Consider the following 57,671-nt stretch of genomic DNA (forward strand, 5'->3'; position numbering starts at 1 on the left):
GTGATCACCACGAAGCCCTCGCCCTGGCTGAGGCCATAGCCGAGATAGGCCATCGCCTTGCGATGCGTCGCGGTGTCGAACCAGAAGCGCGGATCCGGCGTCAGCTGGAACGGCCTGCCGCTCAGTCCATAATGGTCGTCGTACATCTGCGTCGTCCCGGTCCTAGAATCCGTAGCGCAAGCCCACCAATGCCTGCGCCTGCGCAGACGCATTGGCGTCGCCTTCCCTGTCGAAACCGAACAGCCCGAGCGACGCGGTCGCGCCGAGCGGTCCGAACATGTGCGTGTAGGCCGTGTTCGCGCCCCAGCCGAGGATGCCCTCGGCCCCGGCGAGATCGCTGTCGTAATAGCTGCCGAACACGCTGGTGCTGATCGATCCGTTGCGGCCGACATCGCCCGACGCGAAGAGCTGCGCATAGATGCTCTCGTCCGAAGTGCCGTCGATGCTCACCCCGCCCACGCTCTGCGGCGTCAGGAAGGTGCGCCGCGCATAGCCGCCGCCCACACCGATCCGCGTGCCGCCGCGGTTGAGCACCGCAACGCCGGTCACGCCCCGCGCGCGATAGGCCGAGGTCACGGTCGACGCGAACACCTGGTTGAGGCATCCCCCCGCCGCGGCGCCGGTGGTGCCGAAGATGCAGCCGCTGAACTGGTTGCCGAACGGATCGGTGGTGCTGACGAAATTGGTCGGCAACCGCACGAGCGAGCCGTTGAGCTGCTGCCCGAAGGTCTCGACGCTGTCATAGACGCCGATCTGCACGCCGCTGCCCGGGCCGATCTGGTAGCTCGCCGAGCCGGTATAGCTCATCGAGCCGTAGCGACGGCCGACCCGTGCCTCGAGGAAGGTGCGGCGGCTCGGGCGCCAGATCACGCCGGCATCCCAGAAGGTGCCATCGAAATTATAGGCGAGCCGGCGCGGCGAGGAAGGATCCGTGACGAAGCGGCCATTGCCGTCGATCACCGGAAGGCCGCCGCTCATCAGCGCGTCGCGCTGGCTGACCTCGATCTTCTCATAGCCCACGCCCGCGGCGAGCGCGACGCCGCGCCCGACCGGGAGCACCACGTCGCCGCGCGCGAACTTGCCCTCGAAGCGCTGGTCGAGCTGCCCGGCATCCTCGCGGGTGAACGACCCGCTGGCGGTGACGCCGACTGGGAGAACGGTCCCCGATTTCACGCCGACGCTCGCGGTCGCGACATGGACCGTCGAATCGTCGTAGCGGTCGAGCGGCGGCAGGCCGGGCGCGACACCGGTGCCGCCATTGGGCGTCTCGACCTTGGTATAGCCGAAGCGATAGGCGGCATTGGCGAACATAGGCCCGACGCGGGTCGCGATGCTCGGCCCGGCATAGGCCGAATAGACCTGGCTGCTGTTGCGAACATTGCCCTGCGCGGTGCCCAACGCGTCGCCGCGGATGTCCGAGCGGCCGCGCGCCGCAATGGCGCCGCCCTCGATCGTCAGCTCGGGCGTGATCTTTGCGCGCGCCTGGACGAGGCCGCTGTGCATCGAATCGTCGGCGATGTCCTTGTCATAGGCGAAGCGGTGTTCGTACTTGTAGCTCACCTGCACTTCGACGCGGCGGCTGGTCACCTGCGCGTCGATCCCGGCGCCGACGGTCGAATAGGTCAGCAGGTCGCCATTATTGTCGAGGTCCGAGACCAGCACCTGGCTCGCCTCGATATAGGGCGACACCCGCGTGCGCTGGGCATGGGCCGGCGTAGCGGCGCAGACGAGCGCGGCGCAAGCGGCGATGACAAACCGGGTCACTCGCCCGCCTCCCCGTAATAGCTTCCGAACCGGCGGCCGCCGGGCTGGAAGGAAACCGAATTGAGCAGCAGTTGGACGTGCTCGCAGCCGTCGAGCACATTGACCGCCTCGCGCAGGTCGCTCTCGCTGGTGCGGTCGGCACGGACGACGAGCATCACCTGCCCGACCAGAGTCGCCAGCACCGATGCCGGCGAAGCCGCGAGCGCCGGCGGCGAATCGAAGATCACGATGCGGCGCGGATTGGCCTTGGCCAGCCCGTCTAGGATCGCCCGCGCGCGGTCGCTCGCCAGCAGCTCGGTGTCGCTGTTGGTCCGCGTCCCCGCCGGCAGGACGGAGAGCTGCGGTACGTCGGTATCTAGGATGCAGTCCTCGACGTTCGCAACGTCGCCCGCGAGCGCGTCGAGCAGGCCCGGCCCTTCGGGAAGGCCCAGCCGCCCCAGCACGTCGGGCTTGGCGAAATCGGCGTCGACGAGCAGGATCTCCATGTCCTTCTCGGCGGCGAGCGAGAGCGCGAGGTTGATCGCGCAGAAGGTCTTGCCCTCATTGGGCCGCGCCGAGCAGACGAGGATCATCCGTGCCCGGTCGGCCGCCTTGGCGCCGTCCTTCGCCGCCACCGCGCGGGCGGTGAGCAGCAGCTGGCGCTTCACCATGCGGAATTCCTCCGCCATCGCGGTGACCTGCCCGCCAGGAACCAGCATCCCGCCTTCGCGGAGCGCGATCCGGTCGATCGGCGCCTGACGACGCGCGGCGCGAGGCGCCGGCTGGGGCCTGGACGCAGGCTCGACCGACGGCAGCTCGGGCGCGAGCTCGGTCAGCGTGAGCGGATCTTCCTCGGGCACCACGATCGGCGCCGCCGGCGGAGTCGCGGGGCGCAGATAGCCATATTGCTCCGCCGCCCGTTCGAGCAGCGAGCCGCGATAGCGGCGCGGGGTTTCGTCGTTCATCTCAGGCCCCCATTCCGCGCTGGACCATCTCGAGCCCGAGCAGCCCGACGAACGCCACCGCCAGTCCGGCAAGCGCGCCCGCGAACAGCCGCAGCCGCTTGCGGCGCATCTCGATCTGCGCCGCGCTCAGCACCTCGGCGATGGATCCGATCACGGGCATCCCGCTCGCCTTTTCCAGCCGCGAGGCGGTCGAGAAGGTCGTGGTCAGCTTGTCGAGCCCGAACGCTCCAGCGACACCCGCGCCGAGCCCCGCGATCAGCACCGCGGCGAGCAGCAGTGGCCGGTTTGGCGCGGTGGGCGCGCGCGGCAGCGTCGGCGGATCGACGACGTCGAACTTGACCGCGTCGGTCTCGGTCTGCGCCTGGCTGCGGATACGCACCTGCTCGCGGTCCGAGAGGAGCTTGTCATACTGGTCCTTGAGGACCTGGTACTCGCGGTCGATCTGGCCCTGCTCGGCGGCGACGCCGGGCGCTTCCGCCATCTTGGCCTCGAACTGGGCGAGGTCGCCCTCGATCTGGCTCTTGCGCTGGGTGAGCGCGGCGACGGTCGCAGCTTTGTCGGCCTGCATCGATTTGAGGCTCAGATAGAGCGGATTGCTGGCCCCGGCCGCGCCGCTCACGGCGGGCTCGGCGCGTGCTGCAGCCTGCGCCTGTGCGAGCTGGTTGCGCAAAGCGACCATGTCGGGGTGGCTGTCGGTCCAGCCGCGGCTGCGTCCTTCGGCGAGTTGGCCCTGGATCGCCTGAAGCCGCGCGCGCGCCGGCCCGGTGACCGCGCCGCCCTGCCCCGCGACGTTCATCGGCGTACCCGCCATCTGGCCGTTGACCGCGCTCAGCCCGCTCTGTGCCGCCGCGAGGTCCGACTGGACCTGCGCCAGCTGCGTGCGCGCCGCGCCGATCCGGTCGTTGAGCGAGCCCGTACCCGGCAGCGAGCCGAGGTAGCGCGCGGCGAAGTCCGCCTTCTTGGCCTCGGCTTCCTGCAGCGCCTTCTGGCGCACGTCGAGCTGCTGGTCGAGGAAGCGCAGCGACTGCCCGCTCGCGTCGCGATTGTCCGCGAGATTCTCTTCGACGAAGATATCGATCAGCTTTTGCGCGATCTGCTGGGCCATCTTGCCGCTCGGCGCAGTGACGGTGATCTCGAACAGATTGTCCTGCTGTGCGACGAGCTTGATCGCCTTTTGCAGCCCCGCGATCCGGTCGGCGACGTCGCGGTCGGTCGAGACGGTGCGCGCGAGGTCGGTGCCGCGCACCACCTTTTCCAGGTTGACCGCCGAAGTCAGCGTCTGGCGCACCCGGTCGATGTCGCGTTGCTGCTGGGCGGCCGAGGCGGCGCCGTCGGTCGGCAGGATCTGGCGCAGCTGGACGAAGATCCGCGCGCGCGATTCATAGCTGTTGGGCATCTGCGACACGACCAGCCAGCCCGCGAGGCACAGCCCCCAGGCCACCGCCAGCGCAATCCAGCGCCGCATCCAGATCGCGTGCAGCGCCGCGCGGACTTCGTCGAAAAGGCTTCCCATGCTCGGCCCGCCCTCAGAACATGCTCTCGGGGATGATCAGCACATCACCCGGTTCGAGGCGGACGTTCGCCGAGATGTCGCCGTTCTTGAGCAGGTCGCCCAGCCGGATCTTGTACTCGCGCTGCTTCCCGGTCGCCTTGTCGTAGCGCACCAGCCGCGCGCGATTGCCCGCGGCGAATTCGCTCAGGCCGCCCACCGCAATCATCGCGTCGAGCGCGGTCATGTTGGCGCGATAGGGGATCGACGCCGGCTTCTCGGTAGCGCCGACGACGCGGACCTGCTGGCTGTAGGTGCCCGAGAAATTCTCGACGATCACCGATACGATCGGGTCCTTGATATATTCGCCGAGCGCGTATTTCAGGTCGTCCGCGAGCATCGCCGGGGTCTTGCCCACGGCGGGCATGTCGCTGATCAGCGGCGTGGTGATGCGGCCGTCGGGGCGCACCTGCACCTTGGCCGACAGCTCGGGATTGCGCCACACGAAGACGTTGAGCTGGTCCATCGGGCCGATGACATATTCCTCGCTCGGCGCCTCGCGCGCGGCGACGGCGCCGGCGGGCGGCAGCTCGGGACGGCTTCCTCCGGAACATCCCGACAGCAAAGCGGCGGTGACGCCAAGCCCCGCCAGAACCTTGCCAAACGACTTGAAAAACATGCTCGAGCTCCCTTCCCTGCGGGGTCGGGCGCGGCCAACGTCTCGGCCGCTCCCCCGCCTGGATCAGGGCAAGCTATGGTCTTCAGAGGTAAAGATAGCGTTAGGCGTGGTCCGTCCCGACCAGCAGCTCGCGCACCGGAGGGTGGCCGAGGAACGCCGAGGGGCTCGCGCTGGCGCCATAGGCCCCGGAGGCGAAGATCGCGATGACGTCACCCACGCGCGCCATCGGCAGCGCCACCCGGTCGGCGAGCCGGTCGAGCGGCGTGCAGAGCGGCCCGACGATCGTCACGACCTCCTCCGCCGGGTCCTGCATCCGGTGCGCGACAGCGACGGGATAGTTGCGCCGAACCACCGTGCCGAAATTGCCCGTCGCGGCGAGATGGTGGTTGAGCCCGCCGTCGACGATCAGGAAGGTCTCCCCCTGGCTCACCTTCCGGTCGACCACGCGCGCGAGATACACGCCGGCCTCCCCGACCAGCCAGCGCCCGAGCTCGATCGCATAGTGCGTGTGGAGCTTCCCGACTTCCTCCGCCAGCGCCGCGCCGACGGCCTCGACATCGAGCGCCACGTCGCCCGGGAAATAGGGAATCCCGAAGCCCCCGCCGAGGTTCACCAAGGGTGGCACGCGCCCCGCTTCCTCGGCGATCCGCGCCGCCAGCGCCACCGTCGCCGCCTGGGTCTCGATCACCGCCTGCGGGTCCAGCGCCTGCGATCCCGCGAAGATGTGCAGGCCGCGCCACTCCGCCCCTCCCGCGACCAACCGCCGTACCAGCCCCGCGACGTGCTGCGCCTCGACCCCGAAGGGCGACGCGCGCCCGCCCATCTTCATTCCCGATCCGCGCAACTCGAAGTCCGGGTTCACGCGCACCGCCAGCTTCGGCTGCATCCCCACCAACCCGCCGATCGCCAGCGCGCGCTGCGCCTCGCTCTCGGACTCGACGTTGATCGTCACTCCCGCGCGGATCGCCAGCTCGAGCTCGGCGTCGCGCTTGCCCGGCCCGGCAAAGCTGATCGCGCTCGCCGCCATGACGTCGAGCGCCCGGTCCATCTCGCCTGCCGAGGCGACGTCGAGCCCATCGACCAGCGGCGCGATCGCCTTGAGCAAGGCCGGCATGGGATTGGCCTTGATCGCATAATGCACCGCCACTCGCGTCGGCAGCGCCGCCCGCAACCGCGCGATCCGCGCCGCGACGATGCGGAAGTCGTAGACATAGGCCGGCGTCGGCTCGTCGAGCGAGGGCAACGCGTCGAGGCCCGCGAATTCGGGCGGGATCGGGCCGAAGGGTTTGGGTTGCACGGTCATCGCCCGACTTCCGCCTTCAGCGCCGCTCGATCCAGCTTCCCGTTCGCATTGCGCGGCAACTCCTCCCGCCAATCATAGCGCGCCGGCTGCATGAAGCTCGGCAGTTCGCGCCGCAGCCGCTCGCGCAGGTCGTGCTCGCGGCTGCCGTCGCCGCGCGCCACCACCAGGATCGCCTGCCCCAGCCGCTCGTCCGCCACTCCGAACGCCGCGGCCTCGCTCACCTCGCCGCCGCCGAGCACCGCGTCCTCGATCTCGGTGGGGCTGATCCGGTTGCCCGCGCTCTTGATCATCTCGTCGTCGCGCCCGACGAAGCGGAGTAGCCCCGCGGCGTCCTCGACAACCGTATCTCCCGACCATACCGCCATGCCCTCGCTTGTGGCGAATTCGGGCGCCGGACGGAAGCGCTGCGCGGTGCGCTCGGCATCCCGCCAATAGCCCTGCGCCACCAGGGGGCCGGCATGGACCAGTTCGCCCGGCTCGCCCGGCGCGGCGCGGCTGCCGTCGGGACGCACGACCATGATCTCGGCAAAGGGGATCGCGCGCCCGATCGACTCGGGATGCGCATCGACCAGGGCTGGGTCCAGATAGGTCGAGCGGAACGCCTCGGTGAGCCCGTACATCGGATAGAGATCGGCGCCCGGAAAGCGCGCGCGCAGGCCCCGCACCAGTCGCGGCGTCAATGCCCCGCCCGAATTGGTCAGCCGCGTGAGCCGCACCGCGGTCTCGGCCGGCCATTCCGCCTCGAGCAATTGCACCCAGAGCGGCGGCACTCCGGCGAGGCTGGTGACGTCATGGCGCTCGACCGCCTTCACCACGTCGCGCGCGGTCAGATAATCGAGCGGGATCACCCGCCCGCCCGCGGTCCAGGTCGAGAAGAGCTGGTTCTGCCCATAGTCGAAGCTCAGCGGCAGCACCCCGAGCACGCGATCCTCAGAATTAATCTGAAGATAATGCGCTACACTGATGGCTCCGAGCCATAAATTGGCATGGCTCAGCATCACGCCCTTGGGCCGTCCGGTCGAGCCCGAGGTATAGAGGATCGCCGCCAGCGCATCGGGCGCCGCAGCGGACGGAGGCAGCATGTCGCTCGACTCCAGTTCCTCCTCGGTGACGATCCGGCAGCCGGCCGGAATGTCCCCCGGTTCCAGCGAGGCGATCCGCGCCGCCTGCGTCACCAGCACCCGCGCCCCGCTGTCGGCAAGGATATGCGCCACCTGGGCGCGCTTGAGCACCGGGTTGATCGGCACGTGCACCAGCCCCGCGCGCGGCGCCGCCAGCGGCATCAGGCACGCCGTCCGCGTCTTGGGCAACCAGGTCGCAACGCGCGCGCCCTCGCCCAGCCCCAGTCCGGCCAGCCAATGCGCAAGGCCGCCCACCCGAGTCTCGAGCTCGGCATAGCTGAGCGTTCCCGCCCGGTCCTCGAGCGCCACGGCGTCCGCCATGCCTCGGAGCGGCAGCGTATCGATCGGCTTCGGGACGGGATCCAGTTCGGTCATCGCCGCCGACCTTAGCCTTGGCAGCGCACCCGCCAACCCTTACGGAGGCGAAAAAACCGCTTGCAGGGGATTGGCATTGCAGCGCGAAGGGTTCGCAGAGGTTGAAGGCACGGTGCGCGGCGTGTTGCGCGACGTGCTCGGATTGAGCGCAGAGCGCGTCGCGGCGTTCCGCGAGGACACGCCGCTGTTCGGCGCGCTTCCCGAGCTCGATTCGCTCGCGGTGGCGGGCGTGCTCACCGAGATCGAGGATCGGCTCGGCATCCTGATCGAGGATGACGAGGTCGACGGCGAGATGCTCGAGAGCTTCGGCGCCCTCACCCGTTTCGCCGCCGACAAGGCGCTCGGTTGATCGACCATTACGACTGGGCCGGCGGGCGCGAGGCGATGCTTCGCTTCGGCCCCGATACCGGTCCGGTCGTCGTCGCGGCGCTTCCTTTGTTCGAGGAAGCCAATCGCACGCGCGCATTCGTGGTGACGATCCTGCGCCAGCTTGCCGAACGCGGCATCGCGAGCGCCCTTCCCGACTTGCCTGGCCAGGGCGAAAGCCTCGTGCCGCTCGAAACCGTCAGGATCATGCAGATGCGCGATGCCTATCAGGCTGCGGTCGATAGCTTCGAGCGTCCGGCATATGCGCTCGGCATCCGCAGCGGCGTGCTCCTCGATACACTCGCGCTGATCAATGGGCGATGGCATTTCGCGCCGCAGGATGGCGCCGAGCTACTGCGCGAACTGAAGCGTATCCGACAGACCGCAACGCGCGAAGCGTTGGGCGATTCCTGGTGGGCCGCTGAGGACGTGACCGAAATCGGGGGCAACAGGCTGTCGATCGATCTGCTGTCTGGACTCACTTGCATTTCTCCGTTCGAGGAAACCGATCAGGTGGTTTTGCGAACGGTTCGACTGGACAGCGATCCAAGACCTGCCGACCTGAAACTCCCCGGCGCCCCGCTCTGGCGCCGCGCCGAGCCCGACAACGACCCAGCACTCGCTGCCTTGCTCGCCGACGACATCGCCGCCTGGGTGCGCGCATGCGAAAGCTGATCGCCTTCCCCTGCGCGGGCGAGACGCTGCTAGGAACGCTCGATGACGCGCCCGGCGCCACCGGCCTGCTGATCGTCTCGGGCGGCAACGAGATCCGCATCGGCGCGCATCGCGGCATGGCGCTGCTCGCACAGCGCGTCGCCGAGGCCGGCCATCCAGTCTTCCGCTTCGATCGCCGCGGCATCGGCGACTCGACCGGCGAGAATCGCGGCTTCGAGAGCAGCGCCGACGACATCTCCGCCGCAGCCGCAACCTTCCGCGCCGAAACCGGCGTCACCCGCATCGTCGCCCATGGCAATTGCGACGCGGCGACCGCGCTCGCCTTCTTCCATGCCCAAGCGGGCATCGACGCGCTGATCCTCGCCAATCCCTGGGTGATCGAGGCGACCGATGATCTTCCCCCCGCCGCCGCGATCCGTGCGCGCTATGCCGAGCGGCTGCGCGATCCGCGTGAATGGCTGCGACTGCTGCGCGGTGGCGTGAATATTCGCAAGGTGGCCAGCGGCCTGCTGAAAGCTTCTCGCAAGCAATATGAACAACCCGACGGCCTGCCCGCCCGGCTGGCAGCTGCGCTCACAGATAGCCGCACGCCGGTCACGATCCTGCTCGCCAAGGGCGACAATACCGCCATCGCCTTCGCCGACGCCTTTGCCGGGCCCGCTTTCGCTGAAGCCCGGGACAAGGTCACGATCGAGCAGCTCGACAGCGCCAACCACAGCTTCGCCTCGGCCGCGGACAAAGACTGGCTGTTCGAACGGGTGCACGCTGCGCTGAACAATCCTCTCCCGGAGGGAGAGGGGGACCGCGAAGCGGTGGAGAGGTAGTCTCCACACGCAACCGGTTCGCCAGCGGCTACTACCTCTCCACCATGCTTCGCATGGTCCCCCTCTCCCTCCGGGAGAGGATCAGGCAAATCACTCCGCTGCTTCGGCGATCTGCTCGAAATCCGCTTCGGCTAGGAAGCGCTCGGCGTCGAGCGCAGCCATGCAGCCCGTCCCCGCCGCGGTGATCGCCTGGCGGTAATGCTTGTCCATCACGTCGCCACAGGCGAACACGCCCGGCACGTTGGTCCGCGTGGTGCCCTTCTCGACCGCGATATAGCCGTCGTCGTCGAGCGCGATGTGGCCGCGGAACAACTCGGTCGCCGGGTGATGGCCGATCGCGACGAAGCCGCCGTCGACGTCGATCGTCGAAACCTCGCCGGTGACCATGTCCTTGAGCTCGATGCCCACCAGACCCTCCGGCTGGCCGCCGCCGATGAAGCGCTCGACCTTCTTGTTCCACAGCGTGGTGATCTTGTCGTTCGCGAACAGCCGCTGCTGGAGGATCTTCTCGGCGCGCAAGGAATCGCGGCGGTGGATCAGCGTGACGTCATGGCTGTGGTTGGTGAGGTAGAGCGCCTCCTCGACCGCGGTGTTGCCGCCGCCGATCACCGCCACCTTCTTGCCCCGGAAGAAGAAGCCGTCGCAGGTCGCGCAGGCGCTGACGCCCTTGCCCTGGAGCAATTTCTCCGAATCGAGCCCCAGCCATTTGGCCTGCGCGCCCGTCGCGATCACCAGCGTGTCGCCCAGATACACGGTGCCGCTGTCCCCCACCATGCGGAACGGCCGCTGCGACACGTCGACCTCGACGATCGTGTCCCACAGCATCTGCGCGCCGACATGCTCGGCCTGGGCCTGCATCTCCTGCATCAGCCAGGGGCCCTGGATGACCTCGCGGAAGCCGGGATAATTCTCTACGTCGGTGGTGGTCATCAACTGCCCGCCGGGCTGAATGCCCTGCACCACGATCGGCGCGAGCCCCGCGCGCGCGCCGTAGATGGCGGCGGAGAGGCCGGCAGGGCCGGAGCCGAGGATGAGCATGCGAGTCGAATGGGTGGCGGTCATGGTGCGTCCGATATCTCTGGGATACCGCATCTAGGGGTTCGGCATCGCCGAGCGCAACATGGGTTGCCGCCTCGTCCGCGCCGACAAAGCAAATTTATGTGGGCGGATAGCCTGTCGCTCAGCGCGCCACGGGCAGATAGGCCTTGGGAATCGGATCCTTCTCCGATTCCTGCATCCAATAGACGTTGACGATCCACCAGCGCTTGCCGTCGTTGAACAGCTGGATGCTGTTGATTCCGCGGATGGCCGGCATCTCGCCGCTCTTCGACTTGCCGTCATAGGTCGAGAAGACCTGCGCGACATGGCCGAATCGGTCGGTCCTGCGAGCGATCTCGATTTCGTGGAAGCCGATCCGCTCGAGCAGGGGCCCGCTGCGCGCAATATAGTCCTCGGGGGTCAGCATGCGCGCGCGGGCGACATCGCTGTCCTTGGGGGTGCCTGTAGGGATGAGCCTGGCACCCGGGTAGAAAAGCGAGCGGAAGCGGTCCCAGTCGCGCTTCTGTCCCACATCGCCTGAGATCGTGCCGTAGAGCGCCGCCAGGATCGCGTCGATCGAGGCGACGTCCTCCGCCTTCGCCGCCGGGATGCCGGCAAAAGGATCGGCAGGCGCCGCCGCGGGCGCCTGCTGCTGTTGCTGCGCCGAAGCGGGAAGCGCGGAGAGGACCAGAAGCGACGCTCCGGCGAGCGAACGAAGCGCGAGGGATTTGAGCATGCAGGACCATCCTGTTCGTGCGTGATGCGAAGAAGCTTAGGAGGCCCGCCGGACGAAGGACAGGCCGCGCTTGCGCACGATCGCAGCAAAGTGTTCCCCGTGGCGGTTCGAGGCGTTCGCTCACCCGGGAACCCACGCCGTCGGCAACTCATGCAGGCGGGGCAGCGCGATACAGCGCGATCACCGCCGCGGCACGGCGCACGATCTCCTCCCTGAGCGCCGGCGGATCGATGACTTCGATCTCATTGGCGAAGCCGAGCAGCAAGCCCGCCGCATGGCCGATACTTTCGATCGGCACGATGGCTTCCCGTCGCCCGCGATCGTCGGGGTCGGCCGCGCGGATCGGATCGGCGATGGCGTCGCCGAGGCGGTAGAGCCGGTCGAGCGCGGACGGAGCTACGTGCAGACGGGCGGTCGCGCGACGCAGATCCGCCTCGAATCGCTCCACGTTCGCCCGCCACGCCGCGGCGAGATCGAAATTGGCAGGTCTGGTGAAGCTTCGCTCGGCCGGGACGGCGTCGAGGACCTTGTCGAGACGATAGATCAGCTCGCGCTTGCCCCGTGCGGCGACAAGATACCAGCGACCGGCCTTCAGCACGAGGCCGAGGGGATCGATCAGCGATCGAGCGGTTCGGCTCCAGCTTTCGTAGAGGATCTCGAGCTGTCGGTTCTCCCAGACGCAACGCGCGACGGTGCGCAAATGCTCGGGTGGCCGGGGCCGCAGGTACCAATCGACAGGATCGAGGTGGAACCGGTCCGCGACTCGGTTCGCGCCGTCACGCGCCTGCGGCGCCATCGAGGCCAGCAGCTTGACGCGCGCGGCGGATGCGGCGCCGGCAAGGCCGAGATCCGCTGCTGCCGCCGGGATGCCCGCCAGGAGCAGCGCGTCGCTCTCCTCGGCAGTGAGGCCCGTCAGCTCGGTGCGAAACCCTTCGAGCAAGGCGAAGCCGCCCGAAGGGCCGCGATCGGCATAGATCGGTACGCCGGCCGCGCTGAGCTCGTCGACATCGCGGTAGATGGTGCGCTTCGAGACCTCGAGCTGCTCGGCCAGCGCCTGTGCGGTCACGCGGCCGCGCAACTGCAGGGTCGTCAGGATCGTGAGAAGACGGGACGCGCGCATAAAATCTCTTCGATGCTCGAATTGCTGACATTCGGTGTCAGCTATGATCGCCTAGATGCCTTCTGTCGAACGGACCGGGAATGGGCGCATATGACGAAACAAGGCACATCGCGTCGGAGCATGATGATCGGAGCAGCGGGCACGCTGGTCGCATCCCCGCTCGAAGGGGCGCTGGCGCGCGGTGCGCCGGCGGCTGCGGGCGACTTCGACTTCCTGCATGGCCGCTGGACCGTGCACCACCGCAAGCTCGTCAGGCGGCTTGCCGGCAGCAACGACTGGATCGGCTTCCCCGGCACCCTGGAGGTTCGGCCCATTCTGGGCGGCCACGGCAATATCGACGAGAATGTGCTCGAGGATCCGGGGGGCACCTATCTGGCGACGTCGATCCGCATCTTCGACGCCGGGGCGGGAACATGGTCGATCTATTGGGCCGACGCGCGCTTCGGCGGCCTCGATGCGCCCGTCACCGGCCGGTTCGAGGGCCGCATCGGGCGCTTCTACGGCAACGACGTCTTCGAAGGCCGGCCGATCCGCGTCCGGACCACGTACGAGAATCTCGGCACGACCCACGCGCAATGGACCCAGGCCTTCTCGCCGGATGGCGGCAAGAACTGGGAGACCAACTGGATCATGGATTTTCGGCGGGAGGCGAGCAGGTGATCGACTGGACCGAAACCGGCGCGAGCGCCTTCGCCTTCCAGACGGGCTCATGGCGCGTGCGTCATCGCAAGCGCAAGGGACGGCTGGTCGGTTCGACGGACTGGGTGGAGTTCGACGGCACCTGCACCGCGTGGGAACTGCTGGGCGGCCACGGCAATGTCGACGACCATTTTCTGGACGATCCCGCCGGTGCCTATCGCGCGGCGACTTTCCGACGCCGGGACCCGAGCAGCGGACTATGGTCGATCTGGTGGTTCGATCCGCGCTTCCCCAGGCTCGATCCTCCCGTGCATGGCGGCTTCAGCAATGGCGTCGGCACCTTCCTCGCCGAGGACCGACTGGATGGAAGACCGATCAAGGTCCGCTTCATCTGGTCCGGGATCACGGACACTGCGGCCCGTTGGGAGCAGGCCTTCTCGCCGGATGGGGGCACCACCTGGGAAACGAACTGGCTGATGGCTTTCAGCAGGACGGCATGAGCCTCGATCGAAGAGGCCTCATGGCCAGCCTGCTCGCGATCGCCCTGGCCGATCTTCGCGAGGCACCCGCATCACCTTCCGGGACAAATGCAATGAAGAGGTTCGGCGTCGTGGAACTGCGCCAGTACACGCTGCTCGAGGGCCAGCGGGATCGGCTGATCGAGCTCTTCGAGCACGCCTTCATCGAGCCCCAGGCTGCCGTCGGGGCGCATGTATTGGGCAGCTTCAGGGACCTCGACGACGGCGATCGGTTCGTGTGGCTGCGCGGGTTCGAGGGCATGGCGTCGCGCGGACAAGCGCTGTCGGCCTTTTACGGCGGGCCGGTCTGGCAATCCAACCGGACGGCGGCCAATGCGACGATGCGCGATTCCGACAACGTCCTGCTGCTCCGACCGATCGGCGGCACCCTGACTCCGCCTTCGACGGCGACCCGCGACGTCTATTCGGCCACGATCCATTATCTCGGTGATGCCGAGCCGGAGAGATTCGCCGATTTCTTCGAGGCATCGCTGCGGCCACTGCTGCGGGACGCGGGCGCGGATCCCTTCGTCACGCTCGTGACCGAGGATACCGCGAACAATTTCCCGCGCTTGCCCGTCCGTGAAGGCGAGAAGGTTTTTGTCTCGATGGCACGTCACGCGTCGATCGAGGAGCTCGACCGCAGCGACGCGTTGCTCGCGCGCGCATCCGGGTGGCGCGACGCCGCGCCGGAACAACTGCTCCCCAGCCTGATGCGCAAACCCGAGCGCCTCCGGCTGTCGCCGACCGCACGATCGGCGCTTCGCTGATGCCCGGCACATTGCTCGACAGACTGAACCGGCTCGATCTGGGAATCCGCCTGCTGGGAGCGGCCACGATCTGCTACGGGATCGCCTGTTTCCTGCAGCGCGATTTCGCCATCTACTGGCAGCCGGTGCCTGACGGCGTTCCGTTCCGTCAGCCGCTGGCATTCGCCTCGGCCGGACTCCTTGTGCTGTCGGGAGTCGGCCTCTTCCTTTCCGCGACGCGACGCCTTGCGGCGATCGTGCAGATCGCGCTCTTCCTCGCCTATTTCGCTGCCTATTGCTCCGTTCCATTCAAACCCGATGGGGTCCAGCCCTGGCTGGGGATGGCGGAGCAGCTCGCCATCGTCGTCGGCGCGGCCACGATCTGGGCGCGCATGTCCCCCGAGACGGCGAGACGCCTGCGCTTCGGGCCCGCACCAGCGCGCGTCGCCTATGGCATCTTCTCGATCGCCTTCGCGCTCGCGCATGCCCTCGCCCTCGAGGGAACGGCACGATTGGTGCCTGGCTGGTTCCCCGGAGATCCGGTGTTCTGGGCGCTCTTCACCGGTGCGGGGCATTTCGCGGTGGGGCTTGCCCTCATCGCCGGGCGCCTCGCCATCCCCGCCGCGCGGATCGGCGGGTTCATGTACTTGTGTTTCGCTGCGGTCATCTGGCTGCCGGGAGCGGTCACCCACCCCACGCAATGGCTGCGCTGGGCCGGTCTTGGAATCACGCTGGCGATGATGGGAGCGCTCTGGCTGGTAGGCGACTATCTCGCCGCGCGTGCCGGAGAGAAGCGTGGCGACGGGACTCGTGCGCCTGCCGGCTAGAGTGCAACGCCGGCACATGTCTTTCCGCGCCGATCGACTGCGGATTGACGTTCAGGACTCTCAGCGGCCAAGCAATGGCTGGTGACGACTAGCCTCTCCATAAAGGACGCGCGGCGGATCGCGCTCGCGGCGCAGGGTTTCGGCATCCGTCACCCAGACCGGCCGTCCGCCACGCATCTCGGAAAAACGCTCGACCGGCTTGGCCTTTTCCAGATCGACAGCGTCAACGTCCTGACCCGGGCGCACTATCTCCCCGCTTTCTCGCGGCTCGGCTGCTATGACCACAAACTGCTCGACCGCGCCGCCTGGGGAGCCAGGCGCCACCGGCGCCTGTTCGAATATTGGGCGCATGAAGCCTCCCTGCTTCCGCTCGATCTCCACCCGCTCCTGCGCTGGCGGATGGCGCGCGCCGAGCGCGGCGAGATCGGCTATCAGGCTCTGAAGCGTTTCGCGGCCGAGCGCCGGCCCGAGGCACAGGCGGTGCTCGACCGGATCACTGCCGAGGGTCCGATGGCGGCCGCCGATTTCGAGAACGGGTCGAGCAGGAGCGGCTGGTGGGAATGGAGCCACACCAAGCATGCGCTCGAATGGCTGTTCTGGTCCGGCAGGATCACGACCGCCACGCGCCGCGGAAGCTTCGCGCGGATCTATGACCTACCCGACCGGGTGCTGCCCAAGGCTGTCCTCGATCTACCCACCCCCGATGCGGCAAGCGCGCAGCGCGCATTGATCGAACGGAGCGCCCGGGCGCTCGGCGTTGCGACCGCCGCGGACCTGCGCGACTATTATCGGCTCAAGCCCGAAGAAGCGGATCATGCCATCGCCGCCCAGGCGGAAGCAGGCATGCTCGTTCCCGTCCGCGTCGAGGGCTGGAGCCAGAAGGCCTGGATGCACCGCGACGCCCGCCTGCCCCGCCGCATGCGTGGTGCCGCGCTGCTGGCCCCGTTCGATCCGCTGATCTGGGAGCGCAGCCGCGCCGAACGCCTGTTCGGATTCCGCTATCGCATCGAGATCTATGTGCCGCGGGAGAAGCGCACCCACGGCTATTATGTCCTGCCCTTCCTGATGGACGAGTCGTTGGTGGGGCGCGTCGATCTCAAGGCCGACCGCCAGGCCGGCGCCCTCCTCGCGCATCGCATCGCCCTCGAACCCGGCGCGCCCGTCGGAACCATGGAGCGCCTCGCGATCGAGCTCGATCGGATGGCCGCCTGGCTCGGGCTCGATATCGTCCGGATCGGCGAGACGGTTCAGCGGCCTTGAACCGCGCGAGCGGATGGCAGCTTTGAGCATGGCCAGCGAGAATGGTAGCGGAGGAGGGATTCACACGCCCGACATAAGCGTATGATTTATCTATTTTTTTACTCAACTCAGCCTGCATCGGGCATAGAAATACCCCCAAAGAGGTCCCAATACGACGAAGTGGTGCGGATGTAAGACTAAGCGTGTTCACTCTTCGTTCGCCCATAGTGACGTGCCTGCAGCGCCCGTCACGAGCAGGTGCGCCAGGAACGAGCGATTTTCCGGAAAGAGCATCGTGGCTTTGACAAAAGCGGCCACGGGCGGCTCTAACGGAGGGCATGGCCGACGCCCCCTCCGATGCACTTCCCGAACTCGCCGGGCGCCTCGTCCAGCTTGAGATTCCTGCGCAATGCACCGCCACGGTCGCAGCCGCGTTCGCGCTGCTGCGCGAGCATGCGGAGCGCGTGGAGTCGTTTTTCGTCGAAAACCCCGACGCCGCGTGCGCGGTGTGAAGTCCGTTCGCGCGATCGCCGAGGAGGTCAGGGCCGGCAGACGCCGCGCCGTGGACGTGGTGCACTCCACGCTGGCCGATATCGAGCGCCTCGATGCGCCCATCCAGGCAGTAACGCGGCTGCTCGCCGATACCGCGCTCGCGGACGCCGCCGCGATCGACGCAGCGATCAGCCGTGGCCTCGATCCGGGTCCGCTCGCGGGTGTCCCGTTCGGCGTCAAGGACCTGTTCGACGTAGCTGGTTTGCCGACCACCGCCGGCGCCGGGATGCGTCGCGACGCCGCTCCGGCGACAAGCGATGCGGAAGCCGTCCGGCGGCTCAAGGCCGCGGGGGCGATCCTCGTGGCGACGCTCAACATGGACGAATTCGCCTACGGCTTCGCGACCGTCAACGCGGCTTTCGGAACGACCCGCAACCCGCATGACCCGGCGCGGCTCGCCGGCGGCTCCTCGGGTGGATCGGCGGCGGCGGTGGCAGCGGGAATGCTGCCGCTGACGCTCGGGTCGGACACCAACGGATCGATCCGCGTGCCGGCGGCACTCTGCGGTGTCTATGGCCTCAAGCCGACGCATGGCACGCTGCCGATGGACGGGGTCTTCCCGTTCGTCGACAGCTTCGACGATATCGGGCCGTTCGCCGCCTCTGCCGCCGACCTCGCGCTGGCGTGGGGCCTGCTCGGCGGAACCGCGGCGCCGGTGCCGGCGGATATTCGCGTGGCGCGGCTCGGCGGTTGGTTCACGCGCAACGCATGTGACGCGCTTGAGCGGGGAATCGACGCGATCGGCGCGCATTTCGGGGGCATCCCGACGGTGAAGCTGCCCGAGGTCGACCGGGCGCGTTCGGCGGCGTTCGTGATGACCGCGGCCGAAGGCGGCGCACGGCACCTGCCCGAGCTCCGCACCCGCGCGCTCGAATTCGATCCGGCCACACGGGACCGGCTGCTGGCGGGCGCGATACTGCCGGCCGCGACGTATCTGACCGCGCAGCGCTTCCAGTCATGGTTCCGCGCGCAGGCGGCACGGATGTTCGCCGATCACGATGTGCTGATCGCTCCCGCAGTGGGCGACGTCGCGCCGCGGATCGACGACCCGCTGATCGAGGTCGATGGCGTGCGCGTTCCCGCCCGGGCCCATCTCGGCATCTTCACCCAACCGCTTAGCTTCATCGGACTGCCGGTGGTGACGGTGCCGCTGCTGCGACCAGGCGAGTTGCCGCTGGGGCTCCAGCTGGTCGGGAAGCCCGGCGCGGAGGCCGCGCTGTTCGCGATCGCCGGGCAACTGGAAGTGGCGGGTTTGACGGGAGTTTCGGCACCCGCAGCGTGACTCTTCCGTTACGGGCAAGCCGCGCTATGGTGCGGTGCGAAAAACGGGGGCGCCAATGACGACTGAAGCTGCAGAGACACTGCCGGATACGGCCAGCCCGCTCGATCGCCGCTTCGAACTCAGCTCGCGCGGAACCAATATTCGCACCGAAGTGCTCGCGGGAGTCACCACCTTCCTCACGATGGCGTACATCATCCTGGTGAACCCCGCGATCCTCGGCCAGGCCGGGATGCCAATCGCCGCGGTGGCGGCGGCGACCTGCCTCGCAGCCGGGCTCGCCAGCATCATGATGGGTTTCTTCGCCAATACCCCTCTGGCGCTCGCGCCGGGCATGGGGCTCAACGCCTATTTCAGCTTCACTGTAGTGCAGACCATGGGCGTGCCGTGGCAGGTTGCGCTGGGCTGCGTGTTCATCTCCGGCGTCGCCTTCCTTCTGCTCACCTTTGCGGGCATCCGCCAGATGATCATCGCGGCGATCCCGCGGCATCTGTTCGCGGCAGTGGCGGGCGGGATCGGGCTGTTCATCGCCTTTATCGGTCTCAAGAACGCGGGCATCGTCGTATCGAACCCTGCCACCTCGGTCGGGCTCGGCGACCTGCGCACGCCCGACGCGGCACTCGCCCTGTTCGGGCTGCTGGTGGTGGCGGCGCTCTCTGTGTGGAAGGTCCGCGGGGCGATCCTGATCGGCATCCTCGTCACGACGCTTGCCGGCTGGGCCTGGGGCGTCGTCCAGTTCAAGCCCGAACCCTATGACCTTGGCGCGATCACGCAAACTGCGTTCCAGCTCGACCTCGCCGGCGTGTTCGGCCTGTCCGGAAGCCACGGCCTGGGCCTGTTCGAGATCCTGTTCGTCTTCCTGTTCGTCGACCTGTTCGACAATATCGGCACGCTGGTGGGTGTCACCCGCCGCGCCGGGCTGATCGACGCCGACGGCCGCATCCCGAAGCTCAACCGCATCCTCTTCACCGATTCCATCGCCACCGTGATCGGCTCGTTGGCGGGGACCAGCACGGTCACATCCTATGTCGAGAGCGCGGCGGGCGTGCAGGCCGGCGGGCGCACCGGCCTCACCGCCATCGTTACCGGGGCACTTTTCCTGCTCGCGATGTTCGTGGCGCCCTATGCGCAGCTCGTGCCGCTCGCGGCGACCGCGCCGGCGCTGATCCTCGTCGGCGGGCTGATGATGGCGCCGCTGGTGGATGTGCCGTGGGACGAGCCCGAATCCGCGCTCCCTGCCTTTTTGACGGTGGCGATGATCCCGCTCACCTTCTCGATCGCCAACGGTCTCGCCTTCGGCATCACTGCGCATGCGCTGCTCAAACTGCTCCGCGGCAAGATAACGACGACCGACTGGCTGTTGCTGGTGCTCGCGGGATTGTTCGTCGTGCGCTTCGCCTGGCTCTCGGCAGGCTGATGCTGCACAGCGTCCGCACACGGCGGGGCATGGTCACGGCGCCCCATCATCTCGCCGCGCAGGCCGGGCTGGGCGTGCTGCAAGATGGCGGCAACGCGATCGAGGCGACGATAGCAACCGCTGCGTGCCTGGCGGTGGTCTATCCGCACATGACCGGGATAGGCGGCGACGGTTTCTGGCTGGTCGCGGAGCCCGATGGCGCCATTTGGGCAATCGATGCGTGCGGGGCTGCCGCAGCGGCGGCGGATCTTGCGCTCTATGCCGGGGTCGAGGCAGTGCCCAATCGCGGCCCGCTGGCGGCGAACACCGTGGCGGGAACCGTATCCGGCTGGCGCGCGGCGCTGGAGAAGAGCGGCAGCACGCTTCCCCTTTCCCGCCTGCTGCGCGACGCGATCCATTATGCCGAACATGGTGTCGCGGTAACAAAGGGCGGCGCGGAAATCATTGCCGCCAAGGGGGCGGAACTTCGCAGCCAACCGGGCGCCTGGGCCGGAACCTACGATGGCTATAGGGAGGGTGAGCTGCTCCGGCAGCCCAGGCTCGGCACGACGCTCCGACGGCTGGCCGATGAAGGGCTCGACAGCTTCTACCGCGGCAGTCTCGCCGCCGACATCGCCGGGGAACTGGACGAGCTCGGCAGCCCGGTCGCGCTTTCGGACCTCCAGCGCCACCGTGCCTCGATGCCCGATCCGCTCCACCTCCGCATCCGCGGCGTCGAGTTGTTCAACACCGCGCCGCCGACGCAGGGCATCGCCTCGCTGCTCATCCTCGCGCTGGCGCACCGACTTCCGGCCGGCCGCGACGATGGCTTCCAGCATGTTCACGGGCTGATCGAAGCGACCAAGCAGGCATTCCTCTATCGCGACGCCCATGTCGGCGATCCCGCCTACATGCACGCCGATCCGCAGGCGCTGCTCGACGATTGCGCAACACTCGACGCGATGGCCGCGCGGATCGACATGGAACAGGCCCTGCCCTGGCCTAATCCGTCGCAACCCGGCGACACCTGCTGGTTTGGCGCAGCAGATGCCGAAGGCCGGGTCGTCAGCTGTATCCAGTCGACCTATTTCGAGTTCGGCTCGGGCCTCGTCCTGCCGGACACGGGCATCACCTGGCAAAACCGCGGCAGCAGCTTCCGCCTGACACACGATGGCTGGAACGCACTCAAGCCTGGACGGAAGCCTTTCCACACGCTCAACCCCGCGATGGCACGCTTCGAGGATGGGCGCGTCATGGCCTATGGCACGATGGGCGGCGAGGGCCAGCCGCAGACCCAGGCGGCGATCTTCAGCCGTTATGCCCGCTTCAACGTGCCACTGCAGGAAGCCATCACGCGCCCACGCTGGCTGCTCGGCCGCACCTGGGGCGAAGAGAGCGTCACGCTCAAGCTGGAGGGACGGTTCGCACCCGAATTGTGCGACCAGCTCCGCGCGGCGGGACATCAGGTCGAATTGGTCGATGCCTTCACCTCGACGATGGGCCATGCTGGCGCGATCGTCCGTCATCCTTCGGGTTTGCTCGAAGGCGCAGCCGATCCGCGGAGCGACGGTCAGGTGGCGGCATGGTGAGCGGGGCGCGTGCCGTCGCGCGCTGCGACGAGCTGGGTGTCGCGCCCTATAGCGACGCACCCGACATGCTGTTTCGCGCCTATCTCGGCCCTGCCTTTGCAGCCGCCCAGCGCGCCATCGCGGAGTGGATGCAGCAAGCCGGGATGACGACCCGCATCGACGATGCGGCCAATCTGATCGGCCGCTATGAAGGAACGCGAGCCGACGCGCCCGCGCTGATCATCGGAAGCCATATCGACAGCGTGCGCGATGCCGGCCGCTATGACGGGCCGCTGGGCGTGATGCTGGGGATCGAGGCGGTCGCCGCGCTCCATGCGGCGGGTCGTCGCCTGCCCTTCCCGATCGAGGTCTATGCATTCGGCGATGAGGAAGGATCACGCTTTCCGACGGCGATGCTCACCAGCCGCGCGGTCGCCGGTTCGCTCGATCCGGCGATGCTCGACACCGAAGACAGCACCGGACTTTCGCTCGACGAGGCGCTCGCCCCGTTCGAGCTTTCGACGCTGACCTTCGCCAGGGCCGCGCACATCCCTGCCCTCGCCTATTTCGAAGCGCATATCGAGCAGGGACCGGCATTGGAGGCCGAGGGGCTGGCGGTCGGGGTGGTCACGGGCATCGCCGCGCAATTGCGCTACATCGTCACGGTCACGGGCATCGCGGGCCATGCCGGCACCACCTCGATGCGCCTCCGGCGCGACGCGCTCGCCGCCGCCGCGGAGATGGTGCTCGCGATCGAGGGTGTGGCGCGCGAGAGCGGGTCCGATCTCGTCGCGACGGTGGGCAAGCTCGCAGCCACGCCCGGCGCACCAAATGTCATTCCGGGCCGCGTGACCTTCACGCTCGACATCCGCTCGGGCGACGAGGAACGGCGCAACGCCGCCGCCGAGACGATCCTGGATCGAATCCACGCGATTGCCGACGCGCGCGGCGTGGACTTTGACGTCCAACGTACCAACGACCTGCCCGCGTCACCCTGCGACGAAGGCCTATCCGCGCTGCTTTCGGACGCGATCGCAGCGCAGGGCATCGCGCCTTTCCGCCTCGTCAGCGGCGCGGGGCACGACGCGATGATCATGGCCGCCTTGTGCCCCACCGCGATGCTCTTCATCCGCTGCCGCGACGGCATCAGCCACAACCCCGCCGAACATGTCGACTCCGCCGACGCCGAAATCGCGCTACAGGTGATGCTCGGCTTCCTCGATCGCCTTGGAGAGCAAATTGGCGCCTGACCTTTTCGGCGAGATCGATCCGCCTCACCGTCTGCTGATGGGCCCCGGCCCGGTGAACGCCCACCCCCGCGTGCTGCGCGCGATGTCCGCCGACCTGCTCGGCCAGTTCGATCCCGAGATGACGGGCTATATGGAGCAGGTCATGGCGCTCTACCGGCCGGTCTTCGGCACGGAGAACCGCTGGACGTTCCTGATCGACGGCACTGCGCGCGCCGGCATCGAGGCGGCGTTGGTCTCGCTGCTTTCGCCCGGCGACACGCTGCTGGTGATCGACTTCGGCCGGTTCGGACTTCTGCTGCGCGAGATCGGCGAGCGGATCGGCGCGAGGATCGAGATGCTCTCGGTCCCCTGGGGCGAGACCGTGCCGATGGATCAGATCGCCGCGGCGATCGAGAGCGTGGGGCCGAAAGTCGTCGCCTGCGTGCATGGCGACACTTCCACAACCATGGCGCAGCCGCTCGACGGCCTCGGCGATCTTTGTCGCGCCGCGGGCGCCTATTCCTATGTCGACGCCACCGCGACGATCGGAGGCATGGCGATCGCCACCGACAAATGGGGCGTCGATGTCGTCACCGGCGGATTGCAGAAATGTCTCGGTGGGCCTTCGGGCTCGGCGCCGATCACCCTCTCGGACCGCGCTGCCGAACTGATCCTCTCGCGGCGGCATGTCGAGAAGGGCATCGCCCGCGCCGATCTCGCCGACGGCCGGGGAATTCGCATTGCTTCCAACTATTTCGATCTCGCAATGGTGATGGACTATTGGTCCGAAAAGCGGCTTAATCACCATACCGAGGCGACGACGATGCTTTACGGCGCACGCGAATGTGCGCGGGTCGCGCTCGGAGAGGGTCTGGAGGCGCGCTTCGCGCGTCACGCGGCAGCCGGCCGCGCGGTCGTCGCAGGCGCACGCGCACTGGGGCTGACCGTGTTCGGCGACGATCGCTATCGCATGACCAATGTGACCGGCATCCTTGTTCCCAACGGCGTGGACGGCGAAGCCGTGCGCCGCCGCATGCGCGAGGATTTCGAGATCGAGATCGGATCCGCCTTCGGTCCGCTCGCGGGAACGATGTGGCGGATCGGCGCGATGGGATACAATGCCATGAAGCACAAGGTGCTGATCACGCTGGGCGCGCTAGAGGTCGTGTTGCGCGCTGAGGGGTTCGCCGCACCCGCCGGCGCGGGCGTCGACGCGGCTCTGGAGGCATGGAACGCGTGACGCGCGACCTGATCGGCTATGGCGCCACGCCCCCCGATCCCCGATGGCCGGACGGCGCGCGCATCGCGGTCAATTTCGTGATCAACTATGAGGAAGGCGCCGAAAACTGCATCCTGAACGGCGACAAGGGCAGCGAGGCGTTCCTCTCCGAGATGGTCGGTGCCGCCAGCCACCCGGCACGCGCGATGGCGATGGAGAGCCTCTACGAATACGGCTCTCGCGCCGGTTTCTGGCGGCTCCACCGGCTGTTTGCGCAACGCGGCGTGCCGGTGACGGTGTTCGGCGTCGCTGCCGCGATGGCGCAGAACCCGGCCGCCGTCGAGGCGATGCTGACCGCCGATTGGGAGGTCGCCAGCCACGGTTATCGCTGGATCGACTATCAAAGCATCCCCGAAGAGGTCGAACGCGAACACATCGCCAGGGCGATCGAAATCCATACCCATCTCACCGGCACGCGCCCGCTGGGATGGTACCAAGGCCGCACCTCTCCCAACACCGCGCGCCTCGTCGCCGAGGAAGGCGGCTTCGTTTACGATGCCGACAGCTATGCCGACGACCTGCCTTATTATGCGGGCGGCCAGCTGATTGTCCCCTACAGTCTCGACGCGAACGACATGAAGATGGTGGCTTTGAACGGTTTCACCGAAGGGACCCAGTTCTTCCGTTACCTTGTCGACACCTTCGAGCAGCTGCGCGAGGAGGGCGGACGGATGATGTCGGTGGGGCTGCACGGCCGCGTCGCCGGCCGGCCGGGGCGGACCATCGCGGTCGCCCAATTCCTCGACCACGTTCTTCAGAGCGGCGACGCGTGGATCGCCCGCCGCATCGATATCGCCCGCCACTGGCTGGAGTTCCACCCGGCATGATCATCGATGATCCCGCCACCCTCGCCGAGGTCATCGCGGCCTTCCACGAATATGAGCGCGCGCTGATGGCTGACGACATTCCCGCGATGGACCGGCTGTTCCACGCCGCGCCCACGACAGTGCGTTACGGCGTCGGCGAGGTGCTGTACGGCATCGACGCGATCCGCGCGTTCCGCAAGGGCCGAGGGGGATCGCCCCGGCGCAGACTGGGGCAGGTCGTGATCACCGCCTATGGCCGCGACATGGCCACCGCAAACGCCGAGTTCCTTCGCGAGGGATCGGATCGCCGCGGTCGCCAGAGCCAGACCTGGGTCCGCTTCCCGGACGGCTGGAAGGTCGTCGCCGCGCATGTTTCGCTCGAAGGGACCGGCTCGTGACCGGGATCGATCCGCGCGACGCCTTCATCGACCGATACGGCGCGCTGTTCGAGCACAGCCCCTGGGTCGTCGAGCGCGCCGCCGAACGGTTGCCGCTTCCCGATCTCCAGCGCGGGCTGATGCAGGTCGTCCATGACGCCAGTCGCGAGGAGCAACTGTCGCTGATCCGTGCGCACCCCGAGCTCGCCGGCAAGGCTGCGGTCGACGGCACTCTCACCGATGCGTCGGCCGCCGAGCAGGCGAGCGCCGGGCTGGACCGCCTGACACAGGAAGAGTTCGATCGCTTCCACGCGCGCAACGCCGCTTATGCGCGCAAATTCGGCTTTCCCTTCATCATCTGCGTGCGCCGCACGGACAAGGCAGGCATCCTAGCGGCGATGGAGCGGCGTCTCGGCAACGAGCGTGAAGCCGAGATCACCACTGCAATCGAGGAGATCGGCGAGATCGTGCGGCTGCGACTGGAGGACTTCCCATGAGCACGCTTTCCACCCATGTGCTCGATACGATGCATGGGCGGCCAGCCGCGGGCATGACGCTCGTGCTGACGGGCGCGCGCGGCGAGATGGCGCGCGGCGTCACCAATGCCGATGGCCGTTGCCCCGATCTCGCGCGGGAAGCGCTTGTCCCCGGTCGCTATGCGATCCGCTTTGCAGTGGCCGACTATTTCCGCGCCTGCGACGTGCTGCTGCCCGAGCCGCCTTTCCTCGACGAGGTTACGATCGATTTCGGTATCTCGGCCGGTGGCGGACACTATCATGTGCCGCTGCTCGTCTCGCCTTACGGCTATTCCACCTATCGGGGCAGCTGAACGATGGCCTTCGATCTTGCCGAATGGCTCAACCTCGCGCTCAGGTGGCTGCACCTGACGGCGGGCATCGCGTGGATCGGCTCGTCCTTCTATTTCGTATGGCTCGACAATCACCTGACGCCGCCAGCCGCCGGCGATGCGTCGGGTGAGGCCTGGTCGGTGCATGGCGGCGGCTTCTATCACAACCAGAAATATCAGGTTGCCCCTAGTCAGATGCCGGACCGGCTGCACTGGTTCAAATGGGAAGCCTATTTCACCTGGTTGAGTGGCTTCTCGCTGCTGGTGCTGGTCTATTATGTCGGTGCGCAAAGCTTTCTGATCGATCCGGCGAAGGCGCCGCTAAGCCCGGCCGCGGGGATCGCGATCGGCCTGACGTCGCTGGCGGTCAGCTGGCTGGCCTACGACCTGATGTGCCGATCGTCGCTGGGATCGAACAATCAGGTTCTCGGCATCGTCTGGTTCATCTACCTGCTGCTCGCCGCCTATGGACTCGACACCGTGTTCAGCGCGCGCGCCGCCTATCTACACATCGGCGCGATCGTCGGCACCGTCATGGTCGCCAATGTTTTCTTCGTGATCATTCCGAACCAGCGCAAGGTCGTCGCCGATCTGGTCGCCGGACGTGCGCCCGATCCCGCTTTGGGCAAGGCGGCCAAGCAACGGTCGCTACACAACAACTATATGACGCTGCCGGTGCTGTTCATCATGATCAGCCACCATTATCCGATGACCTATGGCGCCGAGCGGCCATGGCTGGTGCTCGCGCTGCTCGGCGTGACCGGCGTGGCCGTCCGCCATGTGTTCAACCTGCGCCATCGGGATCAGCCGACGGCGCGAGCCATGGTCCTGGCGGCGATACTCGCGCTTGCGAGCGTGACCTATGTCACGGTGGAAAAGGGCAGCGGCGCGCCTGTAGCAACAGCGCGTGCCGAAAGCCCGCCAAACCTCACCTACGCCGACATCGCGCCGATATTGGTCGCCCGTTGTTCCAGCTGTCACAGCGCGACGCCGACCAATCCGGCATTCAAATCCCCGCCGCTCGGAGTGAGGCTGGACTCGTACCAGCATGTCAGCGCGGTGTCCGACCGGATCAAGCGCGTGACGATCGATACGCAAATCATGCCGCTGGCCAATGCGACGGGCATGACGAGCGATGAACGCCGCGCGCTCGGCCAGTGGATCGCCAGGGGGATGCCGCGATGATCCGCTTCCTGCTCGATGGCGAGGTCGTGACGCTCGAGGCGCCCGATCCCACCGGCACGCTGCTCGACCTGCTCCGTTATCGTCTGCGCCGCACCGGCACCAAGGAGGGCTGCGCCGAGGGCGATTGTGGCGCCTGCACCGTGGTGCTGGGCGAACTCGACGGCGACGATCGCGTGCGTTGGCGCGCGGTCAATGCCTGTATCCTGTTCCTCCCCATGCTCGACGGAAAGGCGTTGATGACCGTCGAGAGCCTGTCGCAAGGCGGGAGGCGCCATCCCGTCCAGCAGGCGCTCGCGGACGGCTTCGGCTCGCAATGCGGCTTCTGCACCCCGGGCTTCGTCATGTCGCTCTATGCGCGCGCCATCGGCGCCGAAGGGACCGAGGACATGCCCGTCGGTGACGTGCTCGCCGGCAATCTCTGCCGCTGCACCGGCTATGGCCCGATCCTCGCCGCGGGCGAGGCCAACCCACCCCGGCCCACGCCGGCCGATCCCGATCTGGTAGCCGCGCTTCGGGCACTCCGTCGCACCGATGCCCTGTCGCTTCGCTGCGAAGCTCCGGCGCGCGAAGCCTTCGTACCGCGCACGTCCGACGAACTCGCCGCTTTCGTGGCGGCCAACCCCGACGCGCGCATCGTCGCGGGAGCGACCGATGTCGGGCTGTGGGTGACCAAACAGCTTCGCGAGATCGAAAAGCTCGTCTTCGTCGCCGACGTCGCCGATCTCCGGACGATCGAGGAGACGCCCGCGGGCGTCACGCTCGGCGCGAACGTTCGTTATTCGGAGGCGCGTCAGGCGCTCGCACGACTGCATCCCGATCTCGGCGAGCTCATCCGCCGAATTGGCGGCCCCCAGGTTCGCAATGCCGGCACGATCGGCGGGAACATCGCCAACGGCTCCCCCATCGGCGACATGCCGCCCGCGCTGATCGCGCTCGGCGCGACCCTGACGCTGCGCCATGGCGATGCACGCCGCGTGCTCGCCCTCGAGGAATTTTTCCTCGCTTATGGGAAGCAGGATCGCGCGCCCGGCGAATGGGTCGAACGCGTCCACATCCCGCGTCCCGCGCCGGCCACGCTGGTGCGTATCATCAAGCTTTCCAAGCGCTTCGACAGTGACATTTCCAGCTTGTGCGCCGCGTTCGTGCTGCCGATCGCCGACGGTGTGATCGGCAAGGCGCGCGTCGCGTTCGGAGGCATGGCGGGAATTCCCGCGCGCGCGCCGGCCTGCGAAGCCGCCCTCAGCGGCCGGCCATGGAACGCCGCCACGCTCGAGGACGCGGCACAGGCGCTCCGACAGGACTTCACGCCACTCGACGATTTGCGCGGCTCATCCGACTATCGCCTTGCCGCCGCGGGCAATTTGCTACGCCGGCTGTGGCACGAGCAGGCCGACGCCCCGGAGCTCGCGCATGTCTGAGGCCGACCGACCTCTCGCCGGTGCGGTTCACCAGCCGCTGCGCCACGATAGCGCCGATCTGCATGTCGCGGGCACGGCGATCTATGTCGACGACCTGCCCGAGCCGCCGGGCATGCTCCATTGCGCCTTCGGGCTTGCCGCAGACGGCCATGCAAGGCTCGTGGCGCTGGAGCTCGAAGCGGTCCGCGCCGCGCCGGGCGTGATCGCGGTCTACACCGCCGCCGACATCCCCGGGGTCAATGACGTCAGCCCCGTCGCGGGCGATGACAGGCTGCTCGCGGAGGGCGAAATCCTCTTTCCCGGCCAGCCGATCTTCATCGTCGCCGCGACGAGCAATCGCGCCGCCCGCATCGCCGCGCGGCTCGGCAAGGCCGTTGTCGAGATGCTGCCCGCATTCATCTCTATCTCCGACGCCGCCGAGGCCGGATCGTACATCGAGGACACCCAGTACATGCGCCGGGGCGATGCCGATGCCGCGCTCGCCGCTGCGCCGCACCGCATTTCAGGCAGTGTCCAAATGGGCGGCCAGGAACATTTTTATCTCGAAGGTCAGGCGGCGCTCGCCACTCCCGGCGAAAATGGCGAGATCCACCTGCTCAGCTCGACCCAGCATCCCAGCGAGATCCAGCACCTTGTCGCCAGGCTGCTCGGGCTGAATCATGCCGAGGTCACTGTCGAAGTGCGCCGCATGGGCGGTGCGTTCGGCGGCAAGGAGACCCAGGCGGCGGCCTTTGCCGCCGCGGCAGCGCTCGTCGCCGCGAAAACCCGCCGCCCGGCCAAGTTTCGCGCGGACCGCGACGACGACATGGCCATCACCGGCAAGCGCCACGACTTCGCGATCGGCTATGACGTCGGCTTCGACGGCGACGGGCGGATCGAAGGCATCCGGCTCGAGCTCGCCTCGCGCTGCGGCGCCACCGCCGATCTCTCGCCCGCGATCAACGACCGCGCGATGTTCCATGCGGACAATGCCTATTTCCTTCCCGCGGTCGAGATCGTCAGCCATCGGCTGAAGACCCACACCGTCTCCAATACCGCATTCCGCGGCTTCGGCGGCCCGCAGGGGATGATGGGGATCGAGCGGGTGATGGACGCCATCGCCGCCCATCTCGGCAGCGATCCGCTCGCGGTGCGCCAGGCCAATCTCTATGGTCCCGGTCGCGACGTCACCCCCTATCACATGCGGGTCGAGGACAATATCGCACCCGATCTCGTCACGGAGCTTGCCGGGCGCGCCGGCTATGCCGCCAGAAGCGCGGCCCTCGCTGCGTTCAACGCCGCCAGTCCGGTGATCAAGAAGGGGCTGGCGCTGACCCCGGTAAAGTTCGGCATCAGCTTCACCACCACGCATCTCAACCAGGCCGGCGCGCTGGTGCTGGTCTATGCCGACGGTTCGATCCATCTGAACCATGGCGGCACGGAGATGGGCCAGGGGCTCCACACCAAGATCGCGCAGATCGTCGCGGACGTATTCGCGGTGTCGATCGACGCGGTCAAAATCTCCGCCACCCGCACCGACAAGGTCCCCAACACGTCGGCCACGGCAGCTTCGTCGGGCGCCGACCTCAACGGCATGGCCGCATACAACGCCGCCGCCACGATCCGCGAACGCCTCGCCGCCTTCGCAGCGGAGAAATATGGCGTCCCGCGCGATCGGATCCGCTTCACGCGAGAGGGTGTGGTCGCGGGCAGCGCGTTGGTGCCGTTCACCACGCTGTGCCGCATGGCGCATCTCGGCCGGATCTCGCTTTCTTCGACCGGCTTCTACGCGACGCCCAACATCCACTACGACCGCGCCAGCCACAGTGGTCGCCCATTCCTGTACTTCGCTTATGGTGCGGCGTTGAGCGAAGTTGCGATCGACACACTCACCGGCGAGCACCGCGTGCTGGCGGTCGACATCCTCCATGATGTCGGCCGATCGCTCAATCCGGCGATCGACCTTGGCCAGATCGAGGGCGGCTTCATCCAGGGCATGGGCTGGCTGACCACGGAGGAGCTGGTCTACGACGATCGTGGGCGGCTGCTCACCCACGCGCCCTCGGCCTACAAGATCCCCACCGCCAATGATCGTCCGAAGCGCATGGACATCACGCTTTGGGACGGCGCGAACGCCGAAGCGACGATCCACCGCTCCAAGGCCGTCGGCGAGCCCCCGCTCATGCTCGCCATCTCGGTGTTCTCGGCGCTGACCCAGGCAGTCGCGGCAGCCGCGCCCGGCAAGGGCCTCCCCTTCCTCGATGCGCCCGCCACGCCCGAGCGCGTCCTCACCGCTATCGCCGAGCTGCGCGCACGATGATCCCGGACTGGCTGGAGGCACTGCGCGCAGCGCGCGGCAAGGAGCCCCTCGCGCTCGTCACGGTCCTGTCGACCGAGGGCTCGGCGCCGCGTCGCGCGGGCACGCGCATGACCGTCACCACCGGCGACAGCGTCGGCACGATCGGCGGCGGTGCGCTGGAGCATAATGCGATCGATCAGGCCCGGCGCATTCTCGCCGAACCACCCGGCAGCTGGCGCGTGCAGGATTGGCCGCTCGGGCCGTTGCTCGGCCAGTGCTGCGGCGGCCAGGTCAGGCTGATGATCGAGCATATGGATTTCGATCCGCTCGGCTGGGATTGGACCGACTATGTCGAGCGCCGCAAGGCCATCGCGACGTTCTTCGCTGAAGACGAAGGACCCGTGACGCGCTTCCCCGCCGAACATGTCGAATCCGGGGTCGGCCCACCCCTGCCGCCGCGCGCACCCAGGCCGGGCAAAAACACGATCTTCATCGAGCCCGACGATCGCCGGATGCACCGCCCGTTGCTGATGTTCGGCGCCGGCCATGTCGGGGTCGCCATCGCGCAGCGTCTCCCGCGCCTTCCGTTCGAGCTGTCCTGGTTCGATCCGCGACCGAACCGCGCCGTTCCCGGCGTCTCATTGCAGGACGAGGACGCGATGGTCGTGTGCGCGGAAGCTGCCGGAGAAGATGCCGCGGTGCTGATCTTCACCCACGATCATGCGCTCGATTATCGCCTCACCGCTGCCGCGCTGCGCTCCCCCGCCCGTTTCGTCGGCCTGATCGGCTCGGATACCAAGCGCGCACGCTTCCTGTCGCGGCTGCGGGAAGACGGCGTGGATGCACGCCGCCTCACCTGCCCCATCGGCATCGCCGGCATCGCCGACAAGCAGCCCGACGTGATCGCGATCGCGGTGATCGCGCAATTGCTCACTCTGGACACGGCTGCATGAAGGCCTTTCGCGGCGAAATCCTCAGCGTCCCGGACGACCCCGCAATCGCGGGACCCGAGGCGATCCGTCACTTCGACGACGGGCTGCTGATTGTCGAGGACGGCATCGTCACCGCCTGCGGACCGCATGCCGATCTGGCCGGGAAATTCGCGGACATATCCGTGGAGGCGCTGCCCGGCCTGATCGTTCCCGGCTTCGTCGATGCGCATGTCCATTATCCGCAGACCGAGCGTATCGCCTCGCACGGCGAACAGCTGCTCGAATGGCTCGATCGCCATATCTTCCCCGCCGAACAGGCCTTTGCGGACCGCGCGCATGCCGAGGACGTCGCCGCCTTCTTCCTCGACGAGCTGCTGCGCAACGGCACCACCAGCGCACTGGTGTTCGCCACCGTCCATTCCGTTTCGGTCGATGCGCTGTTCGAGGCCGCGCTTTCGCGCGACATGCGGATCATCTCGGGAAAGGTGTTGATGGACCTGGGGCCACCTGGCCTGTCCGACACCGTCGAGCAGGGCCGCGCGGAGACCGAGGCCTTGATAGCCAGGTGGCGCGGCCGCGGCCGACTCGGCTATGCCGTCACACCGCGCTTCTCGCTCACCTCCTCCGACGGACAGCTCGCCGATGCCGGCGCGATGGTCGCGGCGCATCCCGACGTGTTGATGCACACCCATCTCTCGGAGAGTCTCGGTGAAATCGCCGCGGTCGGCGGACGCTTCACCGACACGCAGGATTATCTCGACGTCTACGATCGCTTCGGGCTCGTCGGCCCGCGCTCGGTGTTCGCGCACTGCGTCCATATGAGCGATCGCGCGATGGGCCGCCTGGCCGAGGCGGGATCCGGCATCGCCTTCTGCCCGACGAGCAACCTCTTCCTCGGATCGGGCCTGTTCGACCTCGCCCAGGCCGATCGTCACGGCGTCCAGCTCGGCATCGGCACCGATATCGGTGCGGGAACGAGCTTCAGCGTGCTCCACACGCTCGGCGAAGCGTACAAGATCTGCCAGCTACGCGGGTGCAGTCTCGATCCATTCCGCGCGCTGCACCTTGCCACCGCCGGCGGGGCCCGGGTGATGGGGATCGCGAACCGGGTGGGTGGGCTGCTGCCAGGGCAGGAGGCGGACTTCGTCGTGCTCGATCCGGCCGCGACACCACTGCTCGCGCGCCGTACCGCCGGTGCCGACCTGCACGCCAAACTATTCGCGCTGCAGGTGCTGGGCGACGACCGCGCCATATCCGCCACCTATTTGCGCGGCCGGCTTGCGCACCGCAGGAGCTGAACGATGTTGCGCCGTGTCCTCGCCGTGTTCGAGCCCTTCATCCTGACCTTGGTCGCGACGGTCTTGCTCGCCTCGTTCCTGCCGCCGCGCGGGATATGGGCGCAGATCTTCGGTATCACGGCCGATGCCGGCATCGTGCTGCTGTTCTTTCTCCATGGCGCCAGGCTTTCACGCGAGGCAATCCTGCAGGGCGCACGCAACTGGCGGCTCCACTTCGCGGTATTCGTCGCGACCTATGCGCTGTTTCCGGTTCTCGGCCTTGCATTCACGGCGCTGCCGATTCTCGACGGATCGATCGCCGCAGGGCTATTGTTTCTCACGCTGCTGCCGTCCACCGTCCAGTCGTCGATCGCCTTCACCTCGATCGCGCGCGGCAATGTCGCCGCAGCGGTGTGCAGCGCATCCTTCTCCAACCTGATCGGGATCGTGCTCACCCCCGCTTTGGTGGCGCTGCTGATGCACTCGGCAAGTGGCGGGCCGCAAGCGGGTGTGTCGCTCGCCTCGATCGAGGCGATCCTGCTCCAGCTCCTCCTCCCGTTCGTCGTCGGCCACCTGCTGCGCCCGGTGATCGGTGGCTGGGTCGCCAGGCACAAGAAGCTCGTCACGACGGTGGATCGCGGGTCGATCCTCCTCGTCGTCTATGCCGCGTTCGGTGCGGCGGTCGTCGAGGGGTTGTGGCACCGTGTCTCGGCACCCGATCTGCTGGTGCTGCTGCTCGCTTGCATCGTCCTGCTCGCGATCGTTCTTGCCGCGACCTGGGGTGCGGCCAAAGCGCTCAAACTGTCGCGCGAGGACGCGATCGTCCTGCTGTTCTGCGGCTCGAAGAAGAGCCTTGCCTCGGGCGTGCCGATGGCGGGGGTGTTGTTTCCCGCTGCGCAGGTCGGGCTGGTGATCCTGCCGGTGATGCTGTTCCACCAGATCCAGCTCATCGCCTGCGCGGTGATCGCACGGAGGCTGGGCGAGCAGCCCGAAGGCTAGCGCGGCATCTCCAACACGCCGATAAACGCCACCACCACCCTGGCGCTGTTGTCCGCGGCTATGCGGTAGAAGGCCGGCGCCTGGTTCTCGCCCGGATCGCCACCGGCAAGGTCGGATAGGCTGCGAAAGGCGATGTACGGCACCCCATTGGCATAGGCGACCTGGCCCACCGCGGCGGTCTCCATGTCGGTCACCTGCGCCTGGAACGTGGCGAAGGCGTATTTGCGGAATTCGGCATTGTCCATGAACACCGGACCCGAAATGCCGTTGCCGCCCACCACCACCTTGGGCGTGGCGCGAAAGCAGAGCTGGCCTGAGCATTTGGCGAGCGTCACCTGCGGCGCCATCTTGCGCGCGGTGGCGAGCAGGCCCGGGTCGACCTCGAACCAGAAGCGCCGCGTCGCGCCCTGCTCATCCCCCGTGCGCCGGACGCGGACGCCATTGGGGAAGATCATTCCGTAATTGGCGAAATCCTCTCCGGCGGCGCGGCGCGACGGGGGCGCGAAGCCATTGCCCTCGGCACGCGCGAAGGCCGATTCGAGATACTGGCCCCAGCGATCGGGCACCACGACATCCCCGACGTCGAGCGCGGGATCGAGTCCCCCGGCGACGCCCGAGAAGACGATCGAGCGGATCTGGAACTTGTCGAGCGCAAGCTGGGTGGTCATCGCCGCATTGACCATCGATACGCCGCTCAGGAACAACAATACCGGGCGCCCGCTGATCGTGCCGCCGACGAATTTCACGCCGTTGACGGTCCATTCGCGCCGATCGACGATCGCTGCATTCAGGGTGATCCATTCGGGCTCGAACGCGGAGATGATCGCGATCCGCGGCTGGACGTCAAGCTTGCCGCTGGTCTCGTCGGCATGCGCGACAACGGGCATCGCCAGCAAAGCCAAAATCAGCAGCAGATAGCGCATCGAGCCCCTCGCATTGTTGCATCGCAGCAGCGACAGGATTGCGCATTGCGTATTGCGTCGTCCAGTGAAAATCGGCGCTTTCCGAGAAGAATCGTGCATGCGCAACATGTCCCTTGCGGCAGTGCAACAATGTGTTACCGTTTCGCGTCAGCCTTGCGGGGAAGAGGGGGCGACGGGGAGAGGCCAGGTCCAGTCCGGAGCCGGCCATTGGGGATTTTTCGACGTTTCCTGCTGATCTGCGCGATCGGTCTGTCGGTCGTAGCGCCCGCTGCGCGCGCGGCGCAGGCGGCCCCCATCGAGGTTCGCCTCGTGATAGTGACGGCGTTCGAGATCGGCGCGGACACTGGCGATCGCGCAGGCGAATTCCAGGCTTGGGCCGAGACGATGCCGGAAGTGCTGCCCTTCCCCGCCGGCTTCCGCGACCTGCGCTATGATGCGAAGCGCGAGGTATTGCTTCTCCATACCGGCATCGGCACCAGCCGCGCCGCCGCCTCGGTGACTGCGCTCGGGATGGATCCGCGCTTCGACCTGAGCCATGCCTATTGGCTCGTCGCGGCGATCGCGGGCGTGGACCCCGCCACTGCGTCGGTCGGGTCCGCCGCATGGATCGGCGACATCGTCGACACCGATTATGGATATGCGGTCGACCCCCGCGAGGCGCCGGCGGGCTGGAGCACCGGCATGTTCCCGCGCGATCGTGCCGAACCCTATCTCGGCCCGCGTGGCGATCCGCAATACAATCTGTTCGCACTCAATAAGCCGCTGCGCGACTGGGCCTATGCGCTGACCCGCGACATTCCGCTCGCCGACAGCGAGGCTCTGCAAAGCATCCGCGCGCCCTATTCGCAATACTCCGCGGCGCGGCGCCCGCCGCATGTGCTCAAGGGCGCAGAGGCGAGCGGCCAGACCTTCTGGCACGGCACGCTGCTCAACGATCATGTCCGCCGCTGGGTGCGCTATTGGACCGATGGCGGCGAGCCCTTTGTGATGACCGGCATGGAGGACACCGGCGTCGCCGGGGCGCTGCACATGCTGGGCCGCACCGGCCGCGTTGATCCCGCCCGGCTGCTCGTGCTGCGCACTGGCAGCAACTATTCTGTGCCGCCGCCCGGCGTCGGCGCGGCGCAGAGTCTGACCGCCGAGGCCAAGGGCCTGTCGGCGCTCCAGCCTTCGCTCGACGCCGCCTTCCTGGTCGGGGGACGGGTCGTCGACGAGATCACCGTTCATTGGTCGCGCTACCGCGACCGGCTGCCCGGCGCCGTAACGGAGGCGCCCGCCGAATAACCAGACGCGCGGATGATAGCAAAACGGCCGCTGGGGGGCGGACCGTCAACGACAAGATTGAACCAGGGAGCACACCAACTATGCGCAGTCTTTTCCATGCCAGCACGATCGCCGTCGCTGCCTGCATCGCCGCACCGGCCTATGCGCAGGAAACCACCTCGTCGATCCGCGGTACCGTTACAAGCGAGGCTGGCCCGGTTGCGAATGCCGAGGTCGTGATCACGCATGTTCCCTCGGGCACCGTCTCGACCACCTCGAGCGGCGCCGATGGCAGCTTCAGCGCCTCCGGCCTTCGCGTGGGCGGCCCCTTCTCGGTCCATGTCGTTGCGCAAGGCTATGCAGAAACCACCGTCACCGGCATCGAGCTGACCGCCGGGCAACCGCTCCGCCTTCCTGTCGAACTCGCCACCACCGGCGGGGACATCGTCGTCACCGCACGGCGTTCAGGCGCGGTCGAGTTGTCGCCCGGCCCGATCACCTCGCTCAATCGCAGCGATATCGAAGGCGTTGCCAGCGTCAGTCGCGACATTCGCGACATCGTCCGGCGCGATCCGTTCGCGACGATCGATCCCGGCCAGAGCCGTGGCGTCATGATCGCCGGACAGAATGCGCGCCTCAACAAATTCTCGGTCGACGGCCTGCGCTTCTCCGACAATTTCGGCCTCAATGTCGGCGGCTTGCCGACAGCGCGCGGTCCAGTGCCGATCGACGCGATCGAGCAGCTCTCGGTCAAGATCGCGCCCTATGACATCTCCGAGGGCGACTTCCAGGGCGGCGCGATCAACCTCGTGCTCCGCTCGGGCACCAACGACTTCCATGGCTCGGCCTTCTACACCTATTCGAGCGACAAGCTTACCGGTGACCAGACCCGCCCGGGAATCGCCAATACCACCGGCAAGATCAATCTCGACTTCACGAGCAAGAACTGGGGGGCGTTCCTCTCGGGCCCGATCATCAAGGACAAGCTGTTCCTTGCGCTCTCGTACGAGCGGCTGGAGGAGGGATCGCCGATTTCGATCGGCCTGGCCGGCTTCCCGAACGTGGTGCCCAATCTGAGCCAGGCGCAGATCGACCAGATCAATTCGATCGCGCAGTCGGTCTATACCTACGCCGCGGGCGGCGCGCAGAGCTCGACGCTCGAGACCGACACCAAATACACGGTCAAGCTCGACTGGAACGTCACTGACGGCCAGCGCCTGTCGCTCACCTACATCAACAACGACAGCGCCAACGCCTCGACCGCGGGCTTCTCCTCGACCACGGCGGCGTCGCCTGCGCTCGGACTGGAATCGAACAATTACCGCCGGCCCGAAAAGGTCGAGTCGGTCGTCGCACAGCTCAATTCGGACTGGTCGGACAAATTCCACACTGAAATCCGCGCGAACTATCGCAACTACGACCTGACTCCGGTGCCGTTCGGTGAGTTCGGCTTCGGCCAGTTCCAGGTCTGCCTCGACCCGACGGCAACCACACAGCAGAACGGCGCGGCCAATGCGAGTGCGATCGCCTGCTCGCAGGGCAGCACCGCGGCCCCGGGCGCGGCACGCCTCTATTTCGGGCCCGACCGCTTCCGCCATTTCAACTTCGTCCGGACCAAGCAATATGGCGCCGATGTCGCGTTGCGCTGGGAATATGGCGACTTCTCGAACAAGCTGACCGCGGCGTGGAGCCATCTCGACGTTGCCAACGCCTTCGCCTCGGATGCGCTCGGCACCTATTATTTCGACAGCGTCGCCGACCTGCAGAATCGCCGCGCGAGCACCGTGACGCTCGCCGGCTCGATCACCGGCGACCTCAACAACGTGCTGGCGAGCTTCCAATATGATCAATACACCTTCGGCCTGCAGACCGCCTGGGACCCCAGCCCGACCTTCAACCTCACCGTCGGCGGCCGCATCGACCTCTATGGCGGTATCACTCCACCGCCGCTCAATCAGGCGTTCCTCGGCCGCTATGGGTTCTCCAACAACCATGTGATCAACGGCAAGTCGGTCGCGCAGCCACGATTGTCGGCGACATGGTCGCCCACCGAGGAACTCCGCATCCGTGGCGGCATCGGCCTGTTCGCGGGCGGATCGCCGGACGTGTTTCTGGGCAACAGCTACTCGGTGGCGGGCGTCTACGGCAATTCGATCTCGATCAACCGCAACGCCAACGGCACCTGCACCTTGCCCACGCCGACAATCTGCTCGGCCGCGCTCGACAACGTCAACGGCCGGACCTTCTCCAGCGTCATCACCGACTATCTGAGAAACAATACCGGCTCGCTGAGCCTGGCCAACGTCAATGCGATGGATCCCGACTACGCGCTGGAGTCCACCTGGAAGGCAACGGTCTCGGTCGACTACAGCCCCGACCTAGGCTTCCTTGGCACCGGCTGGAATTTCGGCACCGACCTCTATTACGGCTGGGTCAACAACGCGCCGATCTACTACGACCTGCGCCTCCGTCAGATCGGCACCACGCCCGACGGTCGCCCGCGCTATGCGTCGACCACCACCGGCGGCAATACCGATCTGTTCCTGACCAATACCCATCGCGGTCATTCGCTGGTCGCGGTGGCGCGGGTGGACAAGAGCTTCGATTGGGGCCTGTCGCTCGGCGCGAGCTACAGTTTCCAGGACGTGACCGACGTCAGCTCGATGAACGGGACCACAGCCTCGGGGACCTATGGCCAGAACGCGATGGTCGATCCCAACATTGCCGCCTACGGCAGGTCGATCTACGAGATCCGCAACAGCTGGAAGTTCAACGTCGACTTCGACCACGCCTTCTTCGGCGACTACAAGACGCGTTTCGCGCTGTTCGGTGAACTCCGCTCGGGCATCCCGTACAGCCTGACGATGAACGACCCCAACCTGCCGAACAGCCACTCCTCGGTGTTCGGCACAGCGGGCTCATCGAACCGCTATCTGCTCTACGTACCGCAGGCGGGCACCGACCCGATCGTCACCTACGACAGCGCGGCAACGCAGACCGCGCTCGAGAATTTCATCGCCGCCAATGGGCTCGAGGGATATCGGGGGCGCATCCTGCCCAAGAATACCCAGCGCGCTCCCAACTGGTTCAAGGTCGATCTGCACGCCGAGCAGGAGCTGCCGCTCCCGGGAATCGACAGCCTCTTCAGCGGGGCGCGCTTCAAGCTGTTCGCCGATGTCGAGAACTTCCTGAACCTGATCAACAAGGACTGGGGCTCGCTGCGCCAGGTGGCCTTCCCCTATCTCACATCGGTGGTGAACGTCGCCTGCGTCTCGGCAACGGTGAACGGCGTAACCAATCCCTGCGCGCAATATCGCTACTCGAACGTCTCGAACCCCGCGGTGGATGTGCAAGGCCGACCGTCGCTCTGGGCGCTGCGTATCGGTGCCAAGGTGCAATTCTGATGCAGGTCGGGCGCGGGCGCAAGTCGCCCGTGCCCACTTGCGATAGCCGGCCCAGGTCCAGAATGCAGGATGGCTCGGAAGCAAACGCGACGAAGGTGCCTGAGAGTCTCAGCCGGAAGTTGTTGGATCTGGCGAAAGGCCGGTGAGCGCCACACCAGCGGCACCAGGACACCATCGATCGGACCTGAGGGACATGCTAGATCGGCACATAGCCGCGCTCCCGGTAGAGCGGCACGCCAAGCTGGCGCGGCCACTCAAACCCGCCGAGCCCTCCGAGCCTGCCGGTTGCAATCACTGCGCTGCAGCAGAAAATCGTCCGAGTTGCAGCACTGTTCCCGAATTCTATCGCAAAAACGTCGATTCTGTGTCAGTTCCTTGACTAGCGGGAGTCGTTGCATTGCAGCGCAACCAACTCGGCGGGCCCGCGGCAAACAGGGGGTTTCAGATGCACCAGAACCGCTCGACCGTTCGCTCTCGCACCCGCTGGCTCGTCACCGTAGCGGTAGCGCTTCCTCTCGCGGCCGCAGCGGGCGCCGCCCAAGCCCAAGAGGTAGAGAGCGAACAGGCCGGCGGTATTCCGGACATCGTCGTAACCGCGCAGCGTCGTGCCGAGAACATTCAGGACGTGCCGGTGTCGGTCGCGACACTCGACGGCGAGCAACTCCAGACGATCTTCGATTCGGGCAACGACATCACCGCGCTCGCGACCCGCGTGCCCGGGCTCTATGCGGAGAGCTCGAACGGCCGCGTCGCGCCGCGCTTCTACATTCGCGGCCTCGGCAACACCGATTTCGATCTCGCCGCCTCGCAGCCCGTTTCCGTCATCATGGACGATGTCGTGCTGGAGAATGTCGCGCTGAAGAGCACGCCGGTGTTCGACATCGAACGTGTCGAGGTGCTGCGCGGACCGCAGGGCACTCTGTTCGGCCGCAACACGCCCGCCGGCATCATCAAATTCGACACGGTCAAGCCGTCCGACACGTTCAGCGCGCAGGCCTCGGTCTCGGCGGGCACCTACGGCACGATCAGCGCCGATGCCGGCGTCGGTGGCCCGATCGTCCCCGAAAGGCTCGCGGCGCGCGTTTCGGTGCTCTTCCAGCACCGCGACAACTGGATCGACAATGGCTTCACCGGCCAGGAAAATGCCTATGGCCAATATGACGAGGTCGCGGCGCGTGGGCAGCTTCTGTTCACGCCGACTGACGCGTTCAGCGCACTCGCCAACATTCATTACCGCCGCTTCGAGGGCGAAGGCGCCGCGGCGGTCTTCCGCGCGAACATCCTCGGCCCTGGCAACAACCAACTCAACAGCAATTTCCAGCGCGACACGGTGTTCCTCGACGCGGGTGGCGACAATCGCGCGCAGTATCGCGGCTGGGGCAGCTCGCTGAAGCTCGACTATGATTTCGGGGGCGCGACGCTCACTTCGATCACTGCCTATGAGACCACGCAGGGCAGCAGCCGCGCCGATGTCGATGGCGGCACCGCCGCGAATGGCCCGGGTTTCATTCCCTTCCAGTCCGATACGCAGGACTCGCTCGATCTCGACCAGTGGACGCAGGAAGTTCGCCTCGCCAGCACCGGCGGCGGGCCGTTCGGGTGGCAGGTCGGCGCCTTCTATTTCGACAGCGACTTTACCGTGCTGACCGAAGGCTTCAGCTTCCCCCCGCCCACCACTGTGCGCCACCAGAATCAGAGCTGGGCGGCGTTCGGCCAGGCCAGCTACAAGCTGACGGACGCGTTCAAGCTCACCGGCGGCCTGCGCTATACCGAGGACGACAAGCAATTCGAGGTGATCGGCGGATCGGCCGCCGACGACCGCTCGGTCTCGGACGCGCGCGTCAGCTGGGACGTCAGCGCGATGTACGATTTCACGCCCGGCCTGAGCATCTACGCCCGCGTCGCCAGCGGCTTCCGCGCACCTTCGATCCAGGGTCGCGACGTCGCTTTCTTCAACCCGCCCTCGGTCGCGACGTCGGAGAAGATCCTGTCGTGGGAAGCCGGCATCAAGAGCGAGCTGTTCGACCGCCGGGTGCGCATCAACGCCACTGCCTTCACCTACACGGTCGACGACCCGCAGTTCACCGCGGTCGGCGGGAGCGGCAACCTCGTCCAGCTGCTCAACGCCAACAAGGGCAAGGCCTGGGGCTTCGAGCTCGACTCCGAATTCCGCCCGACGTCGTCGCTCACCTTCACCGCGGGCGTGAGCTACAACAATACCGAGATCGACGATCCTAACCTCGCAGTCGGAATCTGCGCGCAATGCACCGTCACCGATCCGCTGGTCACGATCGCGGGCGCTCAGCGCGCGCTGGTCGACGGCAATCCCTTCCCGCAGGCTCCGGAATGGATCGCGGACGTCACGGCGCGCTATGCGATTCCCGTGGGCGGCGGCGGCGAGATCTTCGCCTTCACCGACTGGGCCTATCAAGGCTACACCAACTTCTTCCTCTACCAGTCGCGCGAATTCTACAGCGACGGCCAGTTCGAAGGCGGCCTGCGCATCGGCTACGCGAAGCGCGACGGCAGCTTCGAGCTCGCGGCGTTCGTCCGCAACATCACCGACGAGGAGAACGTCAAGGGCGGCATCGACTTCAACAACAACACCGGCTTCGTGAACGAGCCGCGGATCTTCGGCCTCTCGTTTAGAACCCGGATGCGCTGACGACCTTCCTGTTTAATCGGCCGCAAATAGGGCCGCTCATTCGACGAATGTCATCAATCTCACCTGGTGGACAATCTCAGAAGTGGTGCCAGAGCCCGCGGGAACGGCCGTCGGTGAAGGCGAATTGATCCATCCCACGATGAGGACTGATCTCAGGCGCCTCAGTTCCCGATACGGGCAGGCCTCTTCCACCAGGACAGCGTGTGAACGTCATGCGACGTCGTCCACACGCCCTTCCGCGTATATCGCAGGGCGCCGCTGCCAGTTGCCTTTCCGACCCGCGCGCGAATGGCAAGCGTTACCGGATCGATCACGACGAACGTCTGGCCGGCTGTCGTGCGCAGCCAGACCTTGCCGCCGCCCGCGTCGATGTCCCCATATTTCAACGTCTCGTCGATCTTCACGCGGCCAGAGACGTCTCCAGTCCCGGGGTCGATCCGGGCCAATGTCCCGTCTCCCTGCTCCTGAACCCAGACCGCGCCCTCGCCGGCGACGAGGAAGCCGGGCTCCCGGCCCAACGCCGTTCGCTTGACGATTGCGTTGGTCTGCGGGTCGATCCTCTGAAGGCTCTGATGCTCGGAACTGACGGCCCACAGCGATCCGAGACCGAATGACAGATAGTAGGTGCCAGGATCGACCTGGATCGAGTTCGTCACGCTGTTGCTGGCCGGGTCGACGCGGGCGATGACGCCCTTGTCGTCGCTCGCTACCCAGACCGATCCGGCTCCGGCCACGACATTCAGTTCACCTTTGGGATTGGCGATACCGGTCGCGATCACGGCCGTTTTCTGCGCCGTCTTGAGATCGATCCGGTTGAGGGTCCCGTCCTTGCAGTCGGCGACCCACAAGGAGCCGAACGCGACCGCCATTGCGCCGCAGGGGTGCGACATCGCGACTTCCGCGAGCTTGTGCTTGTTCGACCAGCGCTCGACCCGTCCGCTGTTGGTGGTCCAGACCGACGATCCGTCCACGGCGAGGAAATCGGCGAATCCCGGAACGGTGAGCACTCGCTCTTCCTGGGCGGAGGCGGCGGAAGGAGATGCCAACGCAAGGCCTCCCGCTATCGCCGTGACGATCCGGCCCCTTTTGAAACATCCATGTGCGATCACGAAAACGCCTCCCGCTCGATATCAGCAGCCGAGATTATGTGACGACGGCCTCGAAAATCACCGGCATCGGCCGGATCGGCTGCAGCTTATGCATAGCTCCGCCCCGCCTTGATCTTCTCGATCAGGGGCCGGAACGGGAAGATCATCTGCTCTCGGATCGACAGGCGCCGACGGTCGTCCTGGCCCACCAGCTCGGCCTCTCCATCGCGATAGGTGCCGAAGATGCGATCGAGCAGAATCAGCGAGTTCGCATAGTTGCAGCGCGTTTCTTCATACCCCACCGAATGGTGCAGGCTGTGGTTCTGGATGGTCGTGAAGAAGAACGCGTACCACCGGGGCGGATCGCACCGCGTATTCGCGTGCGCGAACGTCGATACCACGGAGAGGATGTGGAAGGCGCAGAATATGGCGGCGAGCGGCAGATCGAACAGCGCGACCACGCTGAGGCTGATCAGGAAGAGTTCGATCGGATTGCCGACCGCGCCCTTCATCGCATTCAACTGGGTGATGTGATGGTGCGGCGCGTGCGTCAGCCAGAAAGGCATGTAGTTGTGCATCAGCCGATGCATCCAATATTGCCCGAACTCGACCAGGAAGACGACCAGCGCGACCTGCACGACGAAGGGCAGATGCATGGCCCATTCCGTGGTGATGCCCAGCGAGTGCTTTGCCGCCGTCAACGGCTCTTCGGCCAATCGGGCGGTGACCCACGCGATCGCGGTCATGCTCAGGACCATGTAGAAGAGGTCGGTGAAGAATTCCTTCTTCGTCAGGCGCCAGCTGGCATGCCGCTCGTTGAGCCATTCGAGCCCCAGAATGAACAGCGTCGTGAGCGATGTGGCTATGGTGAGTGCCCAGGCGTTTTCGATCCACGCTTTGGGAACAAATGCCCAGAAGAACAGGATCGCCACGACCATCGCGGGCTGCACGTAGCTGAACAGGATCTTCTTCATAGCACTTGCTCCGGTCACGGCAGCGAAAGGAGGGCTCCCGGGATCACGGATACCGTGAGCCGACTGCCTGCAAGGTGTTCACGATCAGCCATACGTGCCCCATGCGATCCCTTTAGGATGGCGTCCCGGGAGGCGCAGGTGGCCGAATAACGTAGTCTCGCGCGCCCGGCGGGGCGCCAGCCCGTCCTTCGATCGCAAGCGGATTGCTGTCGACAGGCACTGGCCGGCCCCCTGGTGGCTCAATAGTGGAAGCGGAAGTCGATACCCACGCGACGCGGCGTCAGCACGCCGTGTGCGTAATAGCGCTCGACCACATCGGTGCGGACCTGATTGTAGGACGAGACGTCGTTGCTGATCGCAGTCACCGCATATTTGTCGAAGAGATTGTCTGCGAACAGCCCAATCTCGAAGCGCTCGCTGATATAGTTCAGCGATACGCCGTGCGTGACGTAGCCCGGAATTTTCTCGCCATTGCCGCGAAGCCCCACGCGCGAATAGATGTCGCCGCGATAAATGGTGGCCCAGGTCGCCTCGATCTTGCGTCCGTCGCCCAGCGGATAGGTGTAGATGAGCTGGCCGCTGGCCGAATTCTTGGCCGATCCGGGCAGCCTGTCGCCTGCGGAGGCATCGTAGCGAACGCCCTGGCTGACCACCAGTCCCGCCACGTCCTCGGTCAAGTGCGCATCGACATAGGAATAGGTGCCGAGCAGGCTGAGGTTCGGCGTGATCTTGAGCGCACCCTGGAAATCGAAACCCTTGGAGACGGCGTTGGCGCCGTTCACCGTGATGCCGATCGCGCCGTTCACCGTCTGGCTTGGCACCTGCACGCCGTTCCAGGCGATATGATAGCCATTGAGCGTCAGCTGGAGCCGCTTGTCGAACAGGCTGGCGCGCACGCCCAGCTCGATGTTGCGTGTCTTGTCCGGCCCATAGACCAGCTCGTTGGGCAGCGCGCAGAGATTCTGGCCGGGCGGCAGCGGCAGGATACAGGGCACCACCCGGTTGACCCCGCCCACGCGATAGCCGGTCGAGTACGTGAAATAGGCCAGCAGATCGTCGCTGAACTTGTAGGAGGTGTTCGCCTTCCAGACGACGCCGTCCTTGCCGGTCGATCCGGTTCGGATCCGGTTCGGGAGGATCGTCGTCGATGGGTAGGGGCCGACGCCGCTCCCCAGAAGCGGCAGCGCGGACCCACCGGCGACATCCGCGTCATATTTGAAGTAGCGAATGCCGCCCGTCACCTGCCACTCCTTGGTCAGGTGCAGCGTGCCCTCGCCATAAACCGCCTTCTCGACGTTCTTGCTGTCGACCATGGAGATATATTCGAGATTGTCCGGACGATTGACGCCCCAATAGACGGAAGATTGCGCAAATCCGGGCGTGTATTCGTGCCGGTCGGAAGTAAATTCCAGACGGTTGTAGAACCCGCCGATGACCCAGTTGAATGGACCGCCATGAGTCGAAACGAGCCGCACCTCCTGATTGAGCTGCTTATACTCCCGCTCGTTGTTCGCGTAGGAGGAAAACTCAGGAAATGCTTCATAGCCATAGTTCAAATCGAGAAGCAAATCGGTATTGTCGTCCGTATTTAGGATGCTCTGCTTCGTGTAAGCCGTCGTGCTGACAAACTGCGCGACGTTGAAGAGATTGACGTAAATCTCGGCCGAGAAGAGATCCGACTTGCGATCGAACGGCTCGAGATAGCGCCAGGGTCCTTCATATTTCCCGGTGCCGAGCACGCCGGCGCCATTGGCCTGGCGCCCGCCGCTTTTGGTGCTTTGGTGGGCGTAGGTGAGATACGCCCTGATGTTGGGATTATATTCGAGCAGCAGCTGGTTGCGCGTGGTGAACGTATGCTCATAGTTCACGTCTTCGGCGCGCTTGAAATTGGCAAGGTAATCGGCCGGTCCACCAAGGGAACCGGTCGATCCACCCGACGCGCGGACCGGCTGGGGATCGGAGACGCCAGGCTGCTTCAGCAGATAATTGTAATCGATGAAGCCGGCGTTGCTGTAATAGCCCGTCGCGGTCCGGAACGCGATATGATCCTTCCAGATCGGCACGTTGACGGCGATATCGCCGATGCCGCCGAAATCATCCGAATGCGACTGCGCGTAACCGCGGCCATGCACGTCGACCGAGAAGCGGTTCGTATCGGGCCGGTTGGGGATATAGCGCACCGCGCCCGCGAGCGTGCCGAGGCCATAGAGTGTGCCTTGCGGCCCTTGCAGCACTTCCACGCGGCTGATGTCGATCAGCTTGAAATCCAGATAGAGCGGAACCTCGCCGAGATAGACGCCGACCGCATCGTTGGAATTGGCGCCATTGACGCTGGTGTCGCCCGACGAAATGCCGCGCAGGATGATCTCGCCCGTCGATGCCGGGCCGGTATCCGCAATCGTGACGCCCGGCGTGAAGTTGCCGAGCGCGCGGATGTCGTCGAGCCGCTGGCTCTCGATCATCTGGCCGGATACCGCGCTGATGTTGATCGGGGCGTCCTGGAGCGTGGTCCGCCGGCGGCTGCCCGTCACCACGATTTCGTTCGCGGTATCAGGGGCGGAGCCGGAAGATGCCTCCCGCTCCGGAGCGGCCGCTTCCTGCGCCAGAGCCGGTGTACCCACAATGCTCACGAGCGCCGTCGCGCAAAGCAGACCTGCGCGAGAAAGTCGTCCTGCCATCTTTACGCCCCCATAGGCTTTTTGTGATCCCGAGCGCCTCCCCCCAGCATCCCTTTCCTGTGCGTCAGCTTCCTCCGAGCCTTCGCGTATTACGAATACGCTAAACGATAATAACAACCCTGTGACATGGGGCGTTTGACGTAAGCCGATCCGCAAGCTGCGCGCCCTACGTCAAACTGCCCATTCCGCCGCGCGGCAAGGATCCGTATCCGGCGGCGATGGTTGCTCCTGCCCGGACCCGGCCCGCATCAAGAACCGCTTGCTTCCTGCTGGGCCTCGCAATGGCTGCGACTCCGAGCAGTGCGGCCGCCGCACCAAAGGCACGCCTGATCCATTGCGGCGATGCGACCTGCCTCCGTATCTCCGGCCGTCGTCCTCATGCCGCGGTAACGGTGCGGGTCGCGGGCCATCCCCTCATAGTCGAGGGCAACCGCTCCTGGCGCGCAACAGTGCCCCTCGCCACGGCGCGCGACTGGGCACGCGCCCATGGCGGCACGCTGACGGTGACCCTGGCCGACGCGCGGACCGGGGACGAGAGCATCGAAATCGTCACGCTGCCGCCGGGCGCGCTCGGCAATCGTATCGAACTCGCTACTTTGACAGTAAGCGCATACTGATCTTCTATTTGGTAATACTCGTCATTATACTTGCAATGACTGGCGACCAGTACTAATTGGCCGTCACCTGATCGCCGAAGAGCGACGGGCAGAACAGACGCAGGAGATGATGATGAAGATCGGCATAGTGGCGCTCGCCGCGCTCATGGCGGCGGCGCCGGCCTTCGCGGCACCCCGTGACAATCCCTTTTCGGCGGACAGTGCAGTGCTCGACTTGCGCGGGCTCGATCTCGCCAGCGTCGAGGGCCAGCAGCGTCTCGCGATCCGGATGGATCGGGTAGCAAATACCGTCTGTGGCGAGGGAATGACCTCCATCCACCTCGCACTCGGCGCCCAGGCGCGTGCCTGCCATGCGGACGTGATCGCCGACATTCGCACGCGTATCACGGCCGCGACGGCCAACGCCAACAACGCCAAGGCAAACCAGCTGGCATTGCGCTGAGGCGCCTGCCAGGGTTCGGGTGCGGCTCCTGATCAAAGGCGCCGGCCCGATCGCCAGTGAGCGGCTCAGTCGACGGCGATACCTTGCGCCTCCAGCCACGTGTGCACGGGCGCCAGTGCGGCAGCATGCTTCCGCCAGCGCGCGACGGAATCCCGATAGATCGGACGGCGGACCTGCGCGGCGCTCGGTGTCGACACGGCACCCGAATGGGCGTGAAAATTCAGGCATTCGTCGGACCATTCGAGCCCGCAATGGGCCAATAGCCGGCGGGTCTCCCCCTCCTGATCCGCGACCAGCGCCTCGTAGCTGAGCTCGAGGATGCGGCCGGGCAGCGCCTCGCGCCAGAAGGCCATCAGCCGATCGAACCGCGCGTAATAGGCCGCGATATCGAGAAGATCGTAACTATAGTCATAGTAACGCGATCCGATCGCGAACAAATTGCGAAAGTTGGCGAGAACCGTGTCCATCGGGTTCCGCCGCAGGCAGACGATCGCCGCGTTCGGCAGCGCGCGCGCCGCGATCCCCGCATAGAAGAAGTTGCCCGGGAACTTGTCGACGAAGCGCAGCCCCGGGGTCCGCCGATGATGGGCCGCGCGGGCCAGATAGTCGCGGCCGATCGCGCCCGCGTCGCGGCCGCCGGCCGCCAGGACCGTCTCGGGATCGAGGACGGTGCGGCTGCGCGTTTGCGCCGCCGCCTTGAACGCGAGCGGCAGGGCCTGAAGCTCGCCGACACTCTCGACCCCCGGGTGCGATGCCAGGATGCGGTCGACCAGCGTCGTACCGGTACGCGGCATGCCGATCACAAGGATCGGTGCCTCGGTTGCGCCCTCCCCGACCGGCGCCCGCACGAGAGGCCACGCCGCTTCGACAGCATCGAAGATCGCGGCATCACGCGCGAAATCATAGGCGAGCGCGGCACGGTGCACGCTGTTGATCGCGACAAGGCGCTCGAACGCCTCCGCCGAATCACCGATATCCTCGAGCTCCTTCACCAGCGCATAGCCCGTCAGCAGACGATCACGCCCCGGCGAAGAGCGGTCATGCACGGCGCGGAGCCGTTCCACATGGTTGCGTGCGGGGGTCTGCTTCCGCAGCCCGGCCAACAGATGATGGGCCCTGGCGTCGTTCGGAGCGCGATCGAGGATCACCTCGAGCACCGCTTCGGCTTCCTCGGTCCGGCCAAGGAAACTCAGCGTGGCTGCGTGATTGTAGCGGAATTGATCATTTTCCGGCGCGAGATCGACCGCGGCGACGAAATGCGGAAGGGCAGCGTCGTGATCGCCCAGCCGCGCATAGACGCATCCCATCGTGTCGCGCCCGAGTGCATCGGCGGGCGGCGCGGCCTCGGCCGCGTGGAGTGTGGCCGCGGCATCGCCGTCGCGGCGGACGAGCGCATAGAGGCGCGCGAGCTGCGCGCGATATTCGCCGTGCGGCGCGAGCGCGACCGCCTGTTCGATCTGGCGGATCCCGTCCTGCACCCTGCCGGCCTCGGCATCTGCGATACCGAGCAGGAAATATGCTTCCGCCTTGCCGGATGGATCGGCCATGCGGACCGCCGCCAGGCGACGTGCCCCGGCGAAATCGCCTCCCTCCAGCGCGGCTCGTCCCGCCGCGCTCAGGGGTTCTCCCATGCTCTGCGGCGCTCCTGTCATGATCATTGCGAGAGCGTGCTGACCGCGATCGCGGTGGCAGAAGCACGATTCTCGACACCCATCTTCTCGAAGACCTGCTCCAGGTGCTTGTTCACGGTACGAGGGCTGATGTGCAGGATTTCGCTGATCTCGCGATTCTGCTTGCCGCGGCTGATCCAGACCAGAACCTCGGCCTCGCGCGACGTCAGGCCATGACGCTCGGCAAGTAAGCGTTCGGCGTCCCCCTCGCGTCTCTCGGTCAGCCTGAACAGCCACTCATCGGCGCTGCTCTGGCGCAGGAAAGTGCATTCCACCGCACTCTGACCGATCTTGAACGAAGCCTGGGCTCCCGGCGGCACGCCTGGTTGCTGCAGGGGCCTGACCGTCGCGGCAAGCTGTTCGGGCAACCGGCCGTCGCGCGGCGCCCAGCCTGGGAACACCCGCTCGATCGTGGCTGTCGCCAAGGGCGTCAACCAGATGGTCGCGCCGCCAGCGTCGATCGCGAAGGACGGTCGGCCGGCGGTGTCGAGCGCGAGTTGGCTACCGTGCGCGACTCGGGCATTGGCAAGGTGCACCGACACACGCGCCAGCAATTCGTCGACCACGATCGGCTTGTGGACATAATCGACCCCGCCTGCCTCGAGCCCGTGCACGACATGCTCGGTCTCGGTCAGCCCGGTCATGAAGATCACCGGCAGGTGGTGGAAGCGGCTGTCCGACTTGATCCGGCGCGTGGTCTTGAAGCCGTCCAGACCAGGCATCACGGCATCCATCAGTACCAGATCGGGCGTGACATGTTCGAGCAGCTCGAGCGCGGCGAGCCCATCGACCGCAATCAAGACCGTCATGCCGGCATGCTCGAGCGTGCTGGTCAGAAAGCGCAGCGATTCAGGCGTATCGTCGACGACAAGGATCGTCGCCCGCGTTCCGCTTCCCGGACTAGTCGCCATTGCCGAGCCTCCGGGCAAGCCCACGCAGATCGAAATCGTCCAGATGTCGTCGCATCTCGGCGACTGCCCCGGCGCTGTCCGGCACGTCAGCCTCGAGGTCGGTCAGGAGTGTTTCGATCGCACGAACATGGCCCGTTTTGACATGGTGCCGCAGGCTCGCGAGATAGGGCTCGGCCGCCGGGGGAAGCGCGCCGGAAGACTGGCTCGCCTCGCGCCCGACCTGGCCATCACCGGACGCGATCCAATCGACGCCGAGCTGGCGGCCGACCGTATCCAGCAGCGCATCGAGATCGACCGGTTTGGACAGGAAGGCGCCATGGTGGCTCTGGCCGTCGCCGCCCGCGCGATACTCATGGGCATTGGCGGAGACCATGACGATCCGCAGCGACTGCCCGAAGGTCGTGCGCAATTGCGCAGCGACCTCCCATCCGCTGCAGCCCGGCATCTGGATGTCGAGCAAGACCAGATCCGGAGCGCAACTCTCGGCCAGCGCAAGCCCCTCGGCGCCGCTCGCCGCCGCGAAAACGACGAAGTCCAGCGGCCGCAGCAAGCGCTGCACGACGATCAGCTGTGAGGGATCGTCGTCGATGACCAGGATCGTCTTGCGATCTCCGCTATAGCCGGTCACGCGATCATAGCCCGGCGGGCCCGTTGGGGCGGCCATCGGCTCGGGCAAGAGTAGCTGGAGCCGAAAGCTGCTGCCGCGGCCGACCTCACTTGACACCGTCACTTCCCCGCCGAGTATCCGCGCGAGCACACGGGTAATGGCGAGGCCGAGGCCGATCCCCGGCTGCATTGCTGAATCGGGCGAGCTGCCGCGCTCGAACGGCTCGAAGATCCTTTCCAGATCCTCGGGTGCGATTCCGATGCCGGTGTCGGTGACATCGACCTGGGCCATCTGGCTGCGATACCGGATCGTCAGCGTCGCACCGCCCTTGTCGGTATATTTGATGGCGTTGGACAGCAGATTGATGAGGATCTGCCGCAGCCGCTTCTCATCGGTGCGGACGAACGGGGGCAGCCTGCCTTCGACTTTATAGTCGAGCGAAAGCCCCTTGGCCGCCGCCTGCATCCGGAACATGTCGACGACATGATCGAGCAGCGCGGGCAGGCGGACGACATCCTGCCTGAGCTTGAGCAGGCCGCTCTCGATCCGCGATATATCCAGTAGACCTTCGACGAGGTTGGTGAGATGCTCCGCGGAGCGTCGGATCACGCTGCCTGCTTCGACCGGCGGGATAGCGTCTTCGCGCTCGAGCAGCTGGGCATAGCCATAGATGGCATTGAGCGGCGAACGGATTTCGTGACTCACCGCGACGAGATAGCGGGTTTTAGCGGCATTGGCAGCCTCGGCCACTTCCTTCGCACGCGCCAGTTCCGCATGGGTCAGCCGGTGGGCGGCGATCTCATCCTGCAGGATTTGCGTCTGCTGCAGACGTTCCTGCCGCGCTTTCCGGCGCGCGCCGCGTGCCATGATGAACAGCGTCCCGATCAGCCCGACGACGACCGCCGCACCTGACAATATCCATCGGGACGCATGTGCCATCGCGCAGCCTATCCTCCGCGCCGCCGGAGATCGAGAGCCGACCGAGCCCCCGAACCATCTCGGATAGTGCGCAAATGACGCATTGCAGCATCATAAAATGAGGTGACACGTCCCATGGACTCGATATATATTTTATTACCGGATTGCGCAAACGTAATATCGGTCGCAGTGTAGACCTACGGTTTCCGGGCGTTTCAGGGCGCACCGCGCGAAGCAAGGGGAAGAACATGGCAAACTGGATGTCAAAAACGGGTTTGGCGATTGCAGCCGCAGCCATGCTTCTCACCACCTCATGCGGTGGCGGCGCACAACAGAATGCTGCACCGCGAAATGACTTCTCGATCGGATGGTCGATCTACGCCGGCTGGATGCCGTGGCCCTATGCCCAGAAAGCCGGCATCGTGAAGAAATGGGCCGACAAATACGGCGTCAAAATCAACTTCGTGCAGGTCAACGACTATGTCGAGTCGGTGAACCAGTTCAACGCCGGAAAGCTCGACGGCGTCACCGTCACCAATATGGACGCGCTCACCATCCCAGCTGCCGGCGGCAAGGACACGAGTGCCATCATCCTGGGCGACTATTCGGACGGCAATGACGGAATCGTCCTCAAGAACGCATCGAGCCTTGCCGACATCAAGGGTCGCACCGTTTATCTCGTCGAGCTGTCGGTTTCGCACTATCTGCTGGCACGCGCGCTCTCCACGGCCGGGCTTCAGCTTTCCGACGTGAAGACCGTGAACACCTCCGACGCGGACATCGTCGGGGCTTTTGCAAATCCCGCCGCAACCGCCGCAGTAACCTGGAACCCGCAGCTCACCGAGATGGCCAAGGCACCAAACGCGAAGCTGGTCTTCGATTCGCATCAGGTGCCCGCCGAAATCCTCGACCTGCTCGCGGTCGACACTGCCACGCTCAAGGCCAACCCCAATCTCGGCAAGGCACTGGCCGGCATCTGGTACGAGACGATCACGCTCCTGCAGCGGAAGGATGCTGCGGGCGCCGCGGCCCGCGCCGAGATGGCGAAGATGGCCGGATCGACCCCGCAGGCGTTCGATGCGCAGCTCACCACCACCCACTTCTACGGTACGCCGCAGGATGCCGTGGCCGCTCTCAAATCGCCTGCGCTCGCCACTACGATGATCAAGGTGCGCGACTTCAGCTTTTCGAAGGGCCTGTTCGGCTCGGGCGCGAAATCGGCCGACGCGGTCGGCATCAGCCTGCCGGGCGGAAAGACGCTTGGCGACCCGAACAATGTGAAGCTGCGCTTCGACCCGAGCTTCATGGAACAGGCCGCGGCGGGCAAGCTCTGAGGAGATCGCCCCGATGCGTTGGGTGAATGTCAGGCCAAATCGTCGCAGCGCAGTCCTGCTCGGAACAGTGCCGCTGCTGGTGGCACTGATCGGGTATTTGATCGCTTCGGCGACCCGCCACGCAGCCAATGCCTCGGACAAGGTTCTGCCCACGCCCGCGGCGATGGCGGATGCGATGCGCGGCCTGCTCTTCGATGCCGATCCGCTGAGCGGTCGGATCATCTTCTGGGCGGACACGGTCGCGAGCCTCGAGCGGCTCTTTCTCGGGCTCGGCATCTGCGCGCTCTCGGCGCTGCTCGTCGGCATGGTTCTGGGCGTCCTGCCGGCGGTACGCGCGACCTTCGGCGCATTCGTCACGACCATCGCGGTGATTCCGCCGATCGCGCTCCTGCCGGTCCTCTTCATCGCCTTCGGGCTTGGCGAGACGGCGAAAGTCGCGCTGATCGTTGTCGGCGTCGCTCCCTTTCTGATCCGCGATCTCGCAGAGCATGTTGCGGCACTCCCACAGGAGCAGCTGGTCAAGGCACAGACCCTCGGCGCGAGCAGCTGGCAGCTCGCGCTGCGTGTCGCCCTCCCACAGGCGCTCCCGCGCCTGATCGCGGGACTTCGCCTGTCGCTGGGGCCGGCCTGGGTCTACCTCATCTCGGCCGAGGCGATCGCGTCCGACGTCGGGCTTGGATACCGGATCTTCCTCGTCCGCCGCTATCTCTCGATGGATATCATCATTCCCTATGTCGCCTGGATTTCGCTGCTCGCGATCGTAACGGATGTGCTGCTCATGCAGCTGAGCCGTCGCGCCTTCGCATGGGCACATCAGGGCCAGCGATGAGCGACCTCCTCGTCTTCGACAATGTCTGGCTCGAATATGGCGAGAAGATCGTGCTCGAGCGCGTGAATCTCGGCATCGCCGAGCGCAGCTTCGTCTCCATCGTCGGGCCGTCCGGCTCGGGCAAGAGCAGTTTCCTGCGCCTTGCGCTGGGTCAGGAAACCCCCAGCCGAGGCCATATCCTGCTCGACGGCAAGATCCTCACCCCCGAATGCGGGCCCGATCGCGGCGTGGTCTTCCAGCGCTATTCGGTGTTCCCGCACCTGACCGCGCTGCGCAACGTGATGTTTGGACGGGAATGCGCGAAGGCGCCCTTCACTGCGCGTCTCTTCGGTGCCGCCCGGCGCCGCGCGGCCGAGGAAGCCGAGGCGATGCTGATCGAAGTGGGTCTCGGCGATTCGCTCGATTTGTATCCATCCCAACTCTCGGGCGGCATGCAGCAACGCCTCGCGATCGCCCAGGCACTGATGGCGCGGCCGCGCGCGCTGCTGCTCGACGAGCCGTTCGGCGCGCTCGATCCCGGCATCCGACAGGACATGCATCGGCTCATCCTGCGGCTGTGGGAGGAACATGGGCTCACCATCCTGATGGTGACGCACGACATCGTCGAAGCCTTCAAACTCGGCACGCGCGTGCTGGCATTCGACAAGCGTCGCATCGATCCGCACGCGCCGCACCGCTTCGGCGCCACCGCGGTCTACGATCTGCCGCTCAAGAACAAACTGCCGCTGGATACGCCCGAGGTATCCGTGTCAATTATTACGATTGACAGAATCAGTAATAACTTTGAGGGTTAGATCCGTGAACGACACCCCACCCTCCAGTCTCGCCCGGCTCAGCATGAGCCTGCCTGCCGAGCTCTCCCGTCAGCTCGATCTGATGGTGGAGGAGCGCGGCCTGCCTTCGCGTTCCCAGCTGATCGCGGAACTGATCCGCAACGAACTTGCCCAGCACGGCGCCACCATGCGGCCGGAGGACATGCTCGCCGGCACGATCACTTTGGTCTATCGCGGCGACATGGGGCGCGTACGCCACCAGCTCGCGCAGACCCAGGCCGAATATCTCAAGGAAGTGATCTCCTCGCAGCATGTCTTCCTCGAGGACGACCAGTCGCTCGAGGTGCTGCTGGTGCAGGGCCCGGCGATCCGGCTGCGCGATCTGTGCGATGCGCTGCGCAAGGTTCGCGGTGTGCAGCAGCTCCGGCTCTTCACCACCACCGCACTCTTGCCGCCGCTCCATGAGCAGGAACGTGGCGCGCCACAGACGGGGGCCAAGCCGGCATGAGCGCAACACTTGCCGATCCGGGCGCCGCGCGCGCGCATGCCCGTGCCATGGAGGGCACCGTCGTCGAGGCGATGCCGATCCTGCCACCCCGCGCCGACGATCTACCGGCGGGCATCGCGTCCGACGACCTGCTCTGGGAAGAGACGATCGCGGGAGGCGGCTATGCCTCCCGGACCCTCGCACGGGGCACGCGATTGCGGCTGATCGATCTCGAGGGCGATGCCTGCGCGTCGTTGCTGCTGTTCAACGCGGCCACGCCGACCGAGCGGCTCAACATCGCCGATACCGTCAAGGTGCAATGGGACGCCTATCCTTCGGCGGGCAGCCTGCTGCTGTCGGACATGGGGCGCGTCCTTGCCAGTATCGAACAGGACAATGCCGGCACCCATGATGCCTTTTGCGGCGCTTCCAGCGAAGCGTCGAACTGGCGCCATTATGGCGACGGCCGCAATTCGGGCGCCCATCCCAATGCGCGCGACCGGCTGCTGCTCGGTGCCGCCAAGCACGGGTTGGGTCGGCGCGACGTCCATCCCTGCATCAATCTGTTCAAGGGGGTGCGAATTGCCGCCGACGGCGCCATCGTACCGGAACTCGGTCCCTTCGCACCAGGCCGCTCGCTCGTCCTGCGCGCCGAGATGGACCTGATCCTGGTCATCGCCAACTGCCCGCATGTTCTCGACGGCCGCCCGTGGCGCATCACGCCGCTGCGCGCCACCGCCTGGCGCGGGGCGGTCACCGAGGCGGACGACCCGATCCGCAACGCGACGCCCGAGCGCCGCCGTGCCTTTCTCAACACCGAAGATCTGTATCGCCGCTGATGAAAAACGATCCGCATTTCGCCGGCCTTGCCGGTCAGGTGATCCACGACGAGATCGTGGCTGCCCGCGCCCCCTGGATGCACCGCGTGCGCGCCGGGGAAACGCTCCGCATCATCGACCTCGAAGGCAATCAGGCGGTCGATTTCCTGCTCTACGCCACCGACGACGATGCCGAGCGCTACAGCGCGCAGGACACGGTCGCGGCGCAGGCCAACATCTTCCTGCGCACCGGCAGCGTGCTGCTGTCGAGCGAGGGCCGGCCGATGATGACGATCACGGGCACGTCGGTCGAGTATCACGACACGATCGGCGGCGCCTGCTCGTGCGAGTCCAACAGCCTGCGCTACGGTCATCACACCAGGGCGCAGCACAGCTGCGTCGACAACTTCCTCGAGGCCAATCTGCGCGACGGCCGCGGCAAGCGCGACATGGTTTCGAACGTCAACTTCTTCATGAACGTGCCCGTCGAGGCGGACGGTGCGCTCGGCATCGTCGACGGCATTTCGGCACCGGGCCTTTCCGTCGATCTTCGCGCCGAGATGGATGTGACCGTGGTCGTCTCGAACTGCCCGCAGATCAACAATCCCTGCAATGGCTTCAATCCCACGCCCGTCCGCATGATCGTGACGGCATGAGCTTCGGCACGGTCCTGGTCGCCAATCGCGGGGCGATCGCCTGCCGGATCATCCGCACGCTGCGCCGCATGGGCATTCGCTCGGTCGCCGTCTTCTCCGATGCCGACGAGGCTTCCCGCCACGTCGCCGAAGCCGATGTGGCGGTGCGGATCGGCCCGGGCCCGGCCGCGGAAAGCTATCTCGACGCCGCGCGGATTCTCGCCGCCGCGCGCGAGACGGGCGCCGACGCGATCCATCCCGGCTACGGCTTCCTTTCGGAGAATGCCGATTTTGCCGAGGCCTGCGCCGAGGCCGGCATCGTCTTCATCGGGCCGAAGCCGGACAATATCCGCGACTTCGGGCTGAAGCACAGCGCCCGGGCGCTCGCCAAGGCCGAAGACGTGCCGCTGGCGCCGGGCACCGGACTCCTGGCGGATGCGGAGGCTGCGATCGAAGCGGCGGCGCGGATCGGCTATCCCGTGATGCTCAAGGCGACCGCCGGCGGCGGCGGCATCGGTATGCGCGTATGCGCAGATCCCGCAGCGGTGCGCGATGGCTATGCCGCGGTGGCGCGGCTCGGCGCGGGCAATTTCGGCGACGCCGGCCTCTTCCTCGAACGCTTCGTGCCGCGCGCCCGGCATGTCGAAGTGCAGATCTTCGGCGACGGCACGGGGCGCGTCGTCGCGCTCGGCGAGCGCGACTGCTCGCTTCAGCGCCGCAACCAGAAGGTGATCGAGGAGGCTCCTGCCCCCAATCTTCCCGAGCATGTCCGCGTCGCGCTGACCGACGCGGCAGTACGGCTGGGGA

52 protein-coding genes (1 of these 52 running past the window's edge) are annotated in these 57,671 nt (G+C 66.4%); 36 read left to right on the plus strand and 16 right to left on the minus strand.

All coding sequences use genetic code 11. The features are described 5' to 3' along the window. Positions 1-162: 162 nt before the first annotated feature. From MT490_RS07965 to MT490_RS07990, 6 genes are all read right to left on the minus strand, one after another. Positions 163-1,764, minus strand: a complete 1,602-nt coding sequence (locus MT490_RS07965; RefSeq protein WP_297385834.1) for a hypothetical protein — start codon at positions 1,762-1,764, stop codon at positions 163-165. Continuing rightward, entirely contained in the window at positions 1,761-2,708 is a 948-nt protein-coding gene (locus MT490_RS07970; RefSeq protein ID WP_297385836.1) for an AAA family ATPase, read from the minus strand. Before MT490_RS07970 ends, MT490_RS07965 begins: the two co-directional genes overlap by 4 nt. A gap of 1 nt (position 2,709) precedes the next feature. Next, complete coding sequence (locus MT490_RS07975) at positions 2,710-4,221, minus strand: XrtA system polysaccharide chain length determinant (protein ID WP_297385837.1); 1,512 nt, start codon at positions 4,219-4,221, stop codon at positions 2,710-2,712. Positions 4,222-4,234: 13 nt separating this feature from the next. After that, a complete protein-coding gene (locus tag MT490_RS07980) occupies positions 4,235-4,876 on the minus strand; it encodes an XrtA/PEP-CTERM system exopolysaccharide export protein (protein WP_297385838.1) in 642 nt (213 codons plus the stop codon). 100 nt (positions 4,877-4,976) lie between these two features. Then, positions 4,977-6,179 (minus strand): pyridoxal-dependent decarboxylase, exosortase A system-associated, encoded by a 1,203-nt coding sequence (locus tag MT490_RS07985; protein WP_297385839.1) that lies wholly within the window; start codon positions 6,177-6,179, stop codon positions 4,977-4,979. Continuing rightward, positions 6,176-7,675 (minus strand): acyl-CoA ligase (AMP-forming), exosortase A system-associated, encoded by a 1,500-nt coding sequence (locus MT490_RS07990; protein WP_297385841.1) that lies wholly within the window; start codon positions 7,673-7,675, stop codon positions 6,176-6,178. Before MT490_RS07990 ends, MT490_RS07985 begins: the two co-directional genes overlap by 4 nt. 76 nt (positions 7,676-7,751) lie before the next feature. Here MT490_RS07990 and MT490_RS07995 point away from each other — a divergent pair, with 76 nt between their 5' ends. From MT490_RS07995 to MT490_RS08005, 3 genes are read left to right on the plus strand one after another with little or no spacing between them, the layout of a single operon-like run. Further along, on the plus strand, positions 7,752-8,024 hold the full coding sequence (locus MT490_RS07995; protein ID WP_297385843.1) for an acyl carrier protein: 273 nt from the start codon (positions 7,752-7,754) through the stop codon (positions 8,022-8,024). Continuing rightward, the gene (locus MT490_RS08000) at positions 8,021-8,716 is read left to right on the plus strand and encodes a hypothetical protein (RefSeq protein ID WP_297385845.1); all 696 of its coding nucleotides are present in this window, start codon (positions 8,021-8,023) and stop codon (positions 8,714-8,716) included. The genes MT490_RS07995 and MT490_RS08000 overlap by 4 nt, the downstream gene beginning before the upstream one ends. Next, a complete protein-coding gene (locus MT490_RS08005; protein WP_297385847.1) occupies positions 8,704-9,540 on the plus strand; it encodes a hydrolase 1, exosortase A system-associated in 837 nt (278 codons plus the stop codon). The genes MT490_RS08000 and MT490_RS08005 overlap by 13 nt, the downstream gene beginning before the upstream one ends. 90 nt (positions 9,541-9,630) lie before the next feature. Here MT490_RS08005 and trxB read toward each other — a convergent pair whose 3' ends face one another. The 3 genes from trxB to MT490_RS08020 form a co-directional block, all read right to left on the minus strand. Beyond that, positions 9,631-10,602: a thioredoxin-disulfide reductase gene (gene trxB / locus MT490_RS08010; protein WP_297385849.1), complete on the minus strand. Its 972-nt coding sequence runs from the start codon at positions 10,600-10,602 to the stop codon at positions 9,631-9,633. A gap of 118 nt (positions 10,603-10,720) precedes the next feature. Continuing rightward, a complete protein-coding gene (locus tag MT490_RS08015; RefSeq protein WP_297385850.1) occupies positions 10,721-11,314 on the minus strand; it encodes a hypothetical protein in 594 nt (197 codons plus the stop codon). A gap of 148 nt (positions 11,315-11,462) precedes the next feature. Next, positions 11,463-12,434 (minus strand): WYL domain-containing protein, encoded by a 972-nt coding sequence (locus MT490_RS08020; RefSeq protein WP_297385852.1) that lies wholly within the window; start codon positions 12,432-12,434, stop codon positions 11,463-11,465. Between the two features lie 120 nt (positions 12,435-12,554). Between MT490_RS08020 and MT490_RS08025 the strand changes: the two genes are divergently transcribed. The 21 genes from MT490_RS08025 (at position 12,555) to MT490_RS08125 (ending at position 33,828) form a co-directional block, all read left to right on the plus strand. After that, positions 12,555-13,094 (plus strand): DUF1579 domain-containing protein, encoded by a 540-nt coding sequence (locus tag MT490_RS08025; RefSeq protein WP_297385854.1) that lies wholly within the window; start codon positions 12,555-12,557, stop codon positions 13,092-13,094. Continuing rightward, positions 13,091-13,573: a DUF1579 domain-containing protein gene (locus tag MT490_RS08030; protein WP_297385856.1), complete on the plus strand. Its 483-nt coding sequence runs from the start codon at positions 13,091-13,093 to the stop codon at positions 13,571-13,573. The genes MT490_RS08025 and MT490_RS08030 overlap by 4 nt, the downstream gene beginning before the upstream one ends. 92 nt (positions 13,574-13,665) lie before the next feature. Continuing rightward, positions 13,666-14,361, plus strand: coding sequence for an NIPSNAP family protein (locus MT490_RS08035; RefSeq protein WP_297385857.1), 696 nt, complete (start codon positions 13,666-13,668; stop codon positions 14,359-14,361). Further along, on the plus strand, positions 14,361-15,167 hold the full coding sequence (locus MT490_RS08040; RefSeq protein ID WP_297385858.1) for a hypothetical protein: 807 nt from the start codon (positions 14,361-14,363) through the stop codon (positions 15,165-15,167). The genes MT490_RS08035 and MT490_RS08040 overlap by 1 nt, the downstream gene beginning before the upstream one ends. Before the next feature lie 81 nt (positions 15,168-15,248). Then, positions 15,249-16,427, plus strand: coding sequence for a crosslink repair DNA glycosylase YcaQ family protein (locus tag MT490_RS08045; RefSeq protein WP_297385860.1), 1,179 nt, complete (start codon positions 15,249-15,251; stop codon positions 16,425-16,427). Positions 16,428-16,744: 317 nt separating this feature from the next. After that, positions 16,745-16,918: a hypothetical protein gene (locus MT490_RS08050; protein WP_297385861.1), complete on the plus strand. Its 174-nt coding sequence runs from the start codon at positions 16,745-16,747 to the stop codon at positions 16,916-16,918. Continuing rightward, positions 16,915-18,240, plus strand: a complete 1,326-nt coding sequence (locus MT490_RS08055) for an AtzE family amidohydrolase (protein WP_297385863.1) — start codon at positions 16,915-16,917, stop codon at positions 18,238-18,240. Before MT490_RS08050 ends, MT490_RS08055 begins: the two co-directional genes overlap by 4 nt. Before the next feature lie 55 nt (positions 18,241-18,295). Next, positions 18,296-19,654, plus strand: a complete 1,359-nt coding sequence (locus MT490_RS08060; protein ID WP_297385864.1) for an NCS2 family permease — start codon at positions 18,296-18,298, stop codon at positions 19,652-19,654. Continuing rightward, positions 19,654-21,222, plus strand: a complete 1,569-nt coding sequence (locus MT490_RS08065) for a gamma-glutamyltransferase family protein (RefSeq protein ID WP_297385865.1) — start codon at positions 19,654-19,656, stop codon at positions 21,220-21,222. The genes MT490_RS08060 and MT490_RS08065 overlap by 1 nt, the downstream gene beginning before the upstream one ends. Continuing rightward, on the plus strand, positions 21,216-22,451 hold the full coding sequence (locus MT490_RS08070) for an allantoate amidohydrolase (RefSeq protein WP_297385866.1): 1,236 nt from the start codon (positions 21,216-21,218) through the stop codon (positions 22,449-22,451). Before MT490_RS08065 ends, MT490_RS08070 begins: the two co-directional genes overlap by 7 nt. 37 nt (positions 22,452-22,488) lie before the next feature. Next, complete coding sequence (locus tag MT490_RS08075) at positions 22,489-23,670, plus strand: alanine--glyoxylate aminotransferase family protein (RefSeq protein ID WP_297385986.1); 1,182 nt, start codon at positions 22,489-22,491, stop codon at positions 23,668-23,670. Further along, entirely contained in the window at positions 23,658-24,536 is an 879-nt protein-coding gene (gene puuE, locus MT490_RS08080; RefSeq protein WP_363321736.1) for an allantoinase PuuE, read from the plus strand. The genes MT490_RS08075 and puuE overlap by 13 nt, the downstream gene beginning before the upstream one ends. Further along, positions 24,533-24,913, plus strand: coding sequence for an oxalurate catabolism protein HpxZ (hpxZ, locus tag MT490_RS08085; RefSeq protein WP_297385868.1), 381 nt, complete (start codon positions 24,533-24,535; stop codon positions 24,911-24,913). Before puuE ends, hpxZ begins: the two co-directional genes overlap by 4 nt. Then, positions 24,910-25,389, plus strand: coding sequence for a 2-oxo-4-hydroxy-4-carboxy-5-ureidoimidazoline decarboxylase (gene uraD / locus MT490_RS08090; protein ID WP_297385870.1), 480 nt, complete (start codon positions 24,910-24,912; stop codon positions 25,387-25,389). Before hpxZ ends, uraD begins: the two co-directional genes overlap by 4 nt. Next, entirely contained in the window at positions 25,386-25,721 is a 336-nt protein-coding gene (gene uraH, locus MT490_RS08095; protein ID WP_297385872.1) for a hydroxyisourate hydrolase, read from the plus strand. Before uraD ends, uraH begins: the two co-directional genes overlap by 4 nt. 3 nt (positions 25,722-25,724) lie before the next feature. Then, positions 25,725-26,924 carry a urate hydroxylase PuuD gene (locus tag MT490_RS08100; protein ID WP_297385874.1) on the plus strand — a complete coding sequence of 400 codons (1,200 nt, stop codon included), beginning with the start codon at positions 25,725-25,727 and terminating at the stop codon, positions 26,922-26,924. Beyond that, complete coding sequence (gene xdhA, locus MT490_RS08105) at positions 26,921-28,342, plus strand: xanthine dehydrogenase small subunit (protein ID WP_297385875.1); 1,422 nt, start codon at positions 26,921-26,923, stop codon at positions 28,340-28,342. Before MT490_RS08100 ends, xdhA begins: the two co-directional genes overlap by 4 nt. Continuing rightward, on the plus strand, positions 28,335-30,641 hold the full coding sequence (gene xdhB / locus MT490_RS08110; RefSeq protein ID WP_297385877.1) for a xanthine dehydrogenase molybdopterin binding subunit: 2,307 nt from the start codon (positions 28,335-28,337) through the stop codon (positions 30,639-30,641). The genes xdhA and xdhB overlap by 8 nt, the downstream gene beginning before the upstream one ends. Continuing rightward, positions 30,638-31,573 (plus strand): xanthine dehydrogenase accessory protein XdhC, encoded by a 936-nt coding sequence (xdhC, locus tag MT490_RS08115; RefSeq protein ID WP_297385878.1) that lies wholly within the window; start codon positions 30,638-30,640, stop codon positions 31,571-31,573. Before xdhB ends, xdhC begins: the two co-directional genes overlap by 4 nt. Beyond that, positions 31,570-32,850, plus strand: a complete 1,281-nt coding sequence (gene guaD, locus MT490_RS08120) for a guanine deaminase (protein ID WP_297385879.1) — start codon at positions 31,570-31,572, stop codon at positions 32,848-32,850. The genes xdhC and guaD overlap by 4 nt, the downstream gene beginning before the upstream one ends. Before the next feature lie 3 nt (positions 32,851-32,853). Then, positions 32,854-33,828, plus strand: coding sequence for a bile acid:sodium symporter family protein (locus MT490_RS08125; protein ID WP_297385880.1), 975 nt, complete (start codon positions 32,854-32,856; stop codon positions 33,826-33,828). On the opposite strand, the gene MT490_RS08130 is transcribed toward MT490_RS08125, so the two are convergent. Then, entirely contained in the window at positions 33,825-34,751 is a 927-nt protein-coding gene (locus tag MT490_RS08130) for a 5'-methylthioadenosine/S-adenosylhomocysteine nucleosidase (protein ID WP_297385881.1), read from the minus strand. The genes MT490_RS08125 and MT490_RS08130 overlap by 4 nt on opposite strands. A 207-nt stretch (positions 34,752-34,958) precedes the next feature. On the opposite strand from MT490_RS08130, the gene MT490_RS08135 reads away from it, so the two are divergent. From MT490_RS08135 to MT490_RS08145, 3 genes are all read left to right on the plus strand, one after another. Further along, complete coding sequence (locus tag MT490_RS08135) at positions 34,959-36,035, plus strand: purine nucleoside permease (protein ID WP_297385882.1); 1,077 nt, start codon at positions 34,959-34,961, stop codon at positions 36,033-36,035. Between the two features lie 80 nt (positions 36,036-36,115). Further along, positions 36,116-39,418, plus strand: coding sequence for a carboxypeptidase regulatory-like domain-containing protein (locus tag MT490_RS08140; RefSeq protein ID WP_297385884.1), 3,303 nt, complete (start codon positions 36,116-36,118; stop codon positions 39,416-39,418). A gap of 445 nt (positions 39,419-39,863) precedes the next feature. Next, positions 39,864-42,083: a TonB-dependent receptor gene (locus tag MT490_RS08145; RefSeq protein ID WP_297385886.1), complete on the plus strand. Its 2,220-nt coding sequence runs from the start codon at positions 39,864-39,866 to the stop codon at positions 42,081-42,083. A 161-nt stretch (positions 42,084-42,244) separates the two neighbouring features. On the opposite strand, the gene MT490_RS08150 is transcribed toward MT490_RS08145, so the two are convergent. The 3 genes from MT490_RS08150 to MT490_RS08160 form a co-directional block, all read right to left on the minus strand. Then, positions 42,245-43,090 carry a YncE family protein gene (locus tag MT490_RS08150; protein ID WP_297385888.1) on the minus strand — a complete coding sequence of 282 codons (846 nt, stop codon included), beginning with the start codon at positions 43,088-43,090 and terminating at the stop codon, positions 42,245-42,247. A 188-nt stretch (positions 43,091-43,278) separates the two neighbouring features. Next, a complete protein-coding gene (locus MT490_RS08155) occupies positions 43,279-44,145 on the minus strand; it encodes a sterol desaturase family protein (RefSeq protein ID WP_297385889.1) in 867 nt (288 codons plus the stop codon). Between the two features lie 239 nt (positions 44,146-44,384). After that, the gene (locus MT490_RS08160; protein WP_363321737.1) at positions 44,385-46,676 is read right to left on the minus strand and encodes a TonB-dependent receptor; all 2,292 of its coding nucleotides are present in this window, start codon (positions 46,674-46,676) and stop codon (positions 44,385-44,387) included. A gap of 596 nt (positions 46,677-47,272) precedes the next feature. Between MT490_RS08160 and MT490_RS08165 the strand changes: the two genes are divergently transcribed. Further along, positions 47,273-47,440, plus strand: coding sequence for a hypothetical protein (locus tag MT490_RS08165; protein WP_297385891.1), 168 nt, complete (start codon positions 47,273-47,275; stop codon positions 47,438-47,440). Between the two features lie 112 nt (positions 47,441-47,552). Further along, positions 47,553-47,882: a UrcA family protein gene (locus MT490_RS08170; protein ID WP_297385892.1), complete on the plus strand. Its 330-nt coding sequence runs from the start codon at positions 47,553-47,555 to the stop codon at positions 47,880-47,882. Between the two features lie 65 nt (positions 47,883-47,947). Here the strand turns inward: MT490_RS08170 and MT490_RS08175 are convergent, their stop codons facing one another. Genes MT490_RS08175 through MT490_RS08185 form a run of 3 tightly spaced genes read right to left on the minus strand, consistent with a single transcriptional unit; the run spans position 47,948 to position 51,937 of the window. Further along, positions 47,948-49,540, minus strand: a complete 1,593-nt coding sequence (locus MT490_RS08175; protein ID WP_297385894.1) for a sulfotransferase — start codon at positions 49,538-49,540, stop codon at positions 47,948-47,950. Further along, the gene (locus MT490_RS08180) at positions 49,537-50,463 is read right to left on the minus strand and encodes a DNA-binding response regulator (protein WP_297385896.1); all 927 of its coding nucleotides are present in this window, start codon (positions 50,461-50,463) and stop codon (positions 49,537-49,539) included. The genes MT490_RS08175 and MT490_RS08180 overlap by 4 nt, the downstream gene beginning before the upstream one ends. Next, positions 50,453-51,937, minus strand: coding sequence for an ATP-binding protein (locus MT490_RS08185; protein WP_297385898.1), 1,485 nt, complete (start codon positions 51,935-51,937; stop codon positions 50,453-50,455). Before MT490_RS08185 ends, MT490_RS08180 begins: the two co-directional genes overlap by 11 nt. Positions 51,938-52,236: 299 nt before the next feature. Between MT490_RS08185 and MT490_RS08190 the strand changes: the two genes are divergently transcribed. The 7 genes in view from MT490_RS08190 to uca are tightly spaced (at most 43 nt apart) and all read left to right on the plus strand, a layout consistent with a single transcriptional unit that may run on beyond the window. Then, positions 52,237-53,322 (plus strand): putative urea ABC transporter substrate-binding protein, encoded by a 1,086-nt coding sequence (locus tag MT490_RS08190; RefSeq protein ID WP_297385900.1) that lies wholly within the window; start codon positions 52,237-52,239, stop codon positions 53,320-53,322. A gap of 13 nt (positions 53,323-53,335) precedes the next feature. Beyond that, positions 53,336-54,151, plus strand: coding sequence for an ABC transporter permease (locus tag MT490_RS08195; RefSeq protein WP_297385902.1), 816 nt, complete (start codon positions 53,336-53,338; stop codon positions 54,149-54,151). Continuing rightward, positions 54,148-54,945, plus strand: coding sequence for an ATP-binding cassette domain-containing protein (locus tag MT490_RS08200; protein ID WP_297385903.1), 798 nt, complete (start codon positions 54,148-54,150; stop codon positions 54,943-54,945). The genes MT490_RS08195 and MT490_RS08200 overlap by 4 nt, the downstream gene beginning before the upstream one ends. Positions 54,946-54,988: 43 nt before the next feature. Further along, the gene (locus tag MT490_RS08205; RefSeq protein WP_297385992.1) at positions 54,989-55,432 is read left to right on the plus strand and encodes a CopG family ribbon-helix-helix protein; all 444 of its coding nucleotides are present in this window, start codon (positions 54,989-54,991) and stop codon (positions 55,430-55,432) included. Next, the gene (locus MT490_RS08210; protein ID WP_297385905.1) at positions 55,429-56,250 is read left to right on the plus strand and encodes an urea amidolyase associated protein UAAP1; all 822 of its coding nucleotides are present in this window, start codon (positions 55,429-55,431) and stop codon (positions 56,248-56,250) included. The genes MT490_RS08205 and MT490_RS08210 overlap by 4 nt, the downstream gene beginning before the upstream one ends. Further along, a complete protein-coding gene (locus MT490_RS08215) occupies positions 56,250-56,885 on the plus strand; it encodes an urea amidolyase associated protein UAAP2 (RefSeq protein ID WP_297385907.1) in 636 nt (211 codons plus the stop codon). The genes MT490_RS08210 and MT490_RS08215 overlap by 1 nt, the downstream gene beginning before the upstream one ends. Next, positions 56,882-57,671: the start of an urea carboxylase gene (gene uca / locus MT490_RS08220; protein ID WP_297385908.1), read on the plus strand. The gene runs 2,810 nt beyond the window's last position; the window shows 790 of its 3,600 coding nt (coding positions 1-790); it begins with the start codon at positions 56,882-56,884; its stop codon lies off the right edge, out of view. The genes MT490_RS08215 and uca overlap by 4 nt, the downstream gene beginning before the upstream one ends.

Source organism: Sphingomonas sp. (assembly GCF_026460985.1).
GTDB lineage: Bacteria > Pseudomonadota > Alphaproteobacteria > Sphingomonadales > Sphingomonadaceae > Sphingomonas.

Excerpts from the sequence above, each read along its gene's own strand:
- MT490_RS07970 (WP_297385836.1), bottom strand. The coding sequence starts at position 2,708 with ATGAACGACGAAACCCCGCGCCGCTATCGCGGCTCGCTGCTCGAACGG.
- MT490_RS07975 (WP_297385837.1), bottom strand. The coding sequence starts at position 4,221 with ATGGGAAGCCTTTTCGACGAAGTCCGCGCGGCGCTGCACGCGATCTGG.
- MT490_RS07980 (WP_297385838.1), bottom strand. The coding sequence starts at position 4,876 with ATGTTTTTCAAGTCGTTTGGCAAGGTTCTGGCGGGGCTTGGCGTCACC.
- MT490_RS07985 (WP_297385839.1), bottom strand. The coding sequence starts at position 6,179 with ATGACCGTGCAACCCAAACCCTTCGGCCCGATCCCGCCCGAATTCGCG.
- MT490_RS07990 (WP_297385841.1), bottom strand. The coding sequence starts at position 7,675 with ATGACCGAACTGGATCCCGTCCCGAAGCCGATCGATACGCTGCCGCTC.
- MT490_RS08005 (WP_297385847.1), top strand. The coding sequence starts at position 8,704 with ATGCGAAAGCTGATCGCCTTCCCCTGCGCGGGCGAGACGCTGCTAGGA.
- trxB (WP_297385849.1), bottom strand. The coding sequence starts at position 10,602 with ATGACCGCCACCCATTCGACTCGCATGCTCATCCTCGGCTCCGGCCCT.
- MT490_RS08015 (WP_297385850.1), bottom strand. The coding sequence starts at position 11,314 with ATGCTCAAATCCCTCGCGCTTCGTTCGCTCGCCGGAGCGTCGCTTCTG.
- MT490_RS08020 (WP_297385852.1), bottom strand. The coding sequence starts at position 12,434 with ATGCGCGCGTCCCGTCTTCTCACGATCCTGACGACCCTGCAGTTGCGC.
- MT490_RS08025 (WP_297385854.1), top strand. The coding sequence starts at position 12,555 with ATGATGATCGGAGCAGCGGGCACGCTGGTCGCATCCCCGCTCGAAGGG.
- MT490_RS08035 (WP_297385857.1), top strand. The coding sequence starts at position 13,666 with ATGAAGAGGTTCGGCGTCGTGGAACTGCGCCAGTACACGCTGCTCGAG.
- MT490_RS08040 (WP_297385858.1), top strand. The coding sequence starts at position 14,361 with ATGCCCGGCACATTGCTCGACAGACTGAACCGGCTCGATCTGGGAATC.
- MT490_RS08050 (WP_297385861.1), top strand. The coding sequence starts at position 16,745 with ATGGCCGACGCCCCCTCCGATGCACTTCCCGAACTCGCCGGGCGCCTC.
- MT490_RS08060 (WP_297385864.1), top strand. The coding sequence starts at position 18,296 with ATGACGACTGAAGCTGCAGAGACACTGCCGGATACGGCCAGCCCGCTC.
- MT490_RS08065 (WP_297385865.1), top strand. The coding sequence starts at position 19,654 with ATGCTGCACAGCGTCCGCACACGGCGGGGCATGGTCACGGCGCCCCAT.
- MT490_RS08070 (WP_297385866.1), top strand. The coding sequence starts at position 21,216 with ATGGTGAGCGGGGCGCGTGCCGTCGCGCGCTGCGACGAGCTGGGTGTC.
- MT490_RS08075 (WP_297385986.1), top strand. The coding sequence starts at position 22,489 with ATGGGCCCCGGCCCGGTGAACGCCCACCCCCGCGTGCTGCGCGCGATG.
- puuE (WP_363321736.1), top strand. The coding sequence starts at position 23,658 with ATGGAACGCGTGACGCGCGACCTGATCGGCTATGGCGCCACGCCCCCC.
- hpxZ (WP_297385868.1), top strand. The coding sequence starts at position 24,533 with ATGATCATCGATGATCCCGCCACCCTCGCCGAGGTCATCGCGGCCTTC.
- uraH (WP_297385872.1), top strand. The coding sequence starts at position 25,386 with ATGAGCACGCTTTCCACCCATGTGCTCGATACGATGCATGGGCGGCCA.
- MT490_RS08100 (WP_297385874.1), top strand. The coding sequence starts at position 25,725 with ATGGCCTTCGATCTTGCCGAATGGCTCAACCTCGCGCTCAGGTGGCTG.
- xdhA (WP_297385875.1), top strand. The coding sequence starts at position 26,921 with ATGATCCGCTTCCTGCTCGATGGCGAGGTCGTGACGCTCGAGGCGCCC.
- xdhB (WP_297385877.1), top strand. The coding sequence starts at position 28,335 with ATGTCTGAGGCCGACCGACCTCTCGCCGGTGCGGTTCACCAGCCGCTG.
- xdhC (WP_297385878.1), top strand. The coding sequence starts at position 30,638 with ATGATCCCGGACTGGCTGGAGGCACTGCGCGCAGCGCGCGGCAAGGAG.
- guaD (WP_297385879.1), top strand. The coding sequence starts at position 31,570 with ATGAAGGCCTTTCGCGGCGAAATCCTCAGCGTCCCGGACGACCCCGCA.
- MT490_RS08125 (WP_297385880.1), top strand. The coding sequence starts at position 32,854 with ATGTTGCGCCGTGTCCTCGCCGTGTTCGAGCCCTTCATCCTGACCTTG.
- MT490_RS08130 (WP_297385881.1), bottom strand. The coding sequence starts at position 34,751 with ATGCGCTATCTGCTGCTGATTTTGGCTTTGCTGGCGATGCCCGTTGTC.
- MT490_RS08140 (WP_297385884.1), top strand. The coding sequence starts at position 36,116 with ATGCGCAGTCTTTTCCATGCCAGCACGATCGCCGTCGCTGCCTGCATC.
- MT490_RS08145 (WP_297385886.1), top strand. The coding sequence starts at position 39,864 with ATGCACCAGAACCGCTCGACCGTTCGCTCTCGCACCCGCTGGCTCGTC.
- MT490_RS08155 (WP_297385889.1), bottom strand. The coding sequence starts at position 44,145 with ATGAAGAAGATCCTGTTCAGCTACGTGCAGCCCGCGATGGTCGTGGCG.
- MT490_RS08170 (WP_297385892.1), top strand. The coding sequence starts at position 47,553 with ATGAAGATCGGCATAGTGGCGCTCGCCGCGCTCATGGCGGCGGCGCCG.
- MT490_RS08175 (WP_297385894.1), bottom strand. The coding sequence starts at position 49,540 with ATGATCATGACAGGAGCGCCGCAGAGCATGGGAGAACCCCTGAGCGCG.
- MT490_RS08180 (WP_297385896.1), bottom strand. The coding sequence starts at position 50,463 with ATGGCGACTAGTCCGGGAAGCGGAACGCGGGCGACGATCCTTGTCGTC.
- MT490_RS08185 (WP_297385898.1), bottom strand. The coding sequence starts at position 51,937 with ATGGCACGCGGCGCGCGCCGGAAAGCGCGGCAGGAACGTCTGCAGCAG.
- MT490_RS08190 (WP_297385900.1), top strand. The coding sequence starts at position 52,237 with ATGGCAAACTGGATGTCAAAAACGGGTTTGGCGATTGCAGCCGCAGCC.
- MT490_RS08195 (WP_297385902.1), top strand. The coding sequence starts at position 53,336 with ATGCGTTGGGTGAATGTCAGGCCAAATCGTCGCAGCGCAGTCCTGCTC.
- MT490_RS08200 (WP_297385903.1), top strand. The coding sequence starts at position 54,148 with ATGAGCGACCTCCTCGTCTTCGACAATGTCTGGCTCGAATATGGCGAG.
- MT490_RS08205 (WP_297385992.1), top strand. The coding sequence starts at position 54,989 with ATGAGCCTGCCTGCCGAGCTCTCCCGTCAGCTCGATCTGATGGTGGAG.
- MT490_RS08210 (WP_297385905.1), top strand. The coding sequence starts at position 55,429 with ATGAGCGCAACACTTGCCGATCCGGGCGCCGCGCGCGCGCATGCCCGT.
- MT490_RS08215 (WP_297385907.1), top strand. The coding sequence starts at position 56,250 with ATGAAAAACGATCCGCATTTCGCCGGCCTTGCCGGTCAGGTGATCCAC.